The following is a 55,876-nucleotide window of genomic DNA, read 5'->3' on the forward strand; positions in this document are numbered from 1 at the left end:
ACGCCTCAGAGGACGGATCGATCTGTGAGAACAGGCCCGGGAACAGGGATACCACTACAACGGCCAGAATCATCACAGCCGAGATGATGAACAACGGCTGCTTGCGAAGGTTCTTCCAAGCCTCACCCCACAGGCTTGAAGGAGCGCTGTCTTCCTTGACCTTGTCCGTGGCCTGAAGCGGCGTCTCGTCAAGGTCGGCAACAAAGTGCTCGATGTGTCGGCGGGCGGTGTGCTGCCCGGTCAGGTTACTTTCAGGAGTCATAGCGGATCCTCGGGTCAAGCCAGGCGTATAGGAGGTCAACAAGCAAGTTGGAGAGGCAATAGATCAAAACCAACACCGTGACAATGGAGACCACCGTGGGTCCCTCACCCGACAAGACGGCACGATAGAGCCTGTTGCCCACGCCGGGAACGTTGAAGATGCCTTCCGTGACGATCGCGCCACCCATCAGCGTGCCCAAGTCTGCGCCCAGGAATGTCACCACTGGAATAAGGGAGTTACGCAGAATGTGGACGTTGACAACCCTGAAGCGGGACAGTCCCTTAGCCGTCGCTGTCCGGACATAATCGGCGTTCATGTTCTCTATGACGCTGGTCCGGGTCAAGCGGAGAACATACGCGAAGGAAGCCAACCCAAGGACGATTGCCGGCAGGATCAAATCCTGTACGGTTGCGGCCGCACTGACAGTTGGTTTCGCCCACCCCAACTGCACACCGATGAAGAACTGGAGTATGAAGCCAAGGACGAAGATCGGGATACCGATAACGATCAGGGAGGCGATCAAAACGGTTCCGTCAAAGAGCTTGCCCTTGCGCAGACCGGCAATGAGCCCGAAAGCAATGCCGAAGACTGCTTCAAAGATCAAAGCCATCACTGCAAGGCGGGCCGTCACAGGAAATACCTCGCCGAGGACGGCGGCAATGGGGCGGCCGGAGAAGTCCTGGCCGAGGTCGAACGTGAAGATGCTCTTGAGATAGAGCAGGTACTGGATGATGAAGGGCTGGTCCAGGTTGTACTGAGCCCTCAGCTTTGCAGCAACAGCCTCATTGACAGGCTTGTCGCCGAACAGTGCGGCAATGGGGTCGCCAGGAAGGCTGAACACCAGGAAGTAGACCAGCAGCGTGGCCCCAAGGAAAACGGGGATCAACTGGAGGAAGCGTTTGAGGATGTATGTCGCCATCAGCGCATCACACCCCGATCAGCAGGCACCCTGTCCATGGGTGCAGCGGAGTTGTTCATCGAAGAACCTTTTCGTCTGATGTGCAAACGTTCCAAGCCAAGGCAAGCGAAGGTCTGCACAAGGACGCCCAACCGGAGTTGGGCGTCATTGATTTGCAACGTGATACGGCGGCGGAAGCACTCAGCTGAGCACCTCCGCCGCCGTTTCGCGGTTACTTGCCAGTGATGTTGTAGTACAGCGGGACGCCGTCCCAACCGTAGTCAACATTCGTGACGCCTGTGCTCCAGCCACCCTGTGATACCTGGTACCACAGCGGAATAGCCGGCAGGTCCTGCAGCAGGATTTCCTGGGCCTTGTTCATGGCCTTATTGCCTTCAGCCACGGACGGTGCGGACAGTCCATCGGAAATGGCCTTGTCGAACGTCGGGTTCTCATAGCGGGCGTCGTTCGAGCCAGCGCCGGTCTTGTAGATCGGGCCGAGGAAGTTGTACAGCGACGGGTAGTCTGCCTGCCAACCGGCGCGGATTGCACCAGTCAACTTGCCGGTCGTAGCAAGATCGCGGGCTTCCTTGAACGTTGCGAACGGAAGTCCCTCTGCCTTGATGCCGAGGTTGTTCTTCAGCTGGTTGGTAAGAGCCTCAACCCAAGCCTTGTGACCGCCCTTGTCAGCGTTGTACGCAATGGTGAAGGCAGTGTTCGGATCCCACTTCTGGATGGCGTCTGCCTTGGCCCAGAGTTCCTTGGCCTTGGTGGCGTCGAAGTTCAGGTTGTCCGAGCCCGGGATGCTGTCGCTGTAGCCGTCCAGGACGGGAGCAGTGAAGTCCTTGGCAGGCTGGCGGCCGCCGCTGAAGATCACCTTGGTGATCTCTTCCCGGTTGATGGCCATGGAGATTGCCTGGCGACGGAGCTTGCCGGCTTCTCCGCTCCACTCCGGGAGGTATTCCGGAATGGCGATGGTCTGGTTGCCGGCGTAGGGCTTCTCGATGAAGCGATCGCCAAGGTCAGACTTGAAGTTCTTCAGCGCGCTGGTGGGGATGACCTGCAGGATGTCCAGGTTGTTGGACAGGAGATCCTGGTATGCGGCGTCATCGTTCTGGAAGATCTTGAACGTCACGCCACCGTTCTTTGCCTTACGAGGACCGTTGTAGTCCGGGTTGGGGACGAGCTGGATCTGCACGTTGTGCTGCCAACCGTTTTCCGCCATCTTGTACGGGCCGTTGCCTACCGGCTTTTCGCCGTAGGTCTTGGGGTCTGCGAGTGCCGCCGCCGGGACCGGCATGAACGCCGTGTAACCGAGACGCAGCGGCCAGTCAGATTCCGGCTGCTTGAGTTCAACGGTGAACGTGGTGTCGTCGACGACCTTGAGGCCGGACAACGTGTCCACAGTGGAACCCTCTGCACTTGCTTCGTCGTAACCCTTGATGCTCTCAAAGAAGGTGGCGCTCAATTGCGCGTTCTTTGCTGCTGCACCGTAGTTCCAAGAGTCCACGAACGTCTTAGCCGTGATGGCGTCACCGTTGGTGAACTTCTGGTCCTTCTTGATCTTGATGGTGAAGTTCTGTGCGTCGGGCGCCTCAATGGACTCCGCCAGCTCGTTTACCGGCTTTCCGGACGGGTCATAGCTGACAAGGCCGGAGAAGATCAGAGTTGCAATCTTTCCGCCGCCAACCTCGTTGATATCGGCCGGCATCAGCGGACGCTGCGGCTCCGAGCCGTCGGCAATGATGACCTTGTTCGGGTCACCCGCAGATGTACCGGAGTCGTTGCTGCCGCCGCCACCGCAACCGGTAGCTGCGAGGGCGATGATCGCCGCTACGCCTAGAGCTTTGGAAGTGCGCGAGAAACGCATTCCGCCTCCTATGTGTCGTGGAGTTGAGCAGGGAAAATTCGTGATTTCCCCCAGGCAAAGGCACAGTTTCCTACTGTGACGTTGCCTACATGTGTGTGTAAGCCTACCCACATTGTGTCCGGATGTTGGGACTTGCTGGCCAAACTGTAACCGTTCCGCAACCTCCAGATGCCTAAATTGTCAGGGATTTCAAGTCAAACGCTACCCGGTGGTAATATTCGCTGTCTGACAGCAGGACAGGACGACATTGGCGCGAAAAAAGGGCCCCGGTTCTGTTGAACCGGAGCCCTTCGACATCGTGCTTTGTCGAACTTCTACGCAATGAGCCGATACGCACGCACTGATTGAATGATGTTCTTGAAGAACGTGCGGCTGTACCACCCAACGTCGAAGCCATACGTCGCACCGATCGTGAAACTCGAGGCGACTTCGTCCCGGTTGTCGAAGCTAACGCCCCGGGATATCCCCAACGTCCCGCAATTCGATGTCTTCACCAAGACTGAGGCTGTAGAGGCTCCCCCTCGCGTTCCGCCTGAGTTGGTTCCCGGCTCCGCCGACACCACCTCGCACTGAAGGGTCTGGACGTCTTTCGTGTCCAACCAGGGACCCACCAGGACGAAGACCAGGAATGCACACAGAGGAATGGCAAGCCAAGCCCACAACCGATCCATTTTAGAGAGGTTCTTTTGCGGCGAAGGCGTCAGAGCAGCCTGGGGCTGGACAGGGGCTAGCCCGAGCTCACGTAGGCGTGAATCGAGCCTGAGGGCGGCCGCCTCCCGCTTGTGGAGCGAGTAGGCGGACCGACACTGCGAGGTGGTCCAACCCGCTCCCCGGTAAGCAGCCCACTGCCTACGGGCAGGCCTCTCAATGATGAAAGCAGCCAAGGCAACAACGAATGCAATGATCTGGCTAAGGCCCCCGAACATGACGCCAAAGACGGCTATGTTGGCTACCATCTCCGGATCCGTAGGTAATTCGTAGCCTGTGCTGTCCAAGTACCCAAAGAACATTCCCAAGGCAATAACCGGAAGGCCTATGCGCAGGGAATACCGCCAAAGGTACGACCAGAACGACCAGTGAGCTGGAGGCATCCTGGTCACCGCTGGAAGTGTACTTCCATTCACACTCGCGCCCGGTGGGGCCTCACCAGTTGCTTCACCGGTGCCGGAGTTGTGCTGATGGCCTTCCCCTGCGGATTGAGGGTTCGGGTCGCGGCTCATGGGGTTAGACGTTGAAGCGGAACTCCACCACGTCGCCGTCGGCCATCACGTACTCTTTGCCTTCGATGCGAACCTTGCCACGGGACTTTGCCTCGGCCATGGAACCGGCGTCGATGAGGTCGTCGAAGGAGACAACCTCGGCCTTGATGAAGCCACGCTGGAAGTCGGAGTGGATCACGCCGGCGGCCTGAGGCGCGGTGTCGCCCTGGCGGATGGTCCAGGCGCGGGTTTCCTTGGGACCGGCCGTGAGGTAGGTCTGCAGGCCAAGAGTGTGGAAACCTACACGTGCCAACTGATCCAGGCCGGATTCGCTCTGGCCGTTCATTTCCAGCATCTCGCGGGCTTCTTCCTCGTCCAGTTCCACGAGGTCGGCTTCGAGCTTGGCGTCAAGGAACACGGCATCTGCCGGCGCCACGAGGGCTCGCAGTTCGTCCTGCTTTTCCTGATCGCCGAGGATGCCTTCATCTGCGTTGAAGACGTAGATGAACGGTTTGGCTGTGAGAAGGCCCAGCTCTTTGAGGTGTCCCATCTCCAGCTTATCGCTCTTGATCGAGGAGAAGATGGTGTCACCGCGTTCCAGAACTGCTTGGGCGGCCTTGATAGCGGCAAGCTCAGCGGCCTCGCGCTTCTTGATCTTGACCTCTTTTTCGATACGCGGGATCGCGTTTTCGATGGTCTGAAGGTCGGCGAGGATCAGCTCGGTGTTGATGGTCTCCATGTCGGAGCGCGGGTCAACCTTGCCGTCGACGTGGATGACGTCGGGATCGTCAAATACGCGGACCACCTGTGCGATGGCCTCTGCTTCGCGGATGTTGGCCAGGAACTTGTTGCCCAGGCCTTCGCCCTCGGATGCGCCCTTCACGATGCCGGCAATGTCCACGAAGGACACGGGCGCGGGAAGCAACTTCTGCGAACCGAAGATCTCTGCCAGCTTCGCAAGACGGGGATCAGGAAGGTTGACCACTCCGACGTTGGGCTCGATGGTAGCGAACGGATAGTTCGCAGCGAGCACCTGATTGCGGGTCAGTGCGTTGAAAAGAGTTGATTTGCCGACGTTGGGCAGTCCGACGATGCCAATAGTAAGAGCCACGAGCATTGATTCTACCCGTTGGAACCGTGTCCGCGGTTGTTCCCTCCCCCAACCGACGCCCGCGGCTGCAGCCTCGCTAAAACTGTCGTACCCCTGTGACAGGGTTGCCACATGGATGGATTTGGATTGGTATCGGCCCTGCTCATGCTGCTGATTGGCGCCGCGGTTGGTCTCGCGGCCGGCTATGTTGTCTTCCGACGCCGGGGCGCTGGCTTGGAAGAAGACTTCGACGCCGTTTCGTCGCGGCTTTCAGAGGTGACCGCACAGCTGGCAGCAGCCGACGCCGAGCGGCGGCTCTTGTTCACACAGAACCGCGAGCTGAGCGCAGCAAGGAACTCCGATGGCAGTGTTCTGCGCGCGCTCGCTCCAGTGGCCGAAAAGCTCACGGCGGTGCAGCAACAGGTGTCGCTCCTCGAACGGGACAGGGTGGAGCAATACGGCCAACTGGCCCAGCAATTGCAGGATGCGCGTTCATCCGACGAACAGCTCTTGCGGTCAACGCACGCCTTGGCCTCAGCACTCCGTTCCAACAGCGCACGCGGCCAGTGGGGCGAGGTTCAGCTCCGCAGGGTGGTGGAGGCCTCGGGAATGCTCCGGCACGTGGACTTCCACGAGCAGGTTCATTCCGGACGCAGCGACAACACGCTGCGTCCGGACCTGGTGGTCCAGCTTCCCGGTGGCAAGCAACTGGTGGTGGACGCCAAGGTGCCCTTGGCTTCCTACCTCGCTGCGCAGGAACAACTCCACGGAGACGGATCCTTCGGTGAGGCTGTGGGTCCGGCCATCAACCATGACTCCAAGACGCTGCTGGCACAGCATGCAAAGGCTCTCAAAGCCCACATCGACGCCCTGGCGGCCAAGAAGTACTGGGACATTCCTGGGAACTCCCCCGAGCTGGTGATCTGCTTCCTTCCGGCAGAGTCCATTCTGGCGTCTGCCCTTGAGGCCGACCCCGCCCTGCTGGAACACGCTTTGTCCAGGAACGTGGTCTTGGCGTCGCCCGGCACCCTGCTGGCGGTCCTCAAGTCCGTGGCCTTCACGTGGCGACAGGACGTCCTCACCGACAGCGCCCATGAGCTGTTCGAGCTCGCCAAGCAACTGTACGAACGCATGGGCACGCTGGGTGAGAACGTCGGCAAGCTGGGAAGCTCATTGAAGACATCCGTGGATCGCTACAACGCCATGGTGGGCACGCTCGAGGCTCGGGTGCTCCCGACGGCGCGCAAGCTCAACACCATGGACGACGCCGGACTTGCCGCGCCGATGTCCGTTGAAGTTGTTCCCCGCGCGTTGGCAGCACCGGAACTTCTTTCTGTCGACTCCCGCGATCAGCTGGATTCCGCCCGTGACCATGAGGACAGCGCAGACCGCGAATCAGCCGCCTGAGCTAAAGCCGGCTTAAAGGTGTCTGGTCCGGGATGGGTTGTGTTCACTAAGGTGAACACAACCCATCCCGGACCAGCTATACCAACTATTTGCTAGGACGTCGGACGGTTTCCACGGCCGCCGAGGGCGCGTGTGACGTCGCCGGCTTTCTTCAGGGTGGCCCGCAGTTCCTTGGGAAGCGAGAAAAGCAGGTCTTCCTCTGCCGTCACCACTTCCTGGACCTCGCCGTAACCGTAGTCAGCCAAGAGTCGCAGGACATCCTTGACGAGCACCTCGGGAACAGACGCACCCGAAGTCACACCTACGGTGGCAACGCCCTCGAACCACGACTCGTCCACTTCATTGGCGAAGTCCACGCGGTACGAGCTCTTGGCACCATATTCGAGGGCTACTTCAACCAAGCGCACGGAGTTGGACGAGTTGGCCGAACCCACAACAATCACGAGGTCAGCCTGTGGTGCGATCTTCTTGATAGCCACCTGCCGGTTGGTGGTGGCGTAGCAAATGTCATCGCTGGGCGGATCCTGCAGCGTGGGGAACCGGTCTTTGAGCAGGCGAACAGTCTCCATGGTTTCGTCCACACTCAGCGTTGTCTGGGAAAGCCAGATGGTCTTCTCCGGATCGCGGACGGTGACCTTGTCTACCTCGTGGGGACCATTGATGATCTGAATGTGCTCCGGTGCCTCGCCGGCTGTTCCTTCGACTTCCTCATGACCCTCGTGGCCTATGAGGAGGATGTCGTAATCTTCCTTGGCGAAGCGCACAGCTTCCTTGTGGACTTTGGTCACCAGAGGGCACGTGGCATCAATGGTGCGCAGTCCACGATCCTCGGCTGATTGCACCACTGCCGGCGAGACGCCGTGCGCGGAGAAGATCACCAACGCGCCTTCGGGGACCTCATCTGTCTCCTCGACGAAGATCGCCCCTTGTTCCTCCAGGGAGCTGACCACATGCACGTTGTGGACGATTTGCTTGCGTACGTAGACGGGAGGGCCGTAATGCTCCAGGGCCTTCTCCACAGCAATGACGGCCCGGTCCACACCGGCGCAATAACCCCGGGGGGCCGCCAACAGAACCTTCTTGGGGCCCGTGACGGGCGCCGCTGCCTGAACCTCTTCCGGGGAACGGCGTCTACGGGGCACCGTGGGCATAGGAATGGAAACTGCTGTGCTGGTCATTCCTCCATGCTACCGGGCCGGACTTTGCCTCCCTGCTATCGGGCCGGACTTTAGCTGCTGGCCGAACGTGACCCTCGTCGCCCTGACAGGACGGAGCCTATGACGCCTGCCACAAAGACTGCGCCCGACGCCACCGCCGCGATCACAATCCATTCCCCAAACCCTGTTTTGGCTGCCGTAAGGAACTCCTGTTTGAACAGTTCAGCCACACCGTTTGCGCTGGACAGGTTGCCGATCACTCCCCCTGCAAGATCCGCACCGGCCGTCCAGAGAGCAGCAAGTGCCAAGCCTCCCAGTCCGAGGAAAACCAGCACCAGGGAACGCCGACGCGTGGCAACAAGCGCCAGGAGCACGGAGAGCACAGCACCGAGGGCGGCCACCCACCAAAGGGGCGCAAAGGCCGCCACCCGCTCCACCAGCTGACGGTGGGAAGGTTCCCCCAAGGACACCAAGCTTTCCGATGGAACATCAATCCGAATTCGGGTGGCCTCCGCGAAGTGATCGCGAATAAGCCTGACCAAAGGGCTGATATCAAGGACCAGGGCAGTGGTGGTGGCGGCCTCCTCAGCTTGCTTCGCCGCGCCGAAGTTCAGCTTGTGGCTGTTTCGCACCGTCTCTTCCCACGCTTGGGGGTAGTCGCTCCACGATTGCATGCCCGATGCAGCGCTGCGGAGTGCATCGGCCGCCAAGGACTGTATAGGTCCTGGAAGATCCACTGAGGACTCGAACGTACCAACAGCGGCCGTGGCGAGCCGGCTTTGGAATTCCGGATCATTGCCCAGCGCACCCGCCATCCGGACAAAGCCCTCTTCTTTGACGATGTTCTGGTCGACCCACGCGGTAGGAACGGCTACGGCAGTGAGGAGTAGAGCGAGGATCACTCCCAATGCTGAGACAAAAGTACGCAAGGTCATCCTCGGGCTCGGGGGCTATGCCACCATCCTAGGTCTGTCCACATGACAGAAAAAATGTCGGAGGTGTTGCCCAAGCTATGGATAGAGTTGGAAGGCCGGTTAGCACCCACAGCCGCACCCTTAAGCGAGGACAATGACAATGCAGGAACAAGCACGGCGACTGAACCAGGTACGGGCCACCCATGTCCGCTGAAGCAACGCCGGAATCCACGCTGCCGGGTACTGCCGCCGAAACCAGCCCGGACAACCCCTGGCCCCTGCAGTTGCTGTCCCGCAAGCTCAAGGCACACATTGAGCGGGCGCCGGCTGCTTGGATCGAAGGTCAGGTCATTGAACTGAACCGCCGGGGTGGTAACGCTTTTCTGACACTGCGTGATGTTGACGCGGAGATTTCACTTCCTGCATCCGTCTGGTCAACGGTACTTGACCGCCAGAAGGTACCCCTGGAGCGTGGCTCGCGCGTGGTCGCCTTGGTGAAGGCGGACTTCTGGGTGAAGACCGGGCGCCTGAACATGTCAGTGAAAGACATCCGTCCGGTGGGCCTGGGAGATCTGCTGGCAAGGATCGAAAGGCTGCGCCAAGCTTTGGCAGCCGAGGGCCTGTTCGCGGATTCCCGGAAACGGAAGCTGCCCCTTCTCCCCCACCGTATCGGCCTCATCACCGGCCGGGAATCCGACGCCAAGAAAGATGTCATGCGCAACGCCGCCCTGCGTTGGCCGGCGGTTGAGTTTGACGTCCGCGAAGTAGCTGTCCAAGGTAACACCGCTGTTTCACAAATCATCGCGGCCTTGAAAAGACTGGACGCCGACCCGCACGTGGATGTCATTGTCCTGGCCCGCGGTGGCGGCGCGTTGGAAGACCTCCTGCCGTTCAGCAATGAAGACCTCATTCGTGCCGTGTCGGCAGCTACCACGCCCGTCGTCAGCGCCATCGGCCATGAAGCCGACCGTCCCATCCTGGACGATGTAGCGGACCTCCGGGCGTCAACACCCACGGATGCCGCCAAGCGCATCGTCCCGGACGTCGCCGAGGAACTGGCCATGGTTCGACAGGCCAGGGACCATCTCCGCCGAAGTATCAGCCGCATGGTGGACAGGGAGACAGATCGTCTCCACGCTCTAAGGTCCCGGCCGGTATTGGCCACTCCCGCTTCAATGGTGGATGCCCGCTCCGAGGACATCCACCGCCTGCAGCGCAGGACGCATTCTGCGGTCAGTACAGCGGTGGTCAGGGCGTTGGACCAGGTCCACCACTTGCGTGCCCAAGTCCGTGCCCTATCGCCACAAAAGACCTTGGACCGCGGCTATGCCGTTGTTCAACTTGTGGGCGAGGACCAGGCGGGGCACCACGTTGTCAGTAGCCCGGATGAAGCGCCGGACGGGACGCCACTGAGCATCCGGGTGGCCGAGGGCCGTTTCAGGGCTGTATCCACTGGAGCGGGTCAGCTCGTCGAACACTGACAACTCCCGTTGGGCACCCACAAGTCGTCGACCACCACAAGCACAAAGGACCATCATGACCGAGAACAACCAAACAGCGCCGAATCCTGAATCCCTTGACGGACTGAGCTACGAGGAAGCCCGCGAGCAACTCGTGGCGGTGGTGGGACGTTTGGAGGCAGGCGGAGCCAGTTTGGAAGAATCACTGGCCCTTTGGGAGCGTGGCGAGGCCTTGGCCAAACGCTGCGAAGACTGGCTTGAGGGCGCCCGTAAGCGCCTGGCCACGGCCCGCGACGCCAGCAGCGACGGCGGGACCCCAGCCTAGGATTCCACCACGAGGGCGCGCTCAGCGGCGACATCGAAGTCAGCTTTGGGCCAGTCCAGCTGCAAACCGCCGAGGGCATCCAGCAGCAGTTGCTGGACTGCGATGCGTGCGTACCACTTCTTGTTGGCCGGCACCACGTGCCATGGGGCAATGTCGGTAGAGGTCTTCTCGAAGGCAACGCTGTAGGCGTCCATGTAGTCATCCCAGTACGCACGTTCCGCGAGGTCGCCGCGACTGTATTTCCAGTGCTTGCTGGGATCGTCCAACCGGGCGATCAAACGCTTTTTCTGTTCGTCCTTGCTGATATTGAGCATGACCTTGACGATGGTGGTTCCCTGCTCGGTCAGGCGTGACTCAAAGTCGTTGATCGCGGCGTACCGGCGCTCCAGTTCGGCAGCGTCCGCCCAGCCATGGACACGGTGGATCAGCACGTCTTCGTACTGCGAGCGGTCGAACACCCCCACCATTCCGGCGGCAGGGGCTTGTTTTTCGATTCTCCAGAGGAAGTCGTGCGACTTTTCCTCGTCCGTAGGCGCTTTGAAGGCGGTCAGTTGTACGCCTTGCGGGTCCATGGCGCCAACAACGTGGCTGACAATGCCGCCCTTGCCCGCAGTATCCATGGCCTGAAGGATGAGCAGGAGCCGTTTGGGGTTGCCGAACTTTCCTTCGGCGAAGAGCTTTTCCTGCAGTTCCGCCAGCCGCGCGTCCTGCGCGGCAAGCAACGCCTTGCCATCAGCTTTCACACCGGTGTAGCCGGGTGTGGATTCGGGATCCACGCCTGCCAGCGAAAACCCCGATCCAACCCTCAGTACTTCGGCCGGACTTTTGGCGAACTCAACTGCAGCAACCATTGGCATGCCTTTCTGCCCGGCCGCGCCCTCATGGCGCGGCTATGGACCTCAGGCTAGTTGCCCGGGTACCTCGACAGGAAGTCCGCCATGCGCCCAATGGCTTCTTCGATGTCCTTGACGTTGGGCAAGGTCACCATTCGGAAGTGGTCCGGACGAACCCAATTGAACGCACGCCCATGGGACACCAGGATTTTCTGTTCCTTCAGCAGATCCAGGACGAACTTCTCGTCATCCCGAATGTGATAGACCTCCGGGTCCAGCTTCGGGAACAGGTACAGGGCACCGCGCGCCTGCTGCGTGCTGACTCCGGGAATGGCGTTCAGGAGGTCGTAGGCCTTGTTGCGCTGCTCCAGGAGCCTGCCGCCGGGAAGGATGAGATCGTTGATGCTCTGGTAGCCGCCGAGCGCGGTTTGGATGGCGTGCTGTGCAGGTACGTTGGCGCACAAGCGCATGTTGGCCAGCAGGTTGATGCCCTCAAGGTAATCGGCGGCATCCTTCTTGGGCCCGGAAATTGCCATCCAGCCGGCGCGGTACCCACAGACGCGGTAGGCCTTGGACAGGCCGCTGAACGTCAAGCACAGGACGTCATCACCGGTGAGCCCCGCGAGGTTGATGTGGACGGCGTCTTCGTACAGGATTTTCTCGTAGATCTCGTCAGCAAAAAGAACCAATCCATGCTTCTCTGCCAACGCGACGATCTTCTTGAGGGTCTCCTCCGGGTAGACGGCGCCGGTGGGGTTGTTGGGGTTGATCACCACAATGCCCTTGGTCCGCGGCGTGATCTTGGCTTCCATGTCCTCAAGATCGGGCTGCCATCCGGACTCTTCGTCGCAGAGGTAGTGCACGGGACGGCCACCGGCCAGCGCGACGGAAGCCGTCCACAGCGGGTAGTCCGGCGTGGGAATCAGCACTTCGTCACCGTCGTCCAGGAGTGCCATGAGGGACATGGTGATGAGCTCACTGACACCGTTGCCGAGGTAGATGTCGTCAACGTGGATGTTCTGGATGCCGCGCGTCTGGTAGTACTGCGAAACGGCGGTCCTGGCAGAAAAGATTCCACGGGAATCGCTGTAGCCTTGGGCGTTCGGCAGGTGGCGGATCATGTCCACCAAAATGGCGTCCGGCGCTTCAAAACCAAAAGGTGCCGGGTTTCCGATGTTCAGTTTGAGGATCCGGTGACCCTCCGCTTCCATTTGCTGGGCGGCCTGAAGAATCGGTCCACGGATGTCGTAGAGGACATTATGAAGCTTGGTGGACTGCTTGAAATTCGCCATCCCTCAAATATGCCACACGGGTGATGCAGTTCAGCTGAGACTTAACTCACAGATACGACGACGGCGGTGACGGTCCCGCGCGGGTCCGTCACCGCCGTCGTACGCGGTTTTGTTCAGGTACTACTTGACGATGCCTTTGTCCTTCAGCCATGCGGCTGCGGCATCCTTGGGCGACTGCTTCTGGTCGCCGCTGACTGCACGGTTCAGGTTGATCAGGTCGTCCGTAGTGAGGATTTTGGAAACGTTGTTGAGCGCTTCCTTGGCCTTGTCCGTCATCTTGGCTTCCTTGACCAACGGCAGGACCTGCTGTGCCTTGAAGTTGTTCTTCGGATCTTCCAGGACGACGAGGTCGTTATCTGCGATGGACGGCGTGGTGGTGTAGATGTCCGCCACCTGAACCTTGTCCTCCAGGAGAGCCTGGAGGGTCAGGTTGCCACCGCCGTCGTTGAAGGGCTGCAGGCCCTTGAGCTCGCAACCATAGTTGGCCTTCAGCCCCGGGAAGCCGTAGGCACGGGTCTCAAACGTGGCCGGTGCAGCCATGGTGAAGTCCTTGCAGACCTTGGCCAGGTCCTCGATGGACTTCAACTGGTACTTCTCCGCCGTGGCCTTGGTGACCACCATGGCGTCCTTGGACTCGGCCTTGGCCGGCTCCAGGACTGCGAGGCCGTCTGGAAGCTTGCCCGGGAGTGCCTTGTAGACGTCCTCGGCAGAAACCTCGGTAGCCTCGGTGTCCACGTAGGAGAGAAGGTTGCCGGAGTAGTCCGGGACGAGGTCCACGGAGCCGTCCTGGACAGCCTTGAAGTAGATCTCGCGCGACCCGATGTTCGGCTTGGACGTGGCTGCGAGACCAGCCGCGTTGAGGGCACCGACGTAGATCTCTGCGATGACCTGGCTCTCCGGGAAGTCTGCCGAACCGACTACCAGTGAGCCTCCGGCGGCGGAACCGCTGGGCGCCGAGGTGGAAGGCGTGGCCAAGGGACTGCCGCCGCAGGCGCTCAACGCGAGGGCCACACCCAGTCCAGCGGCAAGGCCGCCGAGACCACGGCGCGTAAGAGTCATGGGGACGGGGTTTTTCATGATGTACCTCCTTGAACGGCAGCCCCGGCGGGAACCGTGGCTGTGAGATCGTCGGCTGCCTTCTGGCGGCCGCTTGAGTCATGGGTCAGGCCGGGCGAGATGACGAGCCTTTGTACGCCGGCCAGGACCAGGTCCACTGCGATGGCCAACCCCGCGATGAGCAGAGAGCCTCCGAGCATCCTCGGGAAATCCTGCAGCACGAGGCCGTCGAACAGATACCGGCCAAGCCCACCCAACGGAAGGTAGGCAACCACAGAGACTGTCGCGATGACCTGCAGAACCGCGGTGCGGATGCCCCCGAACATCACCTGCAGTCCGTTGGGCAGTTCCACGCGGAACAGGATTTGAAGTTCGGTCATGCCCATGGCCCGGGCAGCGTCCACCACCGTGGCATCAACGTTGGAAATGCCGGCGTACGTCCCGGCAAGCAGCGGCGGCACCGTCAGAATGACCAGCGCCCACACTGGAGGCATCAAGCCACTGCCGGCGAGCAATGCGAAGAGAACCAGCAAACCAAGCGTCGGGAGGGCACGCAATGCTCCGGCGACAGCTACCGCGACCACCCGGCCACGGCCGGTGTGGCCAATGTAGAGACCAATGGGCACAGCAATTGCTGCGGCGATGAGCAGCACCAGTCCGCTGTACTGCAGGTGCTCCAGCAGCCGGGTGGGGATCCCGCCGCTTCCAGCCCAATTCTTGGGGTTGGTCAGCCACGCGATCGTTTCGGCAAAGATGTTCATCCCGACGCTCCCGGGTCAGGGCGGAGGGCCGCGTGCGGCGTCGCAGGTCCGGCTTTAGGTTCGGTGAGCAGGGCGTTGGCGTCCGGACGTGAAGGCTTTCCCCCTGCTGCTCGGGACCACGGCGTCAAGAGCCGCTCCAAGACCACCAGAACAGCATCCATCAACAGTGCCAGCACCAGGATGGCAATGATGCCAACCACAACTTCGGTGATAAACGTGCGCTGCAGGCCATCCGTAAACAGAACTCCAAGGTTGCCCACTCCCAGCAGTGCCGCCACGCTCACCAAGGAGATATTGCTGACCGAAACCACGCGAAGCCCGGCGAACAGCACCGGCAAAGACAGCGGCAGGTCCACCTGGAAGAAGCGGGCCAGGGGTTTGAAACCCATGGCAACGGCAGCGTTTCGGAGGTCGTCATCCACGGAGTCGAACGCATCCATCGCCGCCCGGACCAACAGGGCCACGGCATAGATGGTCAGCGCCACCACCACGTTCAGCGGATCCAGGATCCGCGTGCCTAGGATGGTGGGAAGAATGATGAACAGGGCCAGGGACGGAATGGTATAGAGCAACGACGTGGCCGTAGCCACCACTGACCTGAGCGTGCTGTTGCGCCGGGCCAGCTGGGCCAGGGGAACGGAAATCAGCAGGCCAAGGATCATCGGGATAATGGCGAGCACCATGTGCTGCCCGGCCAGTCCCAGGACCATGCCACTGTTGGCAAGGAACCACTCCATCAGGTGGCGTCCTCCCTGTGATGGCGGACTTCTTCGATAAGTGCCAGGACTTCTGGCGCCTTCAGGACTCCGGCCACCCGGCCGTCGTCGTCAACCGCGACGCCAAGGCCCGACGGCGACGACAACGCCGCATCAAGCGCGCGCCGCAGCGTATCTCCCTTGCGGAAGAGCGAACCTCCGGGGATCAGCCCGGCGCCGTCACGCGGTGAGGACCACCCGAGTGGTCGTGAGTCTTCATCCACCACCAAGGCCCACTCGCCCGACGCCCGTCCCGCGTGATGGCCATCCGATGGGCTGACCATGGTCACCGGGTGAAGGGTCACGGAGTCTGCCGCACTGAACGCGAGGTGCCGGAAACCGCGGTCGCGTCCCACGAAGGAGGCCACGAAGTCGTTGGCAGGCGCCCGAAGAATCTCTTCCGGGGCGGCGTACTGCGCGAGCCTGCCTCCGACGGCGAACACTGCCACCTTGTCACCGAGAACAGTGGCTTCGTCGATGTCGTGCGTGACAAAGACAATGGTCTTGGCCAATTCCCGCTGCAAACGCAGAAGTTCCTGCTGCAGTTCGTCACGGACCACAGGATCCACGGCGCTAAAGGGTTCATCCATCAGCAGCACCGGCGGATCAGCAGCGAGCGCGCGGGCAACCCCCACGCGCTGCTGCTGACCACCTGAGAGTTGGGACGGGTACCGTTTGCCGAGTACGGAAGCCAGCCCGACGACGTCGAGCAGTTCCGCAGCGCGTTTCCGTGCCGCTGCCTTGGAAACGCCGTTGAGCCGCGGGACGGTGGCGATGTTGTCCAGCACAGAACGGTGCGGCAGCAGGCCCGAGGACTGCATGACGTAGCCCATGGAACGGCGGAGCTTCGCCGCAGGAACCTGTGAGACGTCCTCGCCTGCAACAGTGATGGTTCCGCTGGTGGGCTCCACCATCCGGTTGATCATGCGCAGGGAAGTCGTTTTACCGCAGCCCGACGGGCCAACGAACACAGTGATGGAGCCCTTGTCGATGGACATGGTGAGGGCGTCCACCGCCGGTTGCCCGCCCTGGTATTGCTTGGTGACGCTCTTGAACTCAATCATGGCTTCGGCCATACCCGGGCTTACCTATCTGTGGTGGAGAACATCGGTAGAGCCAGATGATCATATGCACTCTTATTACTTGGCTGCAAAGCAATCTTCACCCAGCGTAGCCAGCACCACCGACGATGTCAGCGCCGCCACGAGTTCCGTAATGAATCGGCAATGTTCAGCGTTTCCGTCGTTTGCCGCCTTTCCCGGCCCGTTCCGCAGCTTGGTCGTGCCGGTATCGTTCCGCTGCGCGTTGGCCCCGGTCCGCTGACATCACCTTTTGGTGCCATTCCCGTTGGTACGCGCGGCGGGCGGCCGCATCATGTTTCCTGGCCAGGGCCGCGAGTTCACGTTGCAGCTTGAGGTAACTGGCCCAGCGCCGAGGATCGAGGTTTTCCTCCGCGAGCGCCTCCTGGACAGCGCATCCCGGTTCTGCCTGATGGGCGCAATCCGTGAATCGGCACCGGGAGAACAGATCGTCCAGATCACCGAACATCTCTTCCATCCCCTCGTCAGCGTCGAAGAGCCCAAAACCACGGACTCCTGGCGTATCCATGAGCACCGCGCCGCCGGCCAAGGGCACCAGCTCCCGCGAGGTGGTTGTGTGCTTGCCCTTGCCGTCGCCGGCCCGGACGGCGCCGGTCTGCTGGACCTCACGACCCGCGAGGGCATTGATGAGCGTTGATTTCCCGGCACCGGAGGGACCAAGCAAAACCAACGTTGCACCATCGGGGATGTGCTGCATCAATTCGTCCAGGCCGTCGCCCTGCTCCGCGGACGTTGTGACGACATCAACGCCTGCGGCCTGCAAAATAACCTCCCCTACGACGTCATCCGCGAGGTGAGCGAGGTCGGCCTTGGTGATCACTACAAGCGGCGTGGCACCGGAATCCCATGCAGCCACCAATGTCCGCTCTAGGCGGTTATGGGTCAGGGGACGGTCCACGGGCACCACCACCGCAACAATGTCGATGTTGCTGCCCAGGATTTGTTCCTCGGAGGATGCCTCGTAGGCCCGCTTACGGCTCAGCGCCGAATGCCGGGGAAGGACCTCGACGACGGCGGGCTCACCGGCGGTGTTGTGGCCGAGCCACACCCAGTCCCCCGTGGCCGGTACATGCCCATAGCTTGGGTAGGGCAGATGGAGCAGATCGTTGGCGGATGCCACGAGCAACCGATTCCGGTCCAGGCGGACTATGCGGCCGGGGATGGCAGTTTCCTGGCCTTCCGGCGCGGCATGGGCACGGAAAAGATCCGCAGTTTTATCGGTGAAGCCGAACTGCGCTGGTCCTTGTAGCTGCGCTGGTCCTTGTGACTGCTGGGTGGAACTAAAAGAAGGGTTGCTTGAAGAAGCGTAAGTGTTCAATGAAATGCCTCTGATGAGGCCCGGCCGCCTAGCTTCGGCAGGCTGATGCCGGGACAGGAATGGTGGGCTGATGACGGCGCGCCGCAACTGAGTGCGGGGCGCGCAAGATCGCGGCAATCATCAAATCCACCTCCTCGGCATCAAGACCGGCAGCTGGTGTGCCGGAAACGATTATCAGCGTATCCAACATCGCGCACTTTTGGCTAGGCCTTCCAGCTCAGCTTCCCTCTGCGGGGCGCAGCTTCCCGTCAGAGGGGCGCTCGATGTGCAGGCGCAGTGCCGTGTCCACCAGGGACACGCGGTTGAGCTTCCCAACGTCCTGCAGCGGAATCCAGGCGGCGTGGGTTGTACTGCCGTCCACCTCATGAGTGAGTTCGCCACCCACCACCGTGGCCTCGTACACCAGGCGAAGTGCTTGGAAGTCCTTCACGGAGCCGTCCGGCCGCGTCTCGCCCGGCCAGTGGCCAACGTCGATCCCCAGCATGCGTTCAATGCGCGCTTCGTAGCCGGTTTCCTCAAGGACTTCACGCCTGCAGCCGTCCACGGGGTGTTCGGCCAGGTCCAGGCCTCCACCTGGTAGCGTCCACCCTTCCTTGCCGTCCTGCTTCCAGTACGCCAGCAGGATCTTCTCATCTTGGACAATCACGGCGTAAGCGGCTGGGCGGGTATCGAACTCCAGGGTCATGCAGCCAGCATAATTCCTCGGGTCGGATCCTTACGGAAGTTCGGCCGCCTTGATCGGACCCGCTTCTTCGGGACCTAGGTCAGGCGCCTCGCGAAGTTCGACGACGGTCCCCGGCTTCCCGAGTTCCAGCACCTTGATGCTGTTGCGGCCGGCTTTGAGCAACGGAGCGGGTGCGTAGAGGGTAACCTGCGGGCCCTTCTCCCAGTACCTGCCCAAAAGGAAGCCGTTCAGCCAAACGAAGCCCTTCCCGGAATCGGGCAAGGCAATGAAGGTGTCGGCTGGTTCCCCCACCTCAAAGTCACTTCCAGCCAGTCCCTCCAGGTCTTCCGGACCCCACTCTGCGAGGTCAACAGGTGTCTGCGTCCAGTGGAAGGTGTAGCGCTGATTGACGAGGACGCCGCCCAGGATTCCCTTGCCGTGACCGGTCAGCGGGCCGTAATTGATGCGGCCGAGGTTTTCCACGAGGATTTCGAGCTTGGCAGCGATGCCGGTGCCCGTGACAGGCAGTCCTTCAGAGCCGTTGACGTCGTCCAGGACACCGGCAAAGGTGCCGTCCACCCAAACGTAGGCACGGTCATTGAGGCCGGTGATCTTCAACCGGCTCTCTGTGGGGGCATCGGGACGGCCCGGCAGTATGGCTTCGGAGGAGTAGAGGACCATGCCGCCGTCGAGTCCCAGTTGTTCGAAACTGAGCGGTTTGACGCTGCTGACCGGCTTGCCGGCGTCTCGGACGAGCTCCAGCAGCTCCGGTCCGGGGCTCAACGGCAGGGACTGCGCCGGGAGTACCGGCGCGTCTGCCAGCAAGTCAGCTGGAAGTTCGGGCAGGTCGTCAACGCCCTGTGCCCGGTAGAACTCCTTACGGAAGGCATGAAACTTGGGAGTCAGGGCGCCGTTCTCAGCGATGGGCGCATCAGAGTCATAGCTGGTGACCGTGGGCTGAAGCATGGTGCCATCGTGGTTACTGCCGGAGCGGAGGCCAAAGTTGGTTCCGCCGTGGGCCATGTAGGCACAGAGTGAACCGCCCAGATCCAGCATCTTGCGTGCTTCCAATGCGGCGTCTTCGGCATCCCGCCCGTGATGGTGTTCGCCCCAGTGGTCGAACCAGCCACCCCAAAACTCAACGTTGAAGAACGGCTCGCCGGGCCGGCGTCGCTGCCACGTAGCTACCGCTTCGTCGCCGCGGCTTCCCAACGTCGCTGTCGCCCATGTGCCTTCCACCGCGCCGCCGTCGAGGAAGTAGTCCGTGCCGCCGTCTGCTGTGAAAAGGAGTTCAGTGATACCGCGCTCCTCCAGCGCGCGCCGGTTCCAGCGAATGTACTCGTGGTCGTCGCCGTAGCTGCCGTATTCGTTCTCGATTTGTACCGCCACCACCGGACCACCCGCGGAGGTCTGCCGTGAGGCGACGATGGGAAGCAAGTGATCGAACCACTCCTCGATGGCAGCGGTGAACACCGGGTCCATGCACCGAAGGCCGATGCCGGGAATGCCTGTCAGCCATGAGGGGAAGCCGCCGTTGTCCCACTCGGCACAAATGTAGGGCCCGGGGCGGACGATGACGTCCAGCCCTTCCTCGGCTGCGAGGTCCATGAACCGGCCCAAGTCCTGCCAGCCGCTGAAGTCCGGAGCTTCGTCGCGCTTAGGCTGGTGGAAGTTCCAAGCAACGTACGTGTCCACCGTGTTGGCGCCCATCGCCTTGAGCCGACGCAGCCGGTCCTGCCACAGGTCCGGGTGCACACGGAAGTAGTGGATGGCTCCGGCGAGGATGCGATACGGTTCACCCGAACGGTAAAGGACGGCGTCGTGGTAGCTCAGCAGGGCGTTGTTCACGTGGAACAGATTAGCTCAATTTCCAACATTTATGCACAGGTGATGATCACATGACCAATCTAGATACTTCCCCCGCCCAGGAAGTATGCCCCGCGGCGCCGGAAGGTCAAGGTCCTTGCGTTCAGCTGTGGCCCGAGCGTGAGGTTCCTTTGGGCGGGGTGCGCGCCATGAACGTCATGAGGACGCTGCCCCAGCGTGGACTGCCCACCGTGGGTGCCTGGTGCTTCCTGGACAGCTTCGGCCCGGACCGGGTGGCCATGAGCGTACTCCCCCATCCGCATTGCGGACTGCAAACGGTCACCTGGCCCATGGAAGGCGCCGTGCGGCACCGCGACAGCGTGGGCAGCGATGTAGTGGTCCGCCCTGGCGAGTTGAACATCATGACTGCAGGCCACGGGATTTCCCACTCCGAGTTCTCCGTCCTCCCGGCAACCACCGATGCCGGGTCGAGTCCGTTGGTTGAGGAAATTCCCGTGTCCCGCGGACTCCAGTTGTGGGTAGCCCTACCGGAAGAGCACCGGCACCGTGCGCCGTCATTCGAACAAGTGAAAGACTTGCCGGTAGCGGTCGGTGAAGGTTTTACCGCCACCGTGATGGTGGGCGAGTTCGCGGGCCAGCGCTCCCCCGCCACGATGTTCAGCCCTATCGTTGGAGCCGACATCACGGGTACGGGGTCCCTTGAGCTTCCGCTGCGGCCGGACTTTGAGCACGCCGTACTGGTCCTGGATGGCCATGTAGTCATCGATGGCCAGGACATCGAAGCCGGTCCACTGGCCTACTTGGGCGCCGGAAGATCCAGCCTTTTGGTGGAAGCGCAGCCGGACACCCGCTTCATGCTCCTCGGCGGCGAACCGTTCGGAGAAGACTTGCTCATGTGGTGGAACTTCGTGGGCAGGACGCACGAGGAAGTGGAAAAGGCGCGCGAGGAGTGGGAAGCCGAAGGACTGCTCGACGACGACGCTGCCGCGACCTCGCGCTTCGGCTTCGTGCCAGGCCATGGTCCTGATGCGGGACCGGAGGCCGGCCGCATTCCCGCCCCGCCGCTGCCGGGAGTCAAGCTGCGCCCACGAACCCGAGGCTAAGTTCTAGAGTCGCTGTTCCGCTACAAGCCGGGGGACGCCGAACACGGGGTCCTGCTGAAGAATACGCACATCAGTGATGCCGCTTTCGGCCAACTTGGCTTTGAACGCTTCCTGCAGCCGCGGGACATTCATGCCGAGTCCACTGCCGAGTATCACCGGACCGTCGAGGCCAAGTTGGCGGACGGCCTGTTCGGCGAGGTCAGCCAGGTCACGACCCGCCTGGTCCACCAATGCCCGGCAGGTTTCGTCACCGGCGTCGGCGGCTTCCACCACCAACCGGGCCTGCTGTGCCCAATAGCGGCGGCCCGTATCCGGGGAGTGGAACAGTGCGATCAGCTTGCCGGGTTCGTCCACACCGACGGAGTCCAACAATGCCCGGCTGAGCCGATCAGGCTCCTTGCCTTGGTTCATCCGGCGCAGGCTGTGCCGGACAGCCTCGCGTCCCAGCCAGTAACCGCTACCCTCATCCCCCAGGAGGTAGCCCCAGCCACCGGCCCGGGCTTCCTCGCCGGCGTCGTTCTTGCCCCACGCGGCTGAGCCGGTGCCGGCAATTACTGCGACGCCTGTGTTCGCTCCCCCGGCTGCCAAAAGCAGGCGTGAATCGTGAACCACCGTAATGCGGGCACCGGGAGCATGGGGTGCGATGAGGTCGGCGAGCGCCTGTGCGTCTTCATCGGTGTCTATCCCACCGGAGCCTGCGTACACCTGGTCGATCTGACCGCCACCGATTTTGCCGAACAATTCAGCCAGGTTGGCTGCGGCTTGCTCCCGGCTGACGTTCTGGACGTTGGAACTGCCTGCATTCTCATCACGGACCGGCGTGCCGTTTTCGAACCGAACGCCGCGGGTTTTTGTGCCGCCGATGTCGAGGCCGATGACGGTACCGCTCACGGCTTCCGCGGAAGCTTGGGAATGCTGGACCGAGTCAAGATTGTTCACCGTGAAAGACTAGCTTGGAGCGTCCGGAGGAGAAACCGCACATGCCTGAATCCCTGTTTGGTACACCGTTTATTGCAGCTCCCATGGCCGGGGGAACGTCTACACCGGCGTTGGTGCAAGCAGTTCATGAGGGTGGCGGGCTGGGTTTCATCGCCGCCGGTTACAAGAGCCCCGAAGCCATGACTGCCGAAATCGCTGCCACGCGGGCACTCGACATTCCGTTTGGCATGAACGTGTTCGTACCGAACCCACGTCAGCTCCCGCCCAGCCCGGAGGCCCGGGCACATCTGGAGGCGTACCGGGCCGAACTTGAACCGGAGGCAGCCCGCTACGGCGTGACCCTGCCTCCCCTTCGGCTTGATGACGATGATGCGTGGCAGGACAAGATCGACGCCCTGCTGGCCGACCCGGTGGAGTTTGTAAGCTTCGCGTTTGGCCTCCCGGGAAAGCCTGTGGTCCGGGCCCTTCAAAAAGCCGGCAGCCAGGTCATCTCCAGTGTCACCAGTGTGGAGGAAGCTCTTGCTGCTGCTGAGGAAGGCCCTGATGCCATCGCAGTGCAACATAGCTCTGCGGGCGGACACACGGCAGCCTTTCTGCCTGGCGGACGGGAACCTTCAGCCCGTACGACGGCGGAACTGGTAACCCAGGTGCGTGCCGCCGTCGGACTTCCGCTGATAGCGGCGGGCGCCATCATGGATAGCGCCGCGCTGCGTGATGTGCTCGCGGCCGGCGCGGCGGCCGCGCAAGTGGGTACCGCCTTGGTTCGCACGGACGAGAGCGGTGCACGGAAGCCGCACAAGGACGCCCTGGGCGACCCTGCCTTCACGGACACGGCAATGACCCGGGCTTTCACAGGACGATGGGCTCGTTCGCTGGTTAACGAGTTCCTCCGCGATCATCGTGACGCTCCGGAGGGCTATCCCGCCATCCACCACCTGACGAGCCCCGTTCGGGCTGCGTCATCCGCGGCGGGAGATCCCCACCGCCTCAACCTGTGGGCAGGGACCGGCTGGCAGCAGGCCAGGGAGGGCTCGGCAAAGGACGTGGTCAGGGAGTTCCTGAACGGGCTCTGACAAGTTCGGCGAGCAGATTCCCGCCCTCATTGACCACGAGTTCCCTGAACAGTCTGACGGCGTCCGGCTCGAAGCTTCGCTCCCGCCAGGCGATGCCGATCTGCCGGAACGCCAGGTCCGATTCGATGGCCACTTCAACGAGGCCAAGTTCGGCCTCCGGAAGGAACTGGCCCGTCCCCGATCCGGGCCCCGCCGGCGGCAGGATGCTGAACCCCAACCCGGCGGAGACCAATCCGCGCGCGGACGTGGACTCTTGGACTTCAAAGGCGATCCGGGGCCGGAAGCCGGCTTCCCGCAAGAGCGCCTCACCCAGCGCCCGCAGGCCCACCCCCTCCGGAAGTGTGATGTAGGGGTCCTGCCGGAGTTCGGAGAGGTGAACGCTTGACCTGTGCGCCAGAGGATGGCGGTAGTGCAACACTGCGCGCAAGGGTTCGCGGTACAGCGGCAGGGCGTGAATACCCCGCCCCTCCGGCGCAATCGGTGCCGTCAAAGCGAAATCCATGCTGCCGTCGGCCAGTTGCTTCAGACAATCGTCGCGGGGACCCTGCCAGAGGTCGAACACCGCGTGCGGGTGGCGGCCGCGAAAGGCGCTGATGAGCAGAGGGAGGGTCGCTTCACCGAAAGTGTGTTGAAACGAAACCCCAATGCGACCCCGGACAACGTCCGACTCATGCCGCACCCTGTCCAGCCCGGCTTGGAAATCCTCCAGCGCTGCCTCGATGTAGGGCAATAGAGTCCGGGCTGCAGGCGTAAGCCGGATCCCCCGGCCGTCGCGGATCAGCAAGTCCATCCCGACGATGGCACTGGCCCGGGCCACTGCCCGGCTCACGGTCGACTGTGGAATGCCGAGGATCTCAGCGGTTTCAGTCATGTGTTCCGTTCGGCCGAGCTCAGCAAGGACGGGCAGCAGGGGAAGAAGCTGTACGAGTTGCTGGTGGTCGGGTTCCATGAGGCTCCATTGTTCGCAGGAAGTATTCATGCACTGAGGCATCAATCCTAGATGACCTATGCATTGGAACGCAGGGTCAGCTCCGTCCTAGTCTGGCTCGGTGAGCAAAGCTACCTCCATGGCCAGCACCGATTCCTGGGATGGACACGTCAAAGGATCCCGCGGCTACAGCCGCGTCCTGGCCGCTCTGGCGCTTGCCGGCGTCGCGACCTTCGCTCAGCTGTATTCCACGCAGGCCGTGCTTCCGCTCATGGCCGCCGACCTCCGGATCACGGCAGCTGAAGCTGCCCTGAGCATCTCCCTGGCCACTGTGGGCCTGGCTGTCACCGTACTTCCATGGTCCTTTGTGGCCGACAGGATAGGCCGGGTCCGTGCCATGGCCATCGGCATAGCCGCCGCAACGCTTCTAGGCCTGCTGGTTCCACTTGCGCCAACCGTGCCCGTGCTGCTGGGGCTCCGAGCCTTGGAAGGCATGGCCCTGGGCGGCATTCCCGCGATCGCTATCGCCTACCTCAATGAGGAAGTCACCAAGATTCACACTGCCCTCGCAGCCGGCACCTACGTTGCCGGAACCACACTGGGCGGTTTGGCCGGGCGGTTGGTGGCCGGCCCCGTTGGAGAACTCTGGGGATGGCGTGCCGCAGCCTTCGCTGTCTCCCTGCTGGCCACCGTATCCGCTGTCTTGTTCCTGGTCCTTGTTCCCAAGCAGCGGCGTTTCAGTCCGGCACCGGCCATAGGTTTTCGCGGGGCCCTCCGAACTTTGGGCGGGCACTCCAGCAACCCCAAGCTGTTGTCGCTGTATTTGCAGGCATTCCTGCTCATGGGTGGCTTCGTTGCCGTTTACAACTACCTCGGCTTCCGGCTGCATGCCGAACCATTTGGCCTACCCGCCACGGTTGTCAGCCTGATCTTCCTGGCGTACTTGTCCGGAACCGTCAGCTCACGGTGGGCGGCCGGGCTGACCGCCAAGTTTGGCCGGCGGAACGTCCTGCTGGCTGGTATCGCCGTCATGTCGGCAGGTTTGGCCATGACGTTGGTGGAGAACCTGACAGCCACCTTGGCCGGGCTGGTGATCTTTACGGGTGGCTTCTTCGCCGCCCATAGCGTCGGCTCCGGGTGGACCGGTGCCATTGCAACCACAGGCCGCGCTCAAGCAGCATCCCTGTACAACCTGTCCTACTATCTGGGTTCCAGCGTTATCGGTTGGGCAGGCGGCCTGGCCTTTCAGGCATTTGGCTGGCCGGCTTTGGCGTTGAGTGTCATTGCGCTGTCCATCACGACGGCGGCAGTCACTTTGATTGTTCACCGCCCACCGCGCCACTCCCGCTGATTCAAGGCGGTCTGCCCCTACAATCGGAGGCATGACACAGGTCACGAAAAACCGGGAGCTGTCGTCACCGGAGCGTTTGCAGGCGTTTACGGATGCCGTGGTGGCGATTGCATTGACGTTGTTGATCTTGCCGCTCATGGAGAGCGTGGGTGAACTGGCGGACCATGACGGCACTACGGCTGAGTGGTTGGCGGAGGAACAATACGCCCTTCTCGGTTTTGCCCTGAGCTTCATCCTCATCGCAGTTTTTTGGGTGCACCACCATAAGCTCTTTCGCAGCGTTAAACAGGTGGACGCGGGTTTGTTGTGGTTGACCGTGGCATGGATGTTCACCATTGTGGTGATGCCCGTTGCGACGTCACTATCCACCCAGATGGAGTCTGATTGGGCACAGCCACTGGTCTATATAGGAACCTTGTTCGCCACCAGCCTGATGCTTCTTCTGGCCCGCATCTACCTCCGGTCCCACCCTGACCTCCACGACATGGCTGACGACGACGCCGTGATGGGCATTCGAGCAAGTTGGATCGTGTCCGGGCTCTTCCTTGCAGCACTCGTTCTGGCCGTTGTCATTCCCGGCGCCGGAAACTGGCCCCTGCTGTTGATGCTGCTCAGTGAGCCGCTCCAGCGGTTGGACCGGCGGCGAGGTCGTCGCTCACCCGCGAAGCGATAGTCACCTGAAGATTTCACGGATTAGGATGGACGAAAGGCAATTTCAGGAGGATCCGTGAGCAACCCCACGAAGAATGTTCGGTCAAGCACGGGCAGCGCAGAGCCGCTGGATGCGATCGATGAACGAATCCTCGCAGCATTGGTGGACGACGCACGGATCTCCAACAAGCAGTTGGCTGAACTCGTGGGAATCGCGCCGTCCACGGCCCTGATGCGCACCAGGGCGCTCTCTGAACGCGGAATCATCGAGGGCTTCGAAGCTGTGTTGAGCCTGCCGGCCATCGGCCGCTCTGTTCAGGCTCTCATCGCTGTTCGGCTGCGTGCCCATGACCGTGACCAAATTGACCGCTTCACTGCGCGGGTCCCCAAGCTCCCGGCGGTCATCTCCACTTTTCACACCACCGGCTCAGTGGACTACCTTCTCCACATTGCCGTCGCCAACACCGACGACCTCCGTAACTGGCTCCTGGACAACCTCGCCACGGACCCCGTGGTCGGCCACACGGAAACCACTATGGTGTTCCAGCACATCCCCGGCAACCGGGGACCGTTGCCCGAGTAAGAGCCGGGGCATCGGGTTTCAGTCCCGCAAGGCCTTCCGAAGAGACACAGCCGCGAGCGCCAGGGCTGCCGCGCCACACAAAGCCGTGAAACCCACGACGGCGGTCTGCAGGCCTAGCGCCGAGACTGCCAGTCCCAGCCCAATCACCGGAACAGCGCTCCCCAGGTACGTGATGACGTACACGGTGCTGATGACTTGTGCATGGCGGGCAGCTTCCACCTTCCCGGCCACCTCGTTGAAGACCTGCCTGAAGGCAATTCCTTGGCCCACTCCCGCTGTGATGCTGGCAGCTACCAGCAGCCAAGGGCTTGACCACGCCGCCGCAGCTCCCACCAAAACCACCGAGGCGCCCAGCACGGCAAGTGCCACGGGGACGACGAACTTTCCGCGTGCACCCAGCAACTGACTCAAGGCCGAGGCACCCAAAGTGACACCGGCAAGCAGACCGATCAGGGGCCGTGAATCGGCGTGGACCACGCTGGCGAAGTATCCGGGTGCCAGGGAAAGGCAGAAACCGAACACCGCGAAACTCAGGAATCCGGTGGCCGCTGCCATCCAGAATGCTCCGCGTGCGTCTTGCGAGATGGACGGCTTCCGCGGGGCAAGGACCTTGAGGGGCTTGGGCCCTTCCGCGGGCGCGATGGCGGGCCTGGCTTTCAGCAACCACAACGGAATGAGCGCTGCTATCAATACCGCCGAGTGGATGTAGTACGGAGTTCGTGTGGGGTCGGGCAAGAGCGACAAGACGCCACCGATTGCGGGACCTGCAGCAACGCCCCCGGCAGAGGAAAGCAGAGTAAAGCGGGAAGCCCAGTCGGGCCGCTGTGGCAGCAGTTCGCGCAAGGCCGCCGAACTGGCTCCGGTTGCGAGTCCTACGGCCACGCCCTGCAGCGCCCGGCCCAGGGACAACGTGACAAGCGAGTCCGCATTCGCGAAAATCACGCCACCCACCAAACCAACCAGCACGGCCAGCACCAGCGCTGCCCTCCGCCCAATGTGGTCCGACCAATGACCCGCCACCATGAGAACCCCCACCAGCGCGAGTACATAGCTCGAGAAGGCAACCGTCACTCCCAGCGAAGACATGCCGAGCCTGGCTTGCAGCAAGGGATACAAAGGCGTGGCGATGTTGGCGCCAACCAGCAGCGTAAAGATCACAACCCCGGCCAAGACCAGCCTGGCGGTGGTGGAGGCATCCCATCCCCAGCGCTCGGCTGTGGCCGGGCGCATGCGGAGTTCGCTCAAGACAGTCATTTCCATGCCTTCGGACTCGGTGGCCGGGCTGTTGGTTTCCTTGTGGGAAGCGCAGCCCGGCTAAGTATTGATGGCAATAGAATGCAGTAACTCTGATCTCAGAGAACCTTAAGGATGCGAAGATTGAGCAAAACACGCAAAGTAACACGATCCAAGTGAGCTGGAGTGACCATTTGAACACCCTTGACCCCATGGACTTGAAGATCCTCTTGGAACTCATCAAAGATCCCCGCATCCAGATCGCCGAGTTGAGCGACGAACTGGGCATCGCACGCAACACGGCCCAAAGCAGGGTCAAGCGCCTTCTCCGTTCCGGCGTGCTGCAAGCCGCCGGCCGGGAGGTAGATCTCGAAAAGGTGGGGTACGACGTCGTCGCCTTTGTGACCATTGAAGTCACCCACCGGGAACTCGACGGCGTCATCGGCGCCTTGCGCCTGATCCCCCAGGTGTTGGAGGTTCATGAAATCTCCGGCCGCGGCGATCTGTGGTGCCGGGTGGTAGCAACGGACACTCACAACCTGCAGTCAGCGTTGCGCTCGGTGCTCCGCACCAAGGGAGTCATCAGGACCGAAACAGTGCTTGCCCTGCACACCCATATCCCGTACCGCACGGAGCCACTCATCGGGAGGATGGCGGCAACACCAACACGGCCCCGGCAGGAGGGGCGGAGCACCGGCTCGGAGGCTTGAACGGACTAGGATTTTAGGCATGGATTGGCTCTCACACATTTCCCAGATCAACTGGCTCGCCGTACTTCTGGCCTTTGTTGCAAGCATGGTGATCGGCTTCGTCTGGTACATGCCGGCCGTACTCGGTCGCAGGTGGATGCAGGCAATCGGCAAGACCGAAGAGGACCTCAAGAACATCGAAGGCGGCGCAAGCATTTGGCTTCCCATGATGGTGGCAGCAGCACTGACCAGCATTCTCCTCGCTGTCCTCATCAGCGCGTTGGACCTCAATACCTTCCTGGCCGGCGGTTTCTTCGCGCTGATCCTGGCCGTGATATTCCGTGCCGGCGGCCATGTGATTCACAACGGCTTCGCCGGGCGCCCATCAGCGGTAACCGTGATCGATTCCGGCCACGACATCGTGGCAATGACCATCGCGGGCGCCATCATCGGAGCCATGCAGTAGCGTTCAACCAGTGACCATTATCGACAACGCCGTATATGTAGACGGCGTCCGCACTGCCACCCCGCATAACCTCGAACAGACGTTTGAGATGCTCGCGGAACACGGCGGCATGGCCTGGATCGGGCTGTATCGTCCCACCAAGGAGGAGATGGCCGCCGTGGCCCAAGAGTTCGGGCTCCACGAACTCGCCGTGGAAGACGCCGTCTCGGCGCACCAGCGACCCAAACTTGAACGCTACGACCACAACCTGTTCACGGTACTGCGGCCGGCCCGCTACCTGGACGAAACCGAAACTGTGGAGTTCGGCGAACTGCACGTCTTCACCGGACCAAACTTCGTTGTGACCATCCGGCACGCCGAAACCGGCGGAGTTGCCCGTGTGCGCAAGCGGCTTGAGGAGCGCCCGGACCTTCTCCGCCACGGCCCGGAAGCAGTGCTCTACGCCCTCCTGGACCAAGTGGTGGACGACTATGCTCCAGTAGTTGCAGGCCTCGAAAACGACATCGACGAAATTGAAGACCAACTCTTCAGCGGCGACAGCGCCGTTTCACGCCGTATCTATGAGCTCGCCCGCGAAGTCATCCAGTTCCAGCGTGCCATTCATCCCCTGCCGGACATGATGGTGTTGCTGGAGAAGGGCTTCGAAAAGTACGGCGTCGACATCGAGCTGCAGCGCTCGCTCCGGGACGTCGAGGACCACGTCCAACGCGTGATCTCCAGGGCCAACTCATTCCGGGATCTCCTTCAGAACGCCCTCACCCTCGATGGCACACTGACTGCCAACCGTCAGAACGAGGCCAGCGCCGCCCAAAACGAGCAGGTCAAGAAGATCTCTTCCTGGGCTGCCATCCTCTTCGCTCCATCCTTCGTGGCGGGCGTCTACGGAATGAACTTCGACCATATGCCTGAGCTGCACTGGGAGTTCGGCTATCCCTTGGCTGTTGGCCTCATGTTCGGCGCCGCCTTGCTCATGTATGTCATCTTCAAACGCAAAGGTTGGCTGTGACGCCCACCTTTAAGCCCGCCTCGCGCATCTCGCGGAACCCTGCGAGGACTTTGATTGAGGGCATGGCGCACGACGCCGTGCGGTCGGGTTTTGAGCTTGAACCCAGTCAGCGGCAAGCAGCCGAGCGGTTGGCGGCCTTTGGTGCGCAGGTTACCGGCCGCCGTCGGGCGCTTCCGCGGAAGTCACCACGAAGCCTCTACCTCCACGGACCTGTGGGCCGCGGTAAAACGTGGCTGATGGACAGTTTCTACGGACGGCTGGATGCGCGGAAACGGCGGGTCCACTTCCACGATTTCTTCCGCAAGCTCCACAGCGGCACACATGGCCCGGAGGCCGGTAACGGAACAGCGATCCAGCAGTCAGTGGACGCGCTGCTGGACGGTGTGGAGGTGCTGTTTTTTGACGAGTTCCACGTGCACGACATCGGTGATGGCATGTTCATTTCCCGTCTGCTGCGGACCGCCGCGCAGCGTCGTGTCCTCCTGGTGGTTACGTCCAACTACGCCCCGGATGATTTGCTGCCCAATCCCCTGTGGCATGACCATTTCCTGCCCACCATCGAGGCCATCAAGGAGATGATGGACCTCGTGGAGATCAATGGCGCCTCGGATTTTCGTCGCTATCCGGTGAGTGATACCGGCCCGGGTCATGGTGCTTTCCGGTCGGGACGCATCGTCTCCCCCGGTACACCGCGGCAGCTGGGACGTCTCGGCCTCTTCCGGCCCCCGCCCTCACAAAGCCGGGTGTTGAATCCCACCACCCAACCAATCGTGGTCAAGAACTCGGACCCGGAGCTCCTGTGGGTCGGTTTTGAGGAGCTGTGCAGCGGGCTGACCTCGACGGCGGACTTTCTGGCGTTGGCCGAAACGCACAAAACGTGGGTCATTGACGACGTCCCCGTCCCAGCGGAAGGTGATGCTGCATCCGCGCCGGCCTGGCAGCGGTTCAGCAACGTGGTGGATGTGCTCTACGACCAGGACATCACCTTGTTCCTGATAGGAGAAGGACCACTCGACTGGGACATTGACGCAAGCGACAGCGTCCTGCCGGTGGATCTGGCACGCATCGCCAGCCGTTTATCCCTGCTAGGCCGCTCCGATGCGGACACAAGCATGGAAAGCGAAGAGGCCGCCGGAAGCTAAGCATTCAGCGGCCTCTTGTAGTGAAGTGCCGGAGGCGGGCAGTTAGATGACGCCGCCCGCGGCGGATGGGGCGCCTGCGTCGTGTCCGCCGTCGCCTACGGTTTCGCGGGCAACGTAGTTCTCAATGTCGAAAAGGTTCTCTGCCCGTTCGGTGATGTTCAGCAGCGTAGTCATGGAAGCGACTTCCTCAACCTGCTCCTTCAGGAACCACAGCATGAACTGCTCACCCAAGGCATCGCCCTCTGCGCGGGCAACGCGGAACATTTCCTCGATGTTCCGGGTAACTTCTTTTTCCTGCTCCAAAGCGAGCGCGATGGGTTCCTTGGCATTGGCGAAGTTGTTGCGGACCGGATTGATGCCCGGAATCTCCACGTGCACGTTCCGGTCCAGCATGTACTGGACCATCATCATGGCGTGGTTGCGCTCTTCGAGTGACTGGCGATAGAAGTGACGGGCCAGCTGCGGCAAATCTTCGCCATCAAAATACACAGCCACGGCGATGTATTGCTGGGAGGCCGCAAACTCATTGGCGACCTGGGCGGACAACAGCTCATTGAAAGTCTTCTTAGCCATGGCTCGATCCTACAGCCGGCCCATGACACTTTTGGTGGTGAGGTTGGCCACTGCTCACGGCAGCAGAAGGCTGATCCCCACACCGGCCACAGCGGAAAGAACGCTTGCTGCCATGGATCCCAATCCATTGATGAGCGCCAGGCCAGTCCTTCCACTTTGAATCAGCCGGATGGTCTCCAGGCTCGCCGTACTGAACGTGGTGTATCCGCCCAGGAAGCCTGTGCCCAGGATCAAGAACAGGGATTCGGCCGCTTGGCCGCGCATCACCAGTCCGGCGAGGAACCCAAGCGCCAACGAACCTGTGACATTGATCAGGATAGTTCCCCACGGGAGGGCAGTCTTGAGGCGTTGCCTGACAAAACCGTCCACCATGAACCTGACCGCTGCGCCGACTCCGCCCGCGAGTGCAAGGAGTATGACGGTCACGACTTGCCCGTTGCGCGGCGATGATGCCACGCCCCCAACCATATGCCCGCGGTAGTGGCCGCGGCTCCGCCGAGCAAGCTCGCTGCCAGGTAGCCGGCAGCTCCAAGTGCTTCATCCGCCGTGAAAAGGTGGACTGCGTCCAGAGCCAGGGTGCTGTACGTCGTGTAAGCGCCCAGGAACCCCGTACCCAAGGCGAGCCGCAGAACCCGGCGACTGCCGACGTCGAGCCCTCTGCGGGAGAGTCCCTCCAGTAAGGCGCCCAGCGCCAGCGCGCCGGAGAGATTGATGGCCAAGGTAGGAAGCGGCCAGGCATTCGGCGCTGGTATCACCAGTCCAAGGCCGTACCGGGCGAGCGCTCCAAACACCCCGCCGGCCGCCACTATGCCGATGAAACCCCAGTGAAGATGGATCGGTTTCTTTGCCTCAGTCGTCGTCATCGTCGTCCGGGACCCGAGGGTTCACGGGGACAACGAGCACAGGCACCTCTTGGCGATGGAACAGGTGCCGGGCCACGGAACCCGACGTCAGCTCTTTGAGCGCGGCCGTCAGCTTATGCTCCCGTGTTCCCACCACGATCATGGAGGCACCAATTTCCGCGGCCAGACGTGCCAAGGCGCGTGCGGGCTCGCCCGCAAGCGGCACGATGGACCAACCTATGTCCTGGCCAGCCAGTTGCTCGGCAATGGTGCCCGTCAGTGAATCCGGTATCCCTTGTGCTCCGGCAACGCCATCCGGATCAATCGGGGCTGCCTGCCCGCCAGTTGTCCCATCGACGGGGTACACCGTGACATCCGAATATGCGCAGACCAGCGGCAAGCGCGCGCGGGCGGCCACGTGTGCTGCCTGCTCGACGACCACAGGCTGTTGCCCGGGCATCACGCCTACCAGGATGGGGCCGGACATGCTGCCGGAGGCCTCGGGACGTGGTGCGGGGATCTCAGTCACAGGGCAATTCTACGTCGCCTCTTGTCAGCGGCTCCGGCGCCCGGACCACAAGCCGTAGAGCAACGGAACCACTGACGCGATCATCAATACATTTCCGAGCACGGTGTCGTCGGTGCGGACCACGGAGCCGGCAATCAGCATCGCTCCGAAGATCACAGCACCCACGGCTCGCCGCGCTATGCGAATGAGCCGCGCAATCTGTCGCTCCAAGCGCCGGTTGTCTACCTGAAGTGACCCTTCCTCGAGTCGGGTGACCAGCCCGTCCAGCCGTTTCGGCAGGCGCAAGGCGACCGCGGCGGCGTCGAACGCCTGGGATGCCACATCATTGATGAGATTACCGCGCTCGTCGCGCAGCAACTGTGCTGCATAAGGTTCCACCGAGTCCCACAGGTTGAATCGGGCGTCCAGTGAGCTGCACACCCCCGACGTCAGCGACATGGCGCGGATGATGAGCAGGAAATTCTCCGGCAACTGAAACGGAAGCGACCTGATCACGCTGCCGAACTCTGCCCCAAAGTCACGGAACTCCCGCGGGTCCACATCGCGAAGTTCGGCAAAGCCCATGCCCCCAAAGCGAGCGAAGAGTTGCGTCATGGCCCGCTCCAACTCAGCGGTGTCAGCCGAAGGCATGAGGACGCCAACATCGCTGATAGCGGCTACGAGACCTTTTCCATCCCTCGAAGCAGCCGCAATCAGTAGCTTCCGCAGTCCCCTTCTGGTCTTCGCAGGGACCTCACCCATCATTCCAAAGTCAATGAACGTCAGTTTCCATGGACGTTCGGATGAGCCGGCATGAGGTGTGACAAAGATATTGCCGGGATGCGGATCGGCATGGAAGAAGCCGTTGGTGAACAACTGGTCAAACATCACCGAAGCGAAGACAGGGGCAACCGACGCCGGGTCAATCCCGGCCATCCGAAGCGACTCCGCATCTGTAATCTTGATGGCTGTGACATCTTCCAGCGTGAGCACCCGGCGCGTGGTCCGTTCCCAGACCACCCCCGGCACCGTCACCCTGGCGTCATCGACAAAGTCAGCAGCAAAGCGCTCCGAATTTGCTGCCTCGTTCAGGTAGTCGATCTCCTCCAGGCTGGTCTGCGCAAACTCCTTGATCAGAGCGGGCACATCTGCGCGGTGCGAAACGATGCGAATACGGCTCAGCCAGCCTCCCACGCGTCGCAGGGCGGCCAGATCGACGTCCACGATGGTATCGATGCCCGGCCTTTGCACCTTGAAAACCACGCTGCTGAGGCCCGTGTCCTCCGCGTTGCCGGGGAGGAGTTTCGCTCGGTGGGCCTGCCCGAGGGATGCTGCTGCGATGGGCGTTTCCTCGACCGACGCGAACACAGCTTCCAAGGGAGCCCCCAACTCCGCCTCGGCGAGAGCGCGTATGGCAGGGAACGGAACCGGCGGCACTTCGTCCTGAAGGCCCTCCAGTTCGGCAGTAATCTCCGGCGGGAGCACATCCAACCGGGACGACATGAACTGGCCCACTTTGATCATCAGGCCACCAAGCTCCACGGCGAGCCCGTGGAAACGCTGCGCGAAGCGTCGCATCCTCGCGGGTCGATTGCGTTCGGTAAGCCTGCGCAAACCCAGCCGAGGCAGAAACAGCTCAAACCACCACGTCTGGGCCAACTGCCACGCCGCAAATCGTAGGATTCGACGGTAACGGGCTCGGGCTTCCCCTGCCAGGGGATCCGTCCGGTCGCGTTGTACCGACGTCACCCCTTTCAGTCCTGGGCGAGGATCGAGTACAGCCGGCGGCGGGCGTCTTCCAACACTGTCACAGCCTCCTGCACCTGCTTAGGCGTTCCCGTGCGCCCCACCTGGGCCGCGGCCTGGGCAAGCTCCACCCCGGCCTTCGGCAGCGCAGCGAAACCGTGGGTGCCGGCTCCGGACTCCCATGGCGCTGCCGTTTCGGCACTTGCAACATCCTCTCGGCCCGCTTCCGTCAGGGAGTAGATTTTGCGGCCATTGGATTCCTCCGTGCTGACAAAACCCTCATCTGCCAGCAGCTGAAGGGTGGGATAGACAGAGCCTGCGCTTGGCTTCCAACTTCCACCGCTCCGCTCCTCAATTTCACGGATGATCTGATAGCCGTGCATGGGGCGCTCAGCGAGGAGGGCCAGAATTGCTGTCCTCAGCTCGCCCCGGCCGGCCCGGGTGCCGGAGCGCTTCTCGAACCGTGACCTAAACTCCTCTACGGCCTGCCACATGCCGTCAAGGTTGTTTCCCATAAATCCGTTTGCGGGGAATGAATTATGCATCAGGCTCACCTCGGTATGTCGCGAACGATACTGAACGATAGTTAACGATATACAGGCTCGAGCCAGGAAACAATGGACTCTCGACTCGCGGGTGGCGGCTAGTCAAGGGCAGCTATTAATGTTTCACTAATAGTATGTCCAGAATTCAAGCACAGCAGGATGCGCAGATGGTGCGTTCGGTCCTGCCACTACTTACGCTCACCTTGATCGCCGAGGAGGAATCCTATGGGTATCAACTGGTCGAGCGGCTTGCCGACCTGGGCCTGGATGTCACAACCGGTTTGGTCTATCCAGTCCTCAGCAGGCTTCAGCGCGACGGCTTGGTCAGCACCAGGATGGTCGCATCAACCAACGGTCCGCCACGGAAGTACTTTGCCCTGACAGGCAACGGAAAAGCATCACAAGCATCCGCCCGGAAGCAGTGGCAGCTCGTAGCGTCTGCCGTCCAGAAAGCCACAGAAAAGGATTCCCCCACGACATGAAAAACTTGGTATCTGCCGCATCGCCCCGCAGGTCACTCCGCGACCGGATACAAACCGATATGTACCTCACCCGCCTCGACTGGCACCTTGAAGCAGTCTTAACAGGCAAGGATCGCCGGGCAACGGTCAAGGAATTGCGGCAGGCAATAGCCGGTGACCCCCGGGATACACCATCAAGCCTTCGAGATCTGGGTTCGCCCAAAACGCTCGCCCGGCAATACGCCGTCGACGATGACCGCCGGCCGTTGTGGTCCATCGGCATCATCACCGCCGGGTTGGCCCTGCTTGTCTATTCCGCCCTGTTCTTGGCTTTCACCTTCGGCATGGTTGCCGCCGTCGATGCGAATACGCCCATGGAAGCCCATGCCACATTCTTTTTCGTCGACGTCACCGCTTTCTCCTCACCCGATTCTGTAGGCATGGGATGGACAAGCAGCTGGGCTTGGCTCATCGTCCCCGCCATCATCGGCGTCGTCGCGCTTCTCCTCGGTGCACGATCCTGGCGGATTTTCAATCGTCGATGATTCTGATGAGTTCAAAGAACCGGAATCAGACCCGTTAGTTGATGATTTCGCCGCGTTCGTCCGCAACGATTGCCGCTAGGCGCTCCCGCCACTCTTGAAGCGCCTCAGGAGTCAAACGAGTCCAGTCGGACACTTCACCAATGACCTTCAGCGGGGCGCTACTGCGAAATGACCGGGTAGGGTTGCCCGGGAATTTCTTGTCGGTCACGTTAGGGTCGTCCTCGAATGAGCCGGTGGGCTCAACCGCGTAGACACGCGGTTCCCCGTCACCGGCCGCAAGCTCGGCAGCCAATCCCGCACCGTCCCGAAGAGCGGTGAAGTAGATATGGTTCATCACGACCTCGGGACGGTAGTTCGACCTGAAGCCTGGCCTCAGCAGTTCGCCGTCCCGAAGATCAGCTTTAGTGCCGTGAAAGAACGGGCCCTCATCCAGTGGTTGACTCACGGCTAGCCTACTTCCAGGACAGCGGGTATTGGCGGGGGCATCCTTTCAGATCCGGGTGATTTTCCAGGCCCTGACGTAGAGCCACATCGCCACTGTTGCAGCCGTTACCAGGAAAGGCAGCCGCAGAAAGAACATACCGGCTCCTGTACTGACGCCGACGATCGCGATCCACCAACTGAGTGCTGCTGTGAAGCTCATGAGGATCAGCACGGACTTGCTCTGCGCTCTCAGAGCAGTCCTGCCGTTCGGAGCCGGCATGCCGAGGTGGCGGGCCGGCGTACGTCTGCGCCGTTTGGCCACGACAACAACAACTCCGAGGGATACCAGCGCCGGGACTGTCAAGAAAATAACACCAGCGGGACTGTTGACGATTCCGAGGAGTGCGATGCACCAACTGAGTGCGGCTGTGAATACCGTAAGGATGAGGACGCTTGAGCGCAGCGAATTCCGCCGTGGTGTCAGTGGTTCACTATGACTGCTCACGGCCGCTCCCCCGGGCTAAATCCTCGACTCCCTGAGTCTTCCATGAGAGCACATTCCACAGGTTTTTAGGAGAGTTCAGAACAGGATTCTGCCGGTGCGGGAGTCTTGAGGGTTTCCTGAGGAACTGTTGACCGAACACAGGATTGGTTCTTGATCCGGGCCCGGCACAGTAGTTCTTGTCAGCCAGAGAGGCTGAAAAAGAACGGCCGGCCGGACCCGCGGTGGCCTCCCGAAAGGACCATACTCAGATGGCCATCAGCCTCAAGACCACCTCAGGCAAGATCCTCGCTTCCGTCGCACTGGTCGGCACCGCAGCCGCCGTCGCCGGCATGGGCACCTACGGCGCGTTCACCTCCTCCACCTCCGCCTCCCAGGCCGTCACCGCAGGCACCGTCACCATCGCCCTGGGCGCACCCGGCCCCGCGAACACCCTCAACGTCCCCGTCACGGGCCTGCTGCCCGGCGACAAGGTCGAAAAGCTCGTCACCCTGGCCAACACCGGCAACTCGGACCTGAACAACGTCACCCTCACCACCTCCGCCGGCGCCACCGCATCCCTGCTCACCACGGACGCCACCAACGGCCTGCAGCTGACCATCGAAAACTGCTCCGTAGCATGGACCGGCGCCGCTGCACCCTACAACTGCACCGGAACCAAAACCACCGTCCTGGCCTCCGGCCCGGTCATCGCAGCGAACAAGGCCCTGAACAACCTGACCTCCCTGGCCTCGGCCAAAACCGACAACCTCAAAGTCACCACCGCGTTCCCCACCACTGCGAACAACGACTTCCAAGGCGCCGCATCCACCATCGCCTTCGCCTTCACCGGCACCCAACGCACCGAAACCACCAAATAGGCACTGCCGCAGAAACAGAAGGAGCCCTGGAGCTCCTCCAAGGCCCCGGGGGCCGGCCTGTTTGCCCTTCAGGCCGGTCCTCGGTCCATTTCCTGAGCAAGTCTTGAGACCCTACCGCAGCTTCCCTTGAGCCGAACCGCACAAACTAAAAGCACAACGAAATTGAAAGGAACGCCAGGCATGAGCGCACTGAGCACCATCTCAACTCCCGCAGTCCATGGCCGGCGTTCCGCCGGGAAGGTTACTGCCGCCGTCGTGATCCCTACGGAAGCTGCGGCCGCAACAACAGCCAACGGCAAACCAGGTGCATTCCGTCGGGTCGCCGGCAAGGTAGCCAGGGGAATTGGTGCGGGCATGCTGGTCCTGGGCGCAATGGTGTTCCTGTTCCTGGCGATCGGACCACGGATCCTGGGCTACCAAACCTCAACCATGCTCACCGGCTCCATGGCGCCGCTGATCAACCCCGGCGACGTCGTCGTGACCGTCCCCGCCCCCGTCACGGACATCAAGGTGGGCGACATCATCACCTACCACATCCCCGTCGAAGACCAGCGGGTGGAAACCCACCGCATCACCGAAATCACCACCACCGCCGACGGCGGAGTAGCAGTCCAAACCAAAGGCGACGCCAACAACGGCATCGACCCCTGGATCGCCACCCTCCAAGGCAAAACCGTGGACAAACAAATCGCCACCATCCCCTACGTCGGCAACGCCATCCGCACCCTCCGCGAACCCATCGTCATGAACACCCTCATGTACGGCGCACCCACCATCCTGGTCATCGGAATGCTCGCCTCCATCTGGACCAAAGACCCCAGCAAGTCAGCGCCGGAAAGCACGTTAGGGGCCAGGGATGAAGCCACCGCGTAAGCTCGCCCCCAGCGAATGGGACTTGAGCAGAATCCAGTCCCTCGCCGACGAGCTAGGAAACCCGCAACCTGCACTGCGGTTCTTGGCGAAGTACCTTTCGATGCTCCCGCAACGGGTGGAACGGATCGTGCACGCACTGGACGATCGAGACGCGGCAGAGACCACAACGGCGCTTCTCAGCCTGAAGATCAGCTCCGCCATGGTCGGCGCCCTGGAAACAGAGCACCAATGCCGTGCCATCGAATCAATGATCCGGGAAGACCACTTCGACGACGCCACCCAAGCGCTCCCTGCCCTGCAACAGACAACCGACCGGTGTTTGGCATCACGGTCCAACCTCATCCGCGCAGCGCATGTTTCGCTCAGCCGACATGGTGGATACTTCCGCGGATTCTAGGGCCTAAAAGTGTGGAGCTAAGGGGATTCGAACCCCTGACCTCTTCGATGCGAACGAAGCGCTCTACCAACTGAGCTATAGCCCCTGAACCGAGCCTCAACTGCCCGACCAGTGTCCCTAGGCTACAAACTTTCCCTGCGCTTTTCCAACCACGACACGAACGTCTCCTTGCCGTACGGCGGCTCTGAAGTTAGGTTGTGGCCGGCGCGAAGGAAATCACCCATCGGCCCGGGCAAGGGCAGCTCAACGATCATGCCCCGCTCGCCCGTTACCATCTTCCAGGACTCCGCCATCTGCCGCATGGTGAGGGCTTCCGGACCCGCTATTGTCACCACGCGATGCTGCTCGGCGTGCCCATCACCCGCGGCTGCCTCAAGTAACGCCGCTGCAACATCTACAGGCGAGATCGACTGAAACCTGGCCCCGTTGAAAGTGGGGACCAGCCGCACCTTTGCACCGGCCGCGAAGATCATCGCCACCAGGCTATGGAACTGCGTCGCCCGGACCACCACGGTTTGCAATGACGACTCGTCGTATTTCCGTTCCTTGCCAGCTTTGGAGGCGTAGTAGGCAGAGGAGCTCAGGTCACAGTTGATGATGGACAGCGCCACAGCCTTACGAACACCAGCGAGATGGGCTGCAGCAAGGAGCCTGGCGCCACCACCAGCGAATTGCTTCCGGGCTTTACCGAGCTGCCCCTCAAGGCAATCAATGACGACGTCGGCACCCGCCACCGCGGCAGCCAAACCGTCTCCCGTGGTGACGTCGCCCGCAAAGTAAGTGACGCCGTCGTTATGCTTCGCGGAGCCGACAGGCGGCACATGACGGCTAAGGACCGAAACCGGGTGCCCTGCAGCTAAGGCAAGCCGGACAACCTCACGGCCTACCTGGCCCGTGCCACCTGCTACGCATAGCGCAGTCATGGGTTGTTAGGCGCGGCGACGCTGGAGGACATCGTCCAAGTTGCTCAGGGCACTGTGGCCCTTTGCGGATGCCACCACAGCAGTTGAAGTCTCCGCCTGGTCAACGTTTTGCTTCAAGACAGGTTTGCCCACCGGCTTTGGTGCCTCGGGCAGATCCAGGGGCTCAGGAGCTGGACGGGGCGCTTTGGCTGCAGCGACGTACGTGGGTTTCGGGACCTCGACGGGTTGCCAACTGGCACCCTTCGAATCCTTGGCAGCTTCAGCGGATTTGTCTCCCGCGGCAACGGCAACGGCCAGCGCTGCTTGCCGTAGTTCCACCGCGGACAAGCGAGCAGCCTCACGGCTGGTGGCTTCGGCGTCGAAAACCGTAGTTTCCTTCGATTCCACGGCAGGTTCCTTCGGCAAGTACCGCGCAGGAGTCGGGATGGGCGAGGCTTGCGCAGCACGACGCGCCCGCCGTTCACGAAGATCCCTCAGGGCAAGCTTCCGCAAAGTCACGACGGCGAGTACCGCACCAATGATGGACACCAGCGGCAACCAGACTGAACCGATCCCAAGAATTCTGAGAACGCCGGAAACCGCTGCAGTGATCAACAACGCAAGGCCTGCCAATGCCAGCGTGACCCGGGCGTAACGGATAGTAAAGGGAGTCGTTGGCGCATTCGCCAAGGAAGGCTCGGCCGCACGGGATTCCTGGGGCGACGCCGGTGCTTTACTGTGCATGGTCTCCATCGGTTTCTCCTGCTGAGGTGCCAAAGTCAGTACCACCCCTGCCTGCGTTTCGTCTGGTTCGTCATCAAATGCCTCTGCTGGAACAGCGGCCGTTTGGACTTGTTGCCGCCTGTTCCGCAAAACGTAGGGCGCCACCCAGACCATCCACAGCGCGACAGTGACCACTAGTATCACCGAGCTGCTGAGAGGGAAGTCCACATTCAAAACCGTAGAAGCAAATCGCCGGGTGCAGCGGCATTGCGGCCGGTGTGTCGTCGGCGAGTCCGCAAATGACTGGAGATACGTGCAAAACGGCCGATGACCTGCCGGTTTATCCTCGGAGCCACCTGCGCAGGAGTCCCTCTGGAACTTCATCGGCGGTCAGTGCAAAGGAGCGGTGATCAGCCCATTCGCCGTTGATGTGCAAGTAGCGCTCCCGGTAGCCTTCGTCGCGGAATCCAAGCTTCTCCACCACCCTCAAACTCGGTGAGTTCTCCGGACGGATGTTGATTTCCATTCGGTGCAATCCCAGCACCCTGAAGCAATGGTCCGTTGCCATCGCAACCGCAGTTGGAGCAATGCCGTGCCCGGCGCGGTCCTTGTCGACCCAATAACCCAGGGTGGCCATCATGGCCGATCCCCAGACGATGGAGGACACCGTAAGTTGCCCGACGATCCTTGGTTCCCGAAAGCCCTCGGTCCGCTCAACAATGAGAAAGGGCAGTGCGGATGACTGACGGGCCTGTTCATTCAGGGAACCCACCATTTGGCGGTAGCTGGGGAGGCGCCCACCCGGAGCCGGGTTGGACGCCTCCCACGGCGCAAGCCATTCACTGTTCCGCGAACGGACCTCGGACCACTCCCGCTTGTCGCGGTAACGGATAGGCCGAAGCAGCAGGTCTCCGCTTTCCAGCGTCACCGGCCAGATCGCAGAGCCGTACATCGTGGGTTATTTGGGAAGTGCGGCGGTGAAGTTGGGCAGCCACTCACGAAGTTCAGGACCGAGGTCTTCACGTTCGCAGGCAAGCTCGATGCAGGCCTTGAGGTAGCTGAGCTTGTCACCGGTGTCGTAGCGGCGGCCGCGGAAGACAACGCCGTAGACGCCATAGCCTTCGCCTTCCCCGGCGGCAAGCACCTCAAGGGCGTCTGTCAGCTGGATCTCTCCACCGCGACCGGGGGCGGTCTTCTCCAAGACTTCGAACACGGCCGGGTGCAGGACGTAGCGTCCGATCACGGCAAGGTTTGACGGTGCTTCTTCGGGGGAAGGCTTCTCAACGAGCTGCTTGATGCGGACGTAGCCGTCCTCGCCGTTGTCCTCAACATCGGCGCAACCATAAGCGCTGATCTTGGAGGGCTCCACCTCGATGAGGGCAACCACGGAACCGCCGGTCTTCTGTTGAACGGCGATCATTTCGCTCAGCAGGTCTTCGCGGGCGTCGATCAGGTCATCGCCAAGCAGGACGGCAAAGGGCTCGTAACCTACGTGCTGCTTCGCACGAAGGACAGCGTGGCCAAGACCATTCGGGTCGCCTTGCCGGACGTAGTGAATGTCACCGAGGTTGGTGGCGGACTGAATGGCTTCAAGCTTGGCGGTATCGCCCTTTTCCGCCAAGGTGGCCTCAAGAGCCGGGACACGGTCAAAGTGGTCTTCCAGTGCTCGCTTGCTGCGTCCTGTGATCATCAGGACGTCATGCAGGCCTACCTTGACCGCTTCTTCGACGACATACTGGATGGCAGGCTTGTCCACTACGGGCAGCATTTCCTTCGGCATCGCCTTCGTGGCGGGAAGGAACCGGGTGCCAAGGCCCGCTGCGGGAATGACGGCCTTACGGACAGCGTTGTTTTCTAGAGTCACCGGACTAATGTAACGGACGGAACACATCAACCGCTAAACCCCTCGCCGCGCTGATAGCACTTTTGATTTCCGGAGTGGACAGCCTCCGCTGATTAGCTGTTATGCAAAGACCTTACGAATGGACACAGATGCCCTCCAAGGAAGACATCCGGAGCAGCCGGCGGCTGCACAGGCGAACCCTCACTCCGGAGCACATAGCAAGTGCAGGTGAGTCCCTTGCGCGGCACGGGACAACCTGGGCAGCAAGGGTCTCCCCGGGCACTGCCGCGACCTTCGCCGTGTATCTGGGTGTAGCTTTCGAGCCACCCACCCTTCCCCTCATCCGATCGCTGCACGAGGCAGGGCACAGGGTTTTGTTGCCCGTTTGCGAGCCCGGCCGGCAATTGAGTTGGGTTTACTGGACACCTTCCACGGCATTTGTCAGGTCCTCTTATGCGCCCATAGACGAGCCCGAGGGTGAACGCATTGAAAGTTCAGTGATAGCCGGAGCCGCGGGAATCTTCATGCCCGCCACGGCCGTGGACCGGGACGGCAACCGGATTGGCCAAGGCGGCGGTTACTACGACCGCCTTCTTCAAGGCCTCGACGCTTCCGGCGGGCGGCCTCCCACCATTGCGGTACTTTACGACGACGATTTGTTACCTTCGGGATCCATTCCCGCCGAGGCGTTTGATCGTCCCGTGCGGCAGGTGTTGACCCCGTCGGGCATCGTCCAACTCCACGACGCCGCGAAGCCCGGCTGACGCTCCGGCCCGCCATGTGAACCTTGGCACATCCGCTGGTACGTGCCGCCTGGACCGATGATAGAATTGGCACTCAGGCCCTGCGACTGCTAAAGAGGAACTTCTCCGCTGATGCTGCACAGGACCTGAACTTTGTCCTAAAGGAGGAACTCAGTGCCCACATACGCATACGCCTGCAAAGACTGTGACCATGCCTTTGACATCGTCCAGTCCTTTTCTGACAGCTCCTTGACGGAGTGCCCCGAATGCAATGGTGCGCTTCGTAAGAAGTTCAATAGCGTCGGCGTCGTTTTCAAGGGCTCCGGGTTCTACCGGACAGACTCGCGCGACGCCAAGGGCAGTACGGTTTCGGCCGCACCAGCCGCCCCGGCTGCCACCGCAGCAGCACCGGCAACCGCAGCCGCAGCCAGCTAGGCGCTTTTCCACATAGCGCACCGGACCACTGTTTGCGGGTCCGGGAAGCTGGCTAACGTAGCGGCATGCCATCTACGTCACGCAGCGCTCTTCTCTCCCGCGCCGAGCGTTCAGCAGCAGCCGGCAATTGGCCACCACTGAACCGTTCGCCCAACCGCCTGTCCCGGGCCCGTGCCGGGAATACTGCGCGCTTCAGCCGCAATCGTCCCGGAGATCGTGCTGGTCAACGGGGCCAGCGGGCCGGATTTGGCTCCTGGATCACACGAAACCGCCGTTTGGCAGTAGCGCTTCTGCTGTGCGTGGCTGCCGGCATCGCAGTCCAGCAGCTCACTCCCGCATCGGAGCAGCGTGTGAGCGTCGTAGTCGCAGCTCGCGACCTCCCAACGGGTACCAGCCTCACTGAATCCGATCTCACCAGCGTTGGGGTGCCACCTGACCTCGCACTTAGCGGTGCTTTGAATAGCATCGGCACTCTTGTCGGCCGCCAGCTAGCCTCCCCTCTCGGCAAGGGGCAGATACCTACGGAGTCGAGCCTGCTGGGTCCGGGCCTCCTGACGGGAGCTCCTGTGGGCACGGCAGCGGTCCCACTCCGGATGGCCGACCCCTCGTCCATCCAGCTCCTCTCTCCCGGCCAGTTGGTCACGGTGGTCCTCACCGCAGCGGGCTCCTACGACGAGTCCAGGCAAAGCCAAGTCCTCGCAGGCCCGGTGCCCGTCCTCTGGACATCGGCACAGGGCGGCAAGCCGGGCGAATGGCTGGGGACAGGTGACACCGATGGCCTGGTAGTGGTGGCGGCCGATCCCCAACAAGCAGAAAAGCTCGCCGGCGCATCAACGCAAGGCAAGCTCTTCTTTGTTTTGGTCAGCCCCTCATGAGCTGCTCAGTCATAGCCAGCTGTTCAGCCCCAGTGTGGCGGTTTCTGTTCCTTCAGCCACTGCTCATGGTCGTAGCCGGAATCGTCACCCCATCGCCGGGGATCATCCTCAGCGGCCTTTGTAGGAAGAATGCCGCTGGAGCCCGTCTTGGCTGCCGTGGTCTTTGGATCCGCAGCCTCTTCGGCTTCAGTATTGCCCGGCTCACCGGATTCCTGCGAAGCACGGTCTTCTGTGCCTGTGTCTTGATCCATCAGTGGTGCTTCTTTCACATCTTCTGCAGAGCTGTTTATCTCGGCAACGTCATTTGCCTCACGGACATCGGCCTGAAATTCGCCGTCTGCACGGTCCACCGAACCGGAAGGAAACGGCAGCTGTGCATCGCCCGCATTCAATTGTTCACCATCGGAGTGCAGGAAACCATGCTGGGCGGAGGCCGACTGGGCGATGTGGTTCTCCAGCCCCAGGTACGAACCAATCCTGTCCGCGCAAGACGAAGGATCCGTGAAGACCTCAATCGTCCAGAGCGACATGTAGCGCCAGCCCATGCGCTCCAGCAGTTGCGGCCGCAACCGGCTCCGTTCACGGACGCTCATCCGCCGGTAGCGTTCAGTACCATCGGATTCGATGGCAACGGGGGTGGGGATTTCAGCACCCTCCCGGCCAATGGTATGGACGGGGTCGGCCGCCGCTGCTATATCCAGCACGCCATCGTAGAGATGCCAGACTCGGGCTCCGCGGGCACGCAGGCGTTCTCCAAGGTCGGCCACCAACGGATCCTCACCAAGCGCCTGCTCACTGGCTACAGCGCGGGAGGCAGGTGTTCCGAGGTTGCTGTTCCCGGAGAGCTCCCGGTCCAGGAGTTCATAGAAGTCCACTGCACCATGGGCCAAGCGATCAAGGTCGAGATCCTCGGGCCGGAAGCACGTCAGGACGTGCATGGAGCGCCTGGCCCTGGTCATCGCCAGGGCAAAGCGGTTCCGCCCCCCATCGGTGGACAGCGGGCCGAAGGAATGAAGCGCACGGCCGTGCGGAGTGCGTCCATAACCCAGCGAGAAGATCACGTGGTCACGCACCAAGCCCTGGGCGCGCTCAAGGTCCACCACACGGAAGGACTCGGGTCCGGCTCCGAAGAAGGTGGACAACAGAGGGTGGTTGGGCAGCTGGAGCCTGATGGCCTCGCCAATCCTGGCAGCATGGCGCAAGCTTGCGGTCACTACCGCCAAGGAAGTACGGGGCCGGAGCCTGGCATGTTCGAACACAAGGTCCACTACGCGGTTAACCTCGGCGGTGACCGACTCGACACCCTCGTGATCCGCCCCGGGAAGCCCCGTACCATCCGGTATGTACTCGACGTGGATCGAACGGTCCAGGCCGGTGACCGAGTTGCCGTCGGGCAGTCGCCGCAGACCGCCGTCGTAGTAGTTCTTGCTCAACTGGAGGATCAAATCCTCGTCCACCGCGCGATAAACCCAATTCAGCTGCCAAGTGGGAAGGACCCTGGCCAAGGCTTTGAACGCACTGTCCACGTTCTCGTGGCTAGCCACCCCGGCAACCGGCGGTTCCACGGCGACGCTGAAAGTGCGCGCATTGGCAATTTTCGCATCACCGAAGGCAATCACCTGCTGTGCTCGGGCAATCGCAGGGAGAACAGCTTGCAGAGAAGTGGATTCGGCGTCGATAACCACCACAGCGTCGAATTTCTGCTCGGCCGGAAGAACGCCGGTGAGCAGGTACGGGCTGACGGACCAGACAGGGACCAACAAGGGCACGAGATCCGGCGCTTGGGCGCTCAGGGCCGGCAACGTCACACGTCCGTCCTTCAACAGGGCACGGAGCAACTCCGCCTGCCTTGGGTGCTCAAGAAGCCCTTGACGCCATTTTTCGGCCAGCTGCCAACGAAGGCGGGCGGCGCCGCTGGCAATGTGTGCCTGATCGGCAAGGCGGTATTCCGCTTCGAGGCGGCGCAACGAATCACCGTCAGACATGGCGAGGTAGTCATCACCGCTGATCATGGCCTCCAAGGCCGACTGCCACCAGGCCAGGTCCAGTTCAGCGGCTACCGACGACGCCGGGACTTCCCTGGCAGCAAGGTCGGCCAGCAACTCGCCGAGTCCGTGCTCGCGCATCTCCTCAACCAAGAGCGTCCGCTCGGGAAGGGTTTCCAGCGTGGCAGTATCTGCGACGAGCCGCTCGAGCCGTTCCATGAGTTGCAGATACGGTGTCTCGTGCAACGAACCGGCATCGGAGGTGTGCTTGAGCGCATCGCCAAGGCGGCGGAGCTCGCCATCAAGCTCCCGGTAGAGCGCACCGAGGTCGGCTAGGCCGGAGGGCACCGCCGGGTGTCGCTGGGTTGTTGCGTAGCCTGCCCACAGAGCCCGCTGCTCCTGGACCAGGACCAAGGAACTGTGGAGGTCCGCGATGTGGACGCCGGGCCGGACGTACTCCTTGGCCACACGCCGCAGTCGGGAGCGCTGCATGGAAGGCATCTCAAGGTTCCGCTCACGGCGCCAGGCAGAGCTGGCAGTGGCGGAGATGAGGTCATGCACCGGCCGGTCGAAGATGTCCGGAGTGAACTTGTCCAAGCTTCCGCGCACGGCGATCAGCAGTTCAAGCTGGGCACCCCACTCGGTGAAGGTTTCGCCCAATCGAATCTCGGCGTGGTCGGAAACCTGCTTCATTCGATCCCGCAGGACCGGGAGTTTCTCCTCGGCCGAGCGGGCCAGCTGCTGCGCTTCCTCGGTCTCCTTGCGAGTGACCAGGCGGGCGCCATACCAAGGGCTGGAGGTGGAGGCCCGGCTGAAGCTGCCAAGCTCGGCAGCGCGGCGCAGGCGGCCCGCGAGCTCTTCACGGTCCTTGATGTTGTCCAGGACGCTTCGCTTCAAGCGCACCGTCGTGGAGGGCGCCGGGTGGATGGATGTCAGCTCAGCGAGCGATTGCATTGCCTGGTAGGGCGAGCAGCCCCAGCGCTCACGGACATTGTGCAGCGAGGCCACATGGTCCATCAGGGCATGACGGTGTCCGGTCAATGTCTGGTGAAGGTTGCCAAGCTGCGGTTCAAGCGCCTTTTCATTGCGCATGATGGCCCTGACCAGCTGACCCTTGAGTTGCTGGGGAGTGGTGCCGTTACCAGGCTTGAAGAGCATCGACTCGAGGCCAAGCGATTCGAGGTGGGCGGAAAGACCCGCGAGACTGGATTGCCTGTCCCCCACCACCAGCACGGACTTGCCTTCACTGACCAACGCGCCGATGGCATTGATGGCGGTCTGCGTCTGCCCGCTCCCGGGCGGAGTGCTGACAACCAGTGAATCCCCGGCGCGAACGGCGTCCACCACGTACTGCTGGTCCGTATCGGCATCGAGCAAAAGAAGTTCATCCGCCGGATCGCGGAGGTCCAGGCTGGGGAACCTGCCCGCCTTGATGGGCTCCGGCTCAATGTCGCCGCCGTTGGCAGCAGTGGAGAGGGCCGCGACCGTGGGGTTGTTCATATTGATCCACGGATCATCAAGGTTGCCTGAAAGGTCAGCCAGCGTAGTGACCAGCAGGTTGAACTCCACCTCTGCACCATGAATCGGCTGAATCAGCGTGGACAAACGGTCCAGAACCGGCTGGGGATCAAGCCGGGCGGTGTTGTACGCCATGCGAGCCACAGCGTTGACGTCAAAGACGATGCCATGAACTGTCTTCAGATGGCGCACCAGAGCGGGGTTCATGCGTGCCTGCTCTGTCAGCTGCAGTTCAAAGTCGTCTTCGCCCGGCCTGACCGTGAGGACGATGGACGTGAGCATCACAGGAGCGGAGACGCGCTGCGGCTTGCCTCCCACGGCCGAGGTCCACACCACAGTTCCGGCGGACAGGTACCCGGCCTCGATGCCGCGGTCGTTGCTGAGCTCAAAGATTTTGGAACGGATGTTGCGGGCAGCCCTGGCGGCCACCAAGTACTGTTGGCGGTCCCTGATGAGCGTGGACAGGCGTGTTCGGCGCCCTGCCAGCAACTGTGCCAGCCCGGAAGGGTGAGCGTTGCTGAGATCGATGGCGCCTTCAGGCGTCTTGACGAAGCGCAGCATCGTGTCTGCCCCGGTGACCGGTTTGAGACCAGACAGCCATTTGCGGAGCTCTTCGGAGCCCTCTTCCTGGCCTTGACCTACTGACACGACTTCTGCCTTCTTTTCTGTACTAGCTTTAGACGCCTTGGACCATACCGGCATACTTTCGAGGGTAGCGGGAATCCTCGGTCAGGCTGCTCCGCAACGCTGTTCCAACGCGAAATTCGCCGTCATTTCACAGGTGGCCGCAGTTGCGTCCAAAGAAGTATCCCAGGTTCAAACACAGTGGCCGGCCTCCCGAAGGAAGCCGGCCACTCAAAATGCTATTCCCACTCGATGGTTCCCGGGGGCTTGCTGGTGACGTCCAGTACCACGCGGTTAACTCCGTCCACCTCATTGGTGATCCTGTTGGAGATCCGGGCAAGCAGGTCATACGGCAACCGCGACCAGTCTGCTGTCATGGCGTCCTCGGAGGAGACCGGACGCAGCACGATCGGGTGACCATAGGTCCGACCGTCGCCCTGAACACCTACGCTGCGGACATCAGCCAGAAGGACTACCGGCATCTGCCATACGTCATTGTCCAGACCGGCAGCTGTCAGCTCGGCGCGGGCGATGGCATCGGCCTTGCGCAGCAGGTCCAGGCGCTCCTTGGTCACTTCACCCACAATGCGGATTCCCAAGCCGGGGCCGGGGAATGGCTGGCGGCCAACGATTTCCTGCGGGAGGCCGAGTTGGGCACCAACAGCACGAACTTCGTCCTTGAACAGTGCCCTCAGCGGCTCAACGAGCTCGAACTGCAGGTCTTCCGGGAGCCCGCCCACATTGTGGTGGCTCTTGATGTTTGCAGCGCCCTCGCCGCCGCCGGACTCGACGACGTCCGGGTACAGCGTGCCTTGGACAAGGAACTTGATCTTTTCACCCTCGGCAGCGGCCTGGGCGATGATGGCCCGTTCCGCTTCTTCGAAGGCGCGAATGAATTCCCGGCCAATGATCTTGCGCTTGGTCTCGGGATCGCTGACACCGGCCAATGCGGACTGGAAACGTTCCTGCTCGTTGGCAACGTACAGGTTGACACCCGTGGCTGCCACAAAGTCGCGCTCAACCTGCTCGGCTTCGCCTTCACGCAGGAGGCCGTGGTCCACGAAGACACAGGTCAACTGGTCGCCGACGGCGCGCTGGACGAGAGCGGCGGCCACTGCGGAGTCGACACCACCGGAGAGACCGCAGATGACCTTGGAGTCGCCGATCTGCTGGCGGATACGGTCCACCTGCTCTTCGAGGATGTTGCCGGTGGTCCAGTTGGGGCTCAGGCCCGCACCCTTGAACAGGAAGTTCTCCAGGACGTGTTGGCCGTGTACGGAGTGCTTGACCTCGGGGTGCCACTGCACACCGTAGAGGCGCTTCTCGTCATTGGCGAAAGCAGCCACCGGCGCACCAGCTGTGGAGGCAAGCACCTCGAAGCCCTCAGGGGCTTCGTGAACGGAGTCGCCATGGCTCATCCAGGTGTTCTGGGAAGAGGGAACGCCATCCAGAATGGAGCGGGCGTCGCCTACAACCAGTGCTTCGGTTGCGCCGTACTCCCGGAGACCCGTCTGGGCCACCTTGCCACCCAAGGCATTTGCCATGGCCTGGAAGCCGTAGCAGATGCCGAAAACGGGCACCCCGGCTTCGAAAAGATCTGCGCCGACGCTCGGAGCGCCCTCGGCGTAGACGCTGGAGGGCCCTCCGGAGAGAATGATGGCTGCCGGGTTCTTGGCCAGAAGCTGCTCGGTGGTGAAGGTATGCGGAACGATTTCCGAATACACATTCGCTTCGCGGACGCGGCGGGCAATCAGCTGCGCGTACTGGGCACCGTAGTCAACAACCAGCACCGGCTTCTGGGAAGTTTGGGGTGCGGTGGGAGTAGTCACCAGACAAGACTACTTTGCCGAGCCGCCCCGGTGCACGTTGGCAGAGGCGTCAGAGGGGCAAAACGGCCCCGCCGTTAGGCATCTCACACCGGGACGCCGTGACGGCTAGTAACGCTTGGACGCCTGCGGATTGGCTGCGAGTTCCGCTTCCACCTGCGCGTGGAATTTCTTCTCCACGATGAAGGACAGCAACGGGATGACTCCACCCAGGGCCAAAAGGATCATTTTGGAGAACGGCCAGCGCATGAGCGACCACAAGCGGAAGTTGGAGACCAGGTAAACCACGTACATCCAACCGTGCACAATCAGAATCGAGGTAGAGATGTTGAAGCCGCCAATGACGCCCTTGGGTTCGGACTCAGCAAAGCCGAAGCCAAACGGCTGGCCCGTAACTGCGTTCGTGCCGCCGGCGAAGAGCGAGACGCCAAAGCCGTAGCGGGCGATCAATTCAGCGCACAGCAGGAGAAGCATGGCACCCGTGAGGTACGCCATGACTTTGTAGAACTTCAACGCCGAACGAATTTGCGCTTCCGTCCCGCCGAAGCGCCGCTTCTTGGGCTTGGGTCCGGACTGTTCGGGCTGGATGGCCGGTTTTGGCTCAATCATTGCTGCACCTTTTGTTCTGGCTCTGGGTTTGTAGGTTCTGTGGTTGCCTCGGGGTGGTCTGCCCGGTCCAAGTCGTCATCGTCGAAGTCGTCGTCAAACTCGTCCTCTTCCAAGTCGCGCCGGAAGTCGTCCTTCACCAGGCGCCACCAGATGAAGATCGAGAACCCGGCAAAGACAACCCATTCCACCGCATAGAAGAGGTTCAGCCAGTTGACCTGCTCTGCAGGGGGCTGGGGCGGGATGTTGAGTGCCTTGACGTCATCACCGAGAGGAATTGGCACGCCTCCGGAGACTTCCGAAGTCGCTGCGATAAAACCTTGGTAACTGGAAACTTCCCACTTATTAATGAGTTCCGCCGTTGAGACTGCGGACGCGCGGTCCGGGCCGGCGTCGACGTTTGGAAGCGGCGCTTCGGACGGGATGAGGCGACCCGTCACGGTGATGGTTCCCGACGGCGGCGGGCCGGCTTGGGCGGCGTCAGCCACCCAGCCGCGGGCGACCGGGATCCACGTCTGCGGCGAGGCACCGGCACCCTTGAGGGTCGGAGCGTTGTTGACGGCAAAGGCGGAGACGATCCAGAAGCCCTTTTGGTTGTTGTAGAGGCGGCCTTCGACGAGGACCTGCTTGCCGGGATCGTAGGTTCCTGTGGCGGTGACCATCTGGTCCGAGACCGAACCGGGGAAGAACTGGCCTGGCCGGAGGACGTCCACCAGCGGCTTCACTTCTTCGATGCTGGACGGCGCAGGGGGCTCGTGCTGGGCGGACCGGCTGAGCTGCCATTGACTGAGCAGCACAAACACCCCGGACAACAGAAGCGCAAAGACCAGTCCTGCGATCCAGCGGGGTTTCAACGCGGTTTTCAACACCCCTTAACCGTACTTCGTCCGCCTGTAGAACAACGAAACGACGTGTAGGGCCTGCCCCAGAGTGGGGCAGCAGGGTCCCTACGTGGCGACGGAGTCGACACGAAAGGGCCTGCCCTAGAGTGGGGCAGCAGGGTCCCTACGTGGCGACAGAGTCGACACGAAAGGGCCTGCCCTAGAGTGGGGCAGCAGGGTCCCTACGTGGCGACAGAGTCGACACGAAAGGGCCTGCCCTAGAGTGGGCAGCAGGGTCCCTACGTGGCGACGGAGTCGACACGAAAGGGCCTGCCCCAATCTCTAGTGGTCGAAAAACACCAGGCTGGAGTTGATGAGCTCGGAGATGACCTCGGGATCGTGTGCCCGGCGCAGGGATTCCCGGAACGACTCCTTGGAAAGGGAACGCGCCAGGGTGGCAAGAACCTCGAGGTGGTCGGAGAAGGAACTGGCCGGTGTCGCGATAAGGAGCACCAGGGTGGCCGGTCCGTCGGTGGCGCCGAAGTCCAAGGCGTGGCCAAACTTGGTCACGCCAACCGCAATGGAGATCCTGTCCACGAATTCGCTGCGTGCATGCGGTAGTCCGATGCCTCCCGGAAGGCCGGTGGCAAGCTGGTGCTCCCGTGAATGCACTTGCTCCAGAAAGCCCTCAAGATTGGAAATCCTGCCTGCCGCGTGGAGCCTTTCAGCCAGTTGTGCTGCGGCATCGATCTTGTCCTGGGCAACAAGTTCAAGGATGACCGTATCCGGGGTGGTTAGTTCCGCGTCGTACCGGTCAAGTGGTTCAGCCAAGTTGTGTTCCCTCCATGTGGCCTCCCGGCCTCAATTCCTTGAGCTGGTCAGCGCAGGGGAACGATGTCATCCACTCCCATGCGCGCGGCATCAGCCGATTCGTCATCGGGTTGCTGCTGACTGAGTCGTTCAGCTTCCACACGCGCCAGGTAGTGCTTGATTTCGCTCTCGCGCTGAGTCTCGCTCCAGCCAAGGATTTCTCCCATCAGCTTAGCTACTACGGGCGCGGCAGACACACCCCGGTCCCATGCTTCGATGGAGATCCGGGTGCGGCGGGTCAGAACGTCGTCAACGTGACGTGCGCCCTCGTGGGTGGTTGCGTAGACGACTTCTGCGGCCAGGTAGTCATCCGCTCCGGGAAGGGGCTCCCCCAGTTCCGGCCGGCCGGCAATGATATCCAGGACTTCCGGTGTCATGGATCCGAAGCGGTTGAGCAGGTGCTCCACGCGTGCAACGTGCACGCCAGCCTGTTCGGCCGACCTCCCGCGTCGGTTCCACGCCGCTTTGAATCCCTCCGCTCCCAGGAGCGGAATGGTTTCAGTGCAGCTGGACGGAACACGCTCGTCCATGGCCCGGGTTGCCTCGTCCACGGCGTCTTTGGCCATGACGCGGTAGGTGGTGTACTTCCCGCCGGCCACGACGACGAGTCCCGGCACCGGGTGCGCCACAACATGCTCGCGGGACAGCTTGGCAGTGGAGTCGTTGTCACCGGCCAGCAGCGGGCGTAGGCCTGCGTACACGCCTTCCACGTCCTCACGGGTCAGCGGACGCTTGAGGACCTTGTTGACATGCTCAAGCACATAATCAATGTCCTTGCTGGAAGCTGCCGGGTGTGCCTTATCCAGCGTCCAGTCGGTATCTGTAGTGCCGATGATCCAGTGCCGGCCCCAGGGGATCACAAAGAGCACTGACTTTTCGGTGCGCAGAATCAATCCCACCGTGGACTGGAAGCGGTCCCGCGGCACCACCAGGTGGATTCCTTTGGATGCGCGGACCTTCAGCTGACCACGGTCCGTCACCATTGCCTGCGTTTCGTCGGTCCATACGCCGGTAGCGTTGACCACTTGCTTGGCCCTGATTTCGAAGACGCTGCCGTCTTCCTGGTTTTCAACCTTTGCCCCGACGACGCGTTCCCCTTCGCGGAGGAAATCCACCACGCGGACACGGTTCGCTGCGTGGGCACCGTAGTGCGCCGCAGTCCTTACGAGGTTGACCACCAGGCGGGCATCATCCACCTGGGCATCGTAGTAACGGATGGACCCAACGAAGGCATCTTCTTTGAGGCTAGGAGCTGCCCGCAGGGTTCCTCGTCGGAACAGGTGCTTATGCATGGGGACGCCCCGGCTGTGGCCGGAGGTCAGACCCAGGGTGTCGTAGAGCATGATGCCTGCGCCCACATACGGACGCTCCCAAATACGGCGCGTCAGCGGATACAGGAAGGGGACCGGGCGCACCAGGTGCGGTGCGATCTGTTGGATCAGCAGCCCCCGCTCTTGTAGTGCTTCCTGGACGAGGCCAAAATCAAGCATCTCCAAGTACCGCAGTCCACCGTGGATGAGCTTGGACGATCGGGACGAGGTGCCCGATGCCCAGTCCCGGGCCTCGACGATGCCCACTGTGAGGCCACGCGTCACGGCATCCAGGGCTGCGCCGGCTCCCACTACGCCTCCCCCGACAATCAGGATGTCGAGCTCTTTGCCCGCCTGGGCAGTGGCTTTCAGGACTTCGATCGATGCGGCACGGGATTCCGGGCTCAGTGCTCCCGGAGAATTCACCTGCGGACCGCCTGCGACATTGCTCATCGGACCCCTCCTCAAACGCAACCAGCTGGTAGTCCCTTACCCTACTTGTTGCTTGCCGCCTTGGGCAGAGCACTTTGGGCAGAGCACTTCGGGCAGAGCGCTTTGGGCAGAGCGCTATGTCCGGAGCGCCATGGCCAGAGCGGGGTCTGGGATCAGAGTGGCCCGAACGGCCTGTTGCCCGCAGGATCGCGCCACGTCAGGGACATCGCTTCAAGGGATCGCCGGAGCTCCGGGTCGGCCCCGATCCTCGCCCGGAAGTGTTCCCGGGCGTGTTGGGAGAAATAAGCCGGCGCGGCGAACAGGCTCACGGTCGCCAGCAGCAAGAGGGCATAAGCCGCAATGAAACCAAGCACGTGGCCGGGCCCTCTTTCAAGCAACGGACTCACAACGGGGAAAAGCCCAATTCCAAAGATCAGCGACAGGAAGGCTGCAAACCAAAGGCCGGAGGAGAACTTACCGGGGGCCCGCGAGCCCAACACAGGACGGATCCGGGGCACCTTGTTCAGCGTGCTTCGAAGTCCCGCGGCGATGCATACCAGTAGAAGGCCCACGCAAGCGAAAGCGATAACAACGCCGATGTTCCCTGCGAGCAGCAGCACCAGGAGGGCGGCCCCCAGCATGCTGCCTGCAGCGCCGAGGCAGGCAACGGCAAGCCCAAGGTACTGACCCCTGTTCCATGCCATGTCCCTCAGGACCGACGGAGCAGAGCTGGGCG

58 protein-coding genes and 1 tRNA gene (2 of these 59 cut by a window edge) are annotated in these 55,876 nt (G+C 61.9%); 20 read left to right on the forward strand and 39 right to left on the reverse strand.

From position 1 onward, the window contains the following. From ARUE_RS14790 to ychF, 5 genes are all read right to left on the reverse strand, one after another. A protein-coding gene (locus tag ARUE_RS14790; RefSeq protein ID WP_014922304.1) for an ABC transporter permease crosses the window boundary here: on the reverse strand, positions 1–262 show its 5' portion. The gene continues 722 nt to the left of window position 1, outside the view; 262 of the gene's 984 nt are visible here — the first part of the coding sequence; its start codon is at positions 260–262; the stop codon falls past the left edge of the window. Next, the gene (locus ARUE_RS14795) at positions 252–1,181 is read right to left on the reverse strand and encodes an ABC transporter permease (RefSeq protein ID WP_011775455.1); all 930 of its coding nucleotides are present in this window, start codon (positions 1,179–1,181) and stop codon (positions 252–254) included. Before ARUE_RS14795 ends, ARUE_RS14790 begins: the two co-directional genes overlap by 11 nt. A gap of 211 nt (positions 1,182–1,392) precedes the next feature. Continuing rightward, entirely contained in the window at positions 1,393–3,030 is a 1,638-nt protein-coding gene (locus ARUE_RS14800; RefSeq protein WP_014922306.1) for a peptide ABC transporter substrate-binding protein, read from the reverse strand. 314 nt (positions 3,031–3,344) lie between these two features. Next, a complete protein-coding gene (locus ARUE_RS14805) occupies positions 3,345–4,121 on the reverse strand; it encodes a hypothetical protein (protein WP_286140383.1) in 777 nt (258 codons plus the stop codon). Positions 4,122–4,254: 133 nt separating this feature from the next. Then, positions 4,255–5,340, reverse strand: coding sequence for a redox-regulated ATPase YchF (ychF, locus tag ARUE_RS14810; protein ID WP_026005753.1), 1,086 nt, complete (start codon positions 5,338–5,340; stop codon positions 4,255–4,257). Positions 5,341–5,451: 111 nt separating this feature from the next. Here ychF and ARUE_RS14815 point away from each other — a divergent pair, with 111 nt between their 5' ends. Next, positions 5,452–6,726, forward strand: a complete 1,275-nt coding sequence (locus tag ARUE_RS14815; RefSeq protein ID WP_014922309.1) for a DNA recombination protein RmuC — start codon at positions 5,452–5,454, stop codon at positions 6,724–6,726. A gap of 92 nt (positions 6,727–6,818) precedes the next feature. Here ARUE_RS14815 and ARUE_RS14820 read toward each other — a convergent pair whose 3' ends face one another. Both ARUE_RS14820 and ARUE_RS14825 read right to left on the reverse strand, forming a co-directional pair. Then, the gene (locus ARUE_RS14820; RefSeq protein WP_014922310.1) at positions 6,819–7,904 is read right to left on the reverse strand and encodes a 4-hydroxy-3-methylbut-2-enyl diphosphate reductase; all 1,086 of its coding nucleotides are present in this window, start codon (positions 7,902–7,904) and stop codon (positions 6,819–6,821) included. A gap of 50 nt (positions 7,905–7,954) precedes the next feature. Next, positions 7,955–8,818, reverse strand: coding sequence for a hypothetical protein (locus ARUE_RS14825; RefSeq protein ID WP_014922311.1), 864 nt, complete (start codon positions 8,816–8,818; stop codon positions 7,955–7,957). A gap of 182 nt (positions 8,819–9,000) precedes the next feature. On the opposite strand from ARUE_RS14825, the gene xseA reads away from it, so the two are divergent. Further along, the gene (xseA, locus tag ARUE_RS14830) at positions 9,001–10,278 is read left to right on the forward strand and encodes an exodeoxyribonuclease VII large subunit (protein WP_014922312.1); all 1,278 of its coding nucleotides are present in this window, start codon (positions 9,001–9,003) and stop codon (positions 10,276–10,278) included. Positions 10,279–10,333: 55 nt separating this feature from the next. Next, positions 10,334–10,582 (forward strand): exodeoxyribonuclease VII small subunit, encoded by a 249-nt coding sequence (locus ARUE_RS14835; protein WP_011775462.1) that lies wholly within the window; start codon positions 10,334–10,336, stop codon positions 10,580–10,582. On the opposite strand, the gene ARUE_RS14840 is transcribed toward ARUE_RS14835, so the two are convergent. The 9 genes from ARUE_RS14840 to ARUE_RS14880 form a co-directional block, all read right to left on the reverse strand. Beyond that, positions 10,579–11,433, reverse strand: coding sequence for a polyphosphate kinase 2 family protein (locus ARUE_RS14840; protein ID WP_014922313.1), 855 nt, complete (start codon positions 11,431–11,433; stop codon positions 10,579–10,581). The genes ARUE_RS14835 and ARUE_RS14840 overlap by 4 nt on opposite strands. 53 nt (positions 11,434–11,486) lie before the next feature. Next, on the reverse strand, positions 11,487–12,707 hold the full coding sequence (locus tag ARUE_RS14845) for a pyridoxal phosphate-dependent aminotransferase (protein ID WP_011775464.1): 1,221 nt from the start codon (positions 12,705–12,707) through the stop codon (positions 11,487–11,489). Positions 12,708–12,827: 120 nt separating this feature from the next. After that, positions 12,828–13,784, reverse strand: coding sequence for an ABC transporter substrate-binding protein (locus ARUE_RS14850; RefSeq protein ID WP_014922314.1), 957 nt, complete (start codon positions 13,782–13,784; stop codon positions 12,828–12,830). After that, positions 13,781–14,524 carry an ABC transporter permease gene (locus ARUE_RS14855; RefSeq protein ID WP_014922315.1) on the reverse strand — a complete coding sequence of 248 codons (744 nt, stop codon included), beginning with the start codon at positions 14,522–14,524 and terminating at the stop codon, positions 13,781–13,783. Before ARUE_RS14855 ends, ARUE_RS14850 begins: the two co-directional genes overlap by 4 nt. Further along, the gene (locus ARUE_RS14860; protein WP_011775467.1) at positions 14,521–15,261 is read right to left on the reverse strand and encodes an ABC transporter permease; all 741 of its coding nucleotides are present in this window, start codon (positions 15,259–15,261) and stop codon (positions 14,521–14,523) included. The genes ARUE_RS14855 and ARUE_RS14860 overlap by 4 nt, the downstream gene beginning before the upstream one ends. Further along, positions 15,261–16,355, reverse strand: a complete 1,095-nt coding sequence (locus ARUE_RS14865; protein ID WP_014922316.1) for an ABC transporter ATP-binding protein — start codon at positions 16,353–16,355, stop codon at positions 15,261–15,263. Before ARUE_RS14865 ends, ARUE_RS14860 begins: the two co-directional genes overlap by 1 nt. Before the next feature lie 154 nt (positions 16,356–16,509). Next, a complete protein-coding gene (gene rsgA / locus ARUE_RS14870) occupies positions 16,510–17,697 on the reverse strand; it encodes a ribosome small subunit-dependent GTPase A (protein WP_014922317.1) in 1,188 nt (395 codons plus the stop codon). Between the two features lie 217 nt (positions 17,698–17,914). Continuing rightward, positions 17,915–18,382, reverse strand: a complete 468-nt coding sequence (locus ARUE_RS14875) for an NUDIX hydrolase (protein WP_014922319.1) — start codon at positions 18,380–18,382, stop codon at positions 17,915–17,917. A 30-nt stretch (positions 18,383–18,412) separates the two neighbouring features. Continuing rightward, a complete protein-coding gene (locus ARUE_RS14880; protein ID WP_014922320.1) occupies positions 18,413–20,209 on the reverse strand; it encodes a glycoside hydrolase family 35 protein in 1,797 nt (598 codons plus the stop codon). 50 nt (positions 20,210–20,259) lie between these two features. On the opposite strand from ARUE_RS14880, the gene ARUE_RS14885 reads away from it, so the two are divergent. After that, positions 20,260–21,291: a pirin family protein gene (locus ARUE_RS14885; protein ID WP_014922321.1), complete on the forward strand. Its 1,032-nt coding sequence runs from the start codon at positions 20,260–20,262 to the stop codon at positions 21,289–21,291. Between the two features lie 3 nt (positions 21,292–21,294). Here ARUE_RS14885 and ARUE_RS14890 read toward each other — a convergent pair whose 3' ends face one another. Continuing rightward, positions 21,295–22,230, reverse strand: coding sequence for an N-acetylglucosamine kinase (locus ARUE_RS14890; RefSeq protein WP_011775474.1), 936 nt, complete (start codon positions 22,228–22,230; stop codon positions 21,295–21,297). Positions 22,231–22,271: 41 nt separating this feature from the next. On the opposite strand from ARUE_RS14890, the gene ARUE_RS14895 reads away from it, so the two are divergent. Beyond that, positions 22,272–23,303 carry a nitronate monooxygenase gene (locus ARUE_RS14895; RefSeq protein ID WP_043470480.1) on the forward strand — a complete coding sequence of 344 codons (1,032 nt, stop codon included), beginning with the start codon at positions 22,272–22,274 and terminating at the stop codon, positions 23,301–23,303. On the opposite strand, the gene ARUE_RS14900 is transcribed toward ARUE_RS14895, so the two are convergent. Continuing rightward, entirely contained in the window at positions 23,278–24,252 is a 975-nt protein-coding gene (locus ARUE_RS14900) for a LysR family transcriptional regulator (protein ID WP_011775476.1), read from the reverse strand. The genes ARUE_RS14895 and ARUE_RS14900 overlap by 26 nt on opposite strands. Before the next feature lie 100 nt (positions 24,253–24,352). On the opposite strand from ARUE_RS14900, the gene ARUE_RS14905 reads away from it, so the two are divergent. From ARUE_RS14905 to ARUE_RS14915, 3 genes are read left to right on the forward strand one after another with little or no spacing between them, the layout of a single operon-like run. Continuing rightward, positions 24,353–25,582, forward strand: coding sequence for an MFS transporter (locus ARUE_RS14905; protein WP_014922324.1), 1,230 nt, complete (start codon positions 24,353–24,355; stop codon positions 25,580–25,582). A 31-nt stretch (positions 25,583–25,613) separates the two neighbouring features. Then, positions 25,614–26,255, forward strand: a complete 642-nt coding sequence (locus ARUE_RS14910; RefSeq protein WP_011775478.1) for a TMEM175 family protein — start codon at positions 25,614–25,616, stop codon at positions 26,253–26,255. Positions 26,256–26,309: 54 nt separating this feature from the next. Then, the gene (locus ARUE_RS14915) at positions 26,310–26,816 is read left to right on the forward strand and encodes an Lrp/AsnC family transcriptional regulator (protein ID WP_011775479.1); all 507 of its coding nucleotides are present in this window, start codon (positions 26,310–26,312) and stop codon (positions 26,814–26,816) included. Between the two features lie 18 nt (positions 26,817–26,834). Here the strand turns inward: ARUE_RS14915 and ARUE_RS14920 are convergent, their stop codons facing one another. Continuing rightward, positions 26,835–28,070, reverse strand: a complete 1,236-nt coding sequence (locus ARUE_RS14920; RefSeq protein WP_043471382.1) for an MFS transporter — start codon at positions 28,068–28,070, stop codon at positions 26,835–26,837. 173 nt (positions 28,071–28,243) lie between these two features. Here ARUE_RS14920 and ARUE_RS14925 point away from each other — a divergent pair, with 173 nt between their 5' ends. From ARUE_RS14925 to zapE, 4 genes are read left to right on the forward strand one after another with little or no spacing between them, the layout of a single operon-like run. Continuing rightward, on the forward strand, positions 28,244–28,759 hold the full coding sequence (locus ARUE_RS14925; RefSeq protein WP_014922326.1) for an Lrp/AsnC family transcriptional regulator: 516 nt from the start codon (positions 28,244–28,246) through the stop codon (positions 28,757–28,759). A 19-nt stretch (positions 28,760–28,778) separates the two neighbouring features. Then, positions 28,779–29,204, forward strand: coding sequence for a DUF1761 domain-containing protein (locus ARUE_RS14930; RefSeq protein WP_014922327.1), 426 nt, complete (start codon positions 28,779–28,781; stop codon positions 29,202–29,204). Positions 29,205–29,214: 10 nt separating this feature from the next. Further along, positions 29,215–30,210 carry a magnesium/cobalt transporter CorA gene (gene corA / locus ARUE_RS14935; protein WP_011775483.1) on the forward strand — a complete coding sequence of 332 codons (996 nt, stop codon included), beginning with the start codon at positions 29,215–29,217 and terminating at the stop codon, positions 30,208–30,210. Further along, complete coding sequence (gene zapE, locus ARUE_RS14940) at positions 30,207–31,352, forward strand: cell division protein ZapE (RefSeq protein WP_286139761.1); 1,146 nt, start codon at positions 30,207–30,209, stop codon at positions 31,350–31,352. Before corA ends, zapE begins: the two co-directional genes overlap by 4 nt. A 42-nt stretch (positions 31,353–31,394) precedes the next feature. Here the strand turns inward: zapE and ARUE_RS14945 are convergent, their stop codons facing one another. The 6 genes from ARUE_RS14945 to ARUE_RS14970 are packed head-to-tail and all read right to left on the reverse strand — an operon-like array spanning position 31,395 to position 35,566. Further along, the gene (locus tag ARUE_RS14945; RefSeq protein WP_011775485.1) at positions 31,395–31,925 is read right to left on the reverse strand and encodes a ferritin; all 531 of its coding nucleotides are present in this window, start codon (positions 31,923–31,925) and stop codon (positions 31,395–31,397) included. Between the two features lie 54 nt (positions 31,926–31,979). Then, positions 31,980–32,351, reverse strand: a complete 372-nt coding sequence (gene crcB / locus ARUE_RS14950; protein WP_014922329.1) for a fluoride efflux transporter CrcB — start codon at positions 32,349–32,351, stop codon at positions 31,980–31,982. Then, on the reverse strand, positions 32,348–32,788 hold the full coding sequence (locus tag ARUE_RS14955) for a fluoride efflux transporter FluC (protein WP_162486166.1): 441 nt from the start codon (positions 32,786–32,788) through the stop codon (positions 32,348–32,350). The genes crcB and ARUE_RS14955 overlap by 4 nt, the downstream gene beginning before the upstream one ends. Then, positions 32,775–33,296 carry a universal stress protein gene (locus ARUE_RS14960; RefSeq protein ID WP_014922331.1) on the reverse strand — a complete coding sequence of 174 codons (522 nt, stop codon included), beginning with the start codon at positions 33,294–33,296 and terminating at the stop codon, positions 32,775–32,777. Before ARUE_RS14960 ends, ARUE_RS14955 begins: the two co-directional genes overlap by 14 nt. A 24-nt stretch (positions 33,297–33,320) precedes the next feature. Then, positions 33,321–35,024, reverse strand: a complete 1,704-nt coding sequence (locus ARUE_RS14965) for an ABC1 kinase family protein (RefSeq protein ID WP_014922332.1) — start codon at positions 35,022–35,024, stop codon at positions 33,321–33,323. A gap of 5 nt (positions 35,025–35,029) precedes the next feature. Further along, entirely contained in the window at positions 35,030–35,566 is a 537-nt protein-coding gene (locus tag ARUE_RS14970) for a helix-turn-helix transcriptional regulator (protein WP_011775490.1), read from the reverse strand. Positions 35,567–35,700: 134 nt separating this feature from the next. Between ARUE_RS14970 and ARUE_RS14975 the strand changes: the two genes are divergently transcribed. Together ARUE_RS14975 and ARUE_RS14980 are read left to right on the forward strand one after the other, a co-directional pair. Next, the gene (locus ARUE_RS14975) at positions 35,701–36,048 is read left to right on the forward strand and encodes a PadR family transcriptional regulator (RefSeq protein WP_014922334.1); all 348 of its coding nucleotides are present in this window, start codon (positions 35,701–35,703) and stop codon (positions 36,046–36,048) included. Next, positions 36,045–36,572 carry a hypothetical protein gene (locus tag ARUE_RS14980; RefSeq protein WP_043470483.1) on the forward strand — a complete coding sequence of 176 codons (528 nt, stop codon included), beginning with the start codon at positions 36,045–36,047 and terminating at the stop codon, positions 36,570–36,572. Before ARUE_RS14975 ends, ARUE_RS14980 begins: the two co-directional genes overlap by 4 nt. 34 nt (positions 36,573–36,606) lie before the next feature. Here the strand turns inward: ARUE_RS14980 and arr are convergent, their stop codons facing one another. Together arr and ARUE_RS14990 are read right to left on the reverse strand one after the other, a co-directional pair. Beyond that, complete coding sequence (gene arr, locus ARUE_RS14985; RefSeq protein ID WP_014922336.1) at positions 36,607–37,017, reverse strand: NAD(+)--rifampin ADP-ribosyltransferase; 411 nt, start codon at positions 37,015–37,017, stop codon at positions 36,607–36,609. A 45-nt stretch (positions 37,018–37,062) separates the two neighbouring features. Continuing rightward, entirely contained in the window at positions 37,063–37,500 is a 438-nt protein-coding gene (locus tag ARUE_RS14990; RefSeq protein ID WP_014922337.1) for a hypothetical protein, read from the reverse strand. Positions 37,501–37,748: 248 nt separating this feature from the next. On the opposite strand from ARUE_RS14990, the gene ARUE_RS14995 reads away from it, so the two are divergent. From ARUE_RS14995 to ARUE_RS15005, 3 genes are all read left to right on the forward strand, one after another. Then, the gene (locus ARUE_RS14995) at positions 37,749–38,357 is read left to right on the forward strand and encodes a TasA family protein (RefSeq protein ID WP_014922338.1); all 609 of its coding nucleotides are present in this window, start codon (positions 37,749–37,751) and stop codon (positions 38,355–38,357) included. A gap of 180 nt (positions 38,358–38,537) precedes the next feature. Then, positions 38,538–39,230, forward strand: coding sequence for a signal peptidase I (locus ARUE_RS15000; RefSeq protein WP_014922339.1), 693 nt, complete (start codon positions 38,538–38,540; stop codon positions 39,228–39,230). After that, positions 39,214–39,627 carry an Hpt domain-containing protein gene (locus ARUE_RS15005; protein WP_051024995.1) on the forward strand — a complete coding sequence of 138 codons (414 nt, stop codon included), beginning with the start codon at positions 39,214–39,216 and terminating at the stop codon, positions 39,625–39,627. Before ARUE_RS15000 ends, ARUE_RS15005 begins: the two co-directional genes overlap by 17 nt. A 12-nt stretch (positions 39,628–39,639) precedes the next feature. Here the strand turns inward: ARUE_RS15005 and ARUE_RS15010 are convergent. From ARUE_RS15010 to galU, 5 genes are all read right to left on the reverse strand, one after another. Further along, positions 39,640–39,712, reverse strand: a tRNA-Ala gene (locus ARUE_RS15010). 37 nt (positions 39,713–39,749) lie between these two features. Beyond that, positions 39,750–40,550, reverse strand: a complete 801-nt coding sequence (locus ARUE_RS15015) for an SDR family oxidoreductase (protein ID WP_014922341.1) — start codon at positions 40,548–40,550, stop codon at positions 39,750–39,752. 6 nt (positions 40,551–40,556) lie between these two features. Next, positions 40,557–41,447 carry a hypothetical protein gene (locus tag ARUE_RS15020; protein WP_014922342.1) on the reverse strand — a complete coding sequence of 297 codons (891 nt, stop codon included), beginning with the start codon at positions 41,445–41,447 and terminating at the stop codon, positions 40,557–40,559. A 145-nt stretch (positions 41,448–41,592) separates the two neighbouring features. Continuing rightward, a complete protein-coding gene (locus ARUE_RS15025; protein WP_011775500.1) occupies positions 41,593–42,204 on the reverse strand; it encodes a GNAT family N-acetyltransferase in 612 nt (203 codons plus the stop codon). A 6-nt stretch (positions 42,205–42,210) separates the two neighbouring features. Beyond that, positions 42,211–43,143, reverse strand: a complete 933-nt coding sequence (gene galU / locus ARUE_RS15030; RefSeq protein WP_011775501.1) for a UTP--glucose-1-phosphate uridylyltransferase GalU — start codon at positions 43,141–43,143, stop codon at positions 42,211–42,213. 101 nt (positions 43,144–43,244) lie between these two features. On the opposite strand from galU, the gene ARUE_RS15035 reads away from it, so the two are divergent. The 3 genes from ARUE_RS15035 to cpaB all read left to right on the forward strand — a co-directional run bounded on the left by ARUE_RS15035 (position 43,245) and on the right by cpaB (position 45,148). Beyond that, a complete protein-coding gene (locus ARUE_RS15035; RefSeq protein ID WP_286139762.1) occupies positions 43,245–43,859 on the forward strand; it encodes a 5-formyltetrahydrofolate cyclo-ligase in 615 nt (204 codons plus the stop codon). A 153-nt stretch (positions 43,860–44,012) separates the two neighbouring features. Then, on the forward strand, positions 44,013–44,273 hold the full coding sequence (locus tag ARUE_RS15040) for an FmdB family zinc ribbon protein (RefSeq protein WP_011775503.1): 261 nt from the start codon (positions 44,013–44,015) through the stop codon (positions 44,271–44,273). Between the two features lie 65 nt (positions 44,274–44,338). Next, positions 44,339–45,148, forward strand: a complete 810-nt coding sequence (gene cpaB / locus ARUE_RS15045) for a Flp pilus assembly protein CpaB (RefSeq protein ID WP_014922345.1) — start codon at positions 44,339–44,341, stop codon at positions 45,146–45,148. 23 nt (positions 45,149–45,171) lie between these two features. Here cpaB and ARUE_RS15050 read toward each other — a convergent pair whose 3' ends face one another. From ARUE_RS15050 to ARUE_RS15080, 7 genes are all read right to left on the reverse strand, one after another. After that, positions 45,172–49,353 (reverse strand): DUF4011 domain-containing protein, encoded by a 4,182-nt coding sequence (locus ARUE_RS15050; protein WP_011775505.1) that lies wholly within the window; start codon positions 49,351–49,353, stop codon positions 45,172–45,174. A 161-nt stretch (positions 49,354–49,514) separates the two neighbouring features. Beyond that, on the reverse strand, positions 49,515–51,104 hold the full coding sequence (gene guaA, locus ARUE_RS15055; RefSeq protein WP_011775506.1) for a glutamine-hydrolyzing GMP synthase: 1,590 nt from the start codon (positions 51,102–51,104) through the stop codon (positions 49,515–49,517). Between the two features lie 105 nt (positions 51,105–51,209). Beyond that, the gene (locus ARUE_RS15060; RefSeq protein WP_011775507.1) at positions 51,210–51,710 is read right to left on the reverse strand and encodes a DUF3817 domain-containing protein; all 501 of its coding nucleotides are present in this window, start codon (positions 51,708–51,710) and stop codon (positions 51,210–51,212) included. Beyond that, on the reverse strand, positions 51,707–52,576 hold the full coding sequence (locus ARUE_RS15065) for an SURF1 family protein (protein WP_014922346.1): 870 nt from the start codon (positions 52,574–52,576) through the stop codon (positions 51,707–51,709). The genes ARUE_RS15060 and ARUE_RS15065 overlap by 4 nt, the downstream gene beginning before the upstream one ends. A 294-nt stretch (positions 52,577–52,870) precedes the next feature. Further along, a complete protein-coding gene (locus tag ARUE_RS15070; protein WP_014922347.1) occupies positions 52,871–53,359 on the reverse strand; it encodes a PTS sugar transporter subunit IIA in 489 nt (162 codons plus the stop codon). 47 nt (positions 53,360–53,406) lie between these two features. After that, a complete protein-coding gene (locus ARUE_RS15075; protein ID WP_011775510.1) occupies positions 53,407–55,161 on the reverse strand; it encodes a glycerol-3-phosphate dehydrogenase/oxidase in 1,755 nt (584 codons plus the stop codon). 152 nt (positions 55,162–55,313) lie between these two features. Then, on the reverse strand, positions 55,314–55,876 hold the 3' portion of the coding sequence (locus ARUE_RS15080; RefSeq protein ID WP_014922348.1) for a hypothetical protein. It continues 85 nt past the right edge of the window; 563 of the gene's 648 nt are visible here — the last part of the coding sequence; its start codon lies beyond the right edge, outside the window; it ends in the stop codon at positions 55,314–55,316.

Source organism: Arthrobacter sp. Rue61a, from assembly GCF_000294695.2.
Taxonomy (GTDB): Bacteria; Actinomycetota; Actinomycetes; order Actinomycetales; family Micrococcaceae; genus Arthrobacter; species Arthrobacter aurescens_A.

Coding starts and splice junctions, on each gene's coding strand:
- ARUE_RS14795 (WP_011775455.1), bottom strand. CDS start 1,181: ATGGCGACATACATCCTCAAACGCTTCCTCCAGTTGATCCCCGTTTTC.
- ARUE_RS14800 (WP_014922306.1), bottom strand. CDS start 3,030: ATGCGTTTCTCGCGCACTTCCAAAGCTCTAGGCGTAGCGGCGATCATC.
- ARUE_RS14805 (WP_286140383.1), bottom strand. CDS start 4,121: ATGCCTCCAGCTCACTGGTCGTTCTGGTCGTACCTTTGGCGGTATTCC.
- ARUE_RS14815 (WP_014922309.1), top strand. CDS start 5,452: ATGGATGGATTTGGATTGGTATCGGCCCTGCTCATGCTGCTGATTGGC.
- ARUE_RS14820 (WP_014922310.1), bottom strand. CDS start 7,904: ATGACCAGCACAGCAGTTTCCATTCCTATGCCCACGGTGCCCCGTAGA.
- ARUE_RS14825 (WP_014922311.1), bottom strand. CDS start 8,818: ATGACCTTGCGTACTTTTGTCTCAGCATTGGGAGTGATCCTCGCTCTA.
- xseA (WP_014922312.1), top strand. CDS start 9,001: ATGTCCGCTGAAGCAACGCCGGAATCCACGCTGCCGGGTACTGCCGCC.
- ARUE_RS14835 (WP_011775462.1), top strand. CDS start 10,334: ATGACCGAGAACAACCAAACAGCGCCGAATCCTGAATCCCTTGACGGA.
- ARUE_RS14840 (WP_014922313.1), bottom strand. CDS start 11,433: ATGGTTGCTGCAGTTGAGTTCGCCAAAAGTCCGGCCGAAGTACTGAGG.
- ARUE_RS14845 (WP_011775464.1), bottom strand. CDS start 12,707: ATGGCGAATTTCAAGCAGTCCACCAAGCTTCATAATGTCCTCTACGAC.
- ARUE_RS14850 (WP_014922314.1), bottom strand. CDS start 13,784: ATGAAAAACCCCGTCCCCATGACTCTTACGCGCCGTGGTCTCGGCGGC.
- ARUE_RS14855 (WP_014922315.1), bottom strand. CDS start 14,524: ATGAACATCTTTGCCGAAACGATCGCGTGGCTGACCAACCCCAAGAAT.
- ARUE_RS14860 (WP_011775467.1), bottom strand. CDS start 15,261: ATGGAGTGGTTCCTTGCCAACAGTGGCATGGTCCTGGGACTGGCCGGG.
- ARUE_RS14865 (WP_014922316.1), bottom strand. CDS start 16,355: ATGGCCGAAGCCATGATTGAGTTCAAGAGCGTCACCAAGCAATACCAG.
- ARUE_RS14875 (WP_014922319.1), bottom strand. CDS start 18,382: ATGACCCTGGAGTTCGATACCCGCCCAGCCGCTTACGCCGTGATTGTC.
- ARUE_RS14885 (WP_014922321.1), top strand. CDS start 20,260: ATGACCAATCTAGATACTTCCCCCGCCCAGGAAGTATGCCCCGCGGCG.
- ARUE_RS14895 (WP_043470480.1), top strand. CDS start 22,272: ATGCCTGAATCCCTGTTTGGTACACCGTTTATTGCAGCTCCCATGGCC.
- ARUE_RS14900 (WP_011775476.1), bottom strand. CDS start 24,252: ATGGAACCCGACCACCAGCAACTCGTACAGCTTCTTCCCCTGCTGCCC.
- ARUE_RS14910 (WP_011775478.1), top strand. CDS start 25,614: ATGACACAGGTCACGAAAAACCGGGAGCTGTCGTCACCGGAGCGTTTG.
- ARUE_RS14920 (WP_043471382.1), bottom strand. CDS start 28,070: ATGACTGTCTTGAGCGAACTCCGCATGCGCCCGGCCACAGCCGAGCGC.
- ARUE_RS14930 (WP_014922327.1), top strand. CDS start 28,779: ATGGATTGGCTCTCACACATTTCCCAGATCAACTGGCTCGCCGTACTT.
- ARUE_RS14945 (WP_011775485.1), bottom strand. CDS start 31,925: ATGGCTAAGAAGACTTTCAATGAGCTGTTGTCCGCCCAGGTCGCCAAT.
- ARUE_RS14955 (WP_162486166.1), bottom strand. CDS start 32,788: ATGACGACGACTGAGGCAAAGAAACCGATCCATCTTCACTGGGGTTTC.
- ARUE_RS14970 (WP_011775490.1), bottom strand. CDS start 35,566: ATGCATAATTCATTCCCCGCAAACGGATTTATGGGAAACAACCTTGAC.
- ARUE_RS14975 (WP_014922334.1), top strand. CDS start 35,701: ATGTCCAGAATTCAAGCACAGCAGGATGCGCAGATGGTGCGTTCGGTC.
- ARUE_RS14980 (WP_043470483.1), top strand. CDS start 36,045: ATGAAAAACTTGGTATCTGCCGCATCGCCCCGCAGGTCACTCCGCGAC.
- ARUE_RS14995 (WP_014922338.1), top strand. CDS start 37,749: ATGGCCATCAGCCTCAAGACCACCTCAGGCAAGATCCTCGCTTCCGTC.
- ARUE_RS15000 (WP_014922339.1), top strand. CDS start 38,538: ATGAGCGCACTGAGCACCATCTCAACTCCCGCAGTCCATGGCCGGCGT.
- ARUE_RS15005 (WP_051024995.1), top strand. CDS start 39,214: ATGAAGCCACCGCGTAAGCTCGCCCCCAGCGAATGGGACTTGAGCAGA.
- ARUE_RS15015 (WP_014922341.1), bottom strand. CDS start 40,550: ATGACTGCGCTATGCGTAGCAGGTGGCACGGGCCAGGTAGGCCGTGAG.
- ARUE_RS15025 (WP_011775500.1), bottom strand. CDS start 42,204: ATGTACGGCTCTGCGATCTGGCCGGTGACGCTGGAAAGCGGAGACCTG.
- galU (WP_011775501.1), bottom strand. CDS start 43,143: ATGTGTTCCGTCCGTTACATTAGTCCGGTGACTCTAGAAAACAACGCT.
- ARUE_RS15035 (WP_286139762.1), top strand. CDS start 43,245: ATGCCCTCCAAGGAAGACATCCGGAGCAGCCGGCGGCTGCACAGGCGA.
- cpaB (WP_014922345.1), top strand. CDS start 44,339: ATGCCATCTACGTCACGCAGCGCTCTTCTCTCCCGCGCCGAGCGTTCA.
- ARUE_RS15050 (WP_011775505.1), bottom strand. CDS start 49,353: ATGCCGGTATGGTCCAAGGCGTCTAAAGCTAGTACAGAAAAGAAGGCA.
- ARUE_RS15060 (WP_011775507.1), bottom strand. CDS start 51,710: ATGATTGAGCCAAAACCGGCCATCCAGCCCGAACAGTCCGGACCCAAG.
- ARUE_RS15075 (WP_011775510.1), bottom strand. CDS start 55,161: ATGAGCAATGTCGCAGGCGGTCCGCAGGTGAATTCTCCGGGAGCACTG.